This window comes from Planotetraspora silvatica (assembly GCF_016863315.1).
In the GTDB taxonomy this organism is placed as follows: Bacteria; Actinomycetota; Actinomycetes; order Streptosporangiales; family Streptosporangiaceae; genus Planotetraspora; species Planotetraspora silvatica.
The window spans coordinates 1-56,263 of record NZ_BOOQ01000013.1; the positions used below are offsets into that span (position 1 = coordinate 1).

Annotated in this window: 51 protein-coding genes (1 of these 51 cut by a window edge); 21 read left to right on the top strand and 30 right to left on the bottom strand. The window is 69.5% G+C overall.

Annotated features, from left to right (window positions below; translation table 11 throughout):
• Nucleotides 1-527: 527 nt before the first annotated feature.
• Both Psi02_RS10885 and Psi02_RS10890 read left to right on the top strand, forming a co-directional pair.
• Nucleotides 528-1,670 (top strand): AI-2E family transporter, encoded by a 1,143-nt coding sequence (locus tag Psi02_RS10885; protein ID WP_239094786.1) that lies wholly within the window; start codon nucleotides 528-530, stop codon nucleotides 1,668-1,670.
• 9 nt (nucleotides 1,671-1,679) lie between these two features.
• Nucleotides 1,680-2,090, top strand: a complete 411-nt coding sequence (locus Psi02_RS10890) for a hypothetical protein (RefSeq protein WP_203973347.1) — start codon at nucleotides 1,680-1,682, stop codon at nucleotides 2,088-2,090.
• 14 nt (nucleotides 2,091-2,104) lie between these two features.
• Here Psi02_RS10890 and Psi02_RS10895 read toward each other — a convergent pair whose 3' ends face one another.
• The 5 genes from Psi02_RS10895 to Psi02_RS10915 form a co-directional block, all read right to left on the bottom strand.
• Entirely contained in the window at nucleotides 2,105-3,433 is a 1,329-nt protein-coding gene (locus tag Psi02_RS10895) for a putative hexosyltransferase (protein WP_203973348.1), read from the bottom strand.
• 278 nt (nucleotides 3,434-3,711) lie between these two features.
• A complete protein-coding gene (locus tag Psi02_RS10900) occupies nucleotides 3,712-5,316 on the bottom strand; it encodes a cellulose binding domain-containing protein (RefSeq protein WP_203973349.1) in 1,605 nt (534 codons plus the stop codon).
• 26 nt (nucleotides 5,317-5,342) lie between these two features.
• Nucleotides 5,343-6,965, bottom strand: a complete 1,623-nt coding sequence (locus Psi02_RS10905; protein WP_239094787.1) for a chitinase — start codon at nucleotides 6,963-6,965, stop codon at nucleotides 5,343-5,345.
• 381 nt (nucleotides 6,966-7,346) lie between these two features.
• Nucleotides 7,347-8,780, bottom strand: coding sequence for a carbohydrate binding domain-containing protein (locus Psi02_RS10910; protein WP_203973351.1), 1,434 nt, complete (start codon nucleotides 8,778-8,780; stop codon nucleotides 7,347-7,349).
• A 4-nt stretch (nucleotides 8,781-8,784) separates the two neighbouring features.
• Nucleotides 8,785-10,140 (bottom strand): cellulose binding domain-containing protein, encoded by a 1,356-nt coding sequence (locus tag Psi02_RS10915; protein WP_203973352.1) that lies wholly within the window; start codon nucleotides 10,138-10,140, stop codon nucleotides 8,785-8,787.
• A 395-nt stretch (nucleotides 10,141-10,535) separates the two neighbouring features.
• On the opposite strand from Psi02_RS10915, the gene Psi02_RS10920 reads away from it, so the two are divergent.
• Nucleotides 10,536-11,501 (top strand): ATP-binding cassette domain-containing protein, encoded by a 966-nt coding sequence (locus Psi02_RS10920; protein WP_203973353.1) that lies wholly within the window; start codon nucleotides 10,536-10,538, stop codon nucleotides 11,499-11,501.
• Nucleotides 11,498-12,262, top strand: a complete 765-nt coding sequence (locus tag Psi02_RS10925) for an ABC transporter permease (RefSeq protein ID WP_203973354.1) — start codon at nucleotides 11,498-11,500, stop codon at nucleotides 12,260-12,262. The genes Psi02_RS10920 and Psi02_RS10925 overlap by 4 nt, the downstream gene beginning before the upstream one ends.
• Nucleotides 12,263-12,271: 9 nt before the next feature.
• On the opposite strand, the gene Psi02_RS10930 is transcribed toward Psi02_RS10925, so the two are convergent.
• The 4 genes from Psi02_RS10930 to Psi02_RS10945 all read right to left on the bottom strand — a co-directional run bounded on the left by Psi02_RS10930 (nucleotide 12,272) and on the right by Psi02_RS10945 (nucleotide 18,346).
• Nucleotides 12,272-15,457, bottom strand: coding sequence for an AfsR/SARP family transcriptional regulator (locus Psi02_RS10930; RefSeq protein WP_203973355.1), 3,186 nt, complete (start codon nucleotides 15,455-15,457; stop codon nucleotides 12,272-12,274).
• Nucleotides 15,458-15,509: 52 nt separating this feature from the next.
• Nucleotides 15,510-16,238, bottom strand: coding sequence for a siderophore-interacting protein (locus tag Psi02_RS10935; protein ID WP_203973356.1), 729 nt, complete (start codon nucleotides 16,236-16,238; stop codon nucleotides 15,510-15,512).
• A gap of 99 nt (nucleotides 16,239-16,337) precedes the next feature.
• Nucleotides 16,338-16,961, bottom strand: coding sequence for a hypothetical protein (locus Psi02_RS10940; RefSeq protein ID WP_373317618.1), 624 nt, complete (start codon nucleotides 16,959-16,961; stop codon nucleotides 16,338-16,340).
• The gene (locus Psi02_RS10945; protein WP_203973357.1) at nucleotides 16,958-18,346 is read right to left on the bottom strand and encodes a selenium-binding protein SBP56-related protein; all 1,389 of its coding nucleotides are present in this window, start codon (nucleotides 18,344-18,346) and stop codon (nucleotides 16,958-16,960) included. Before Psi02_RS10945 ends, Psi02_RS10940 begins: the two co-directional genes overlap by 4 nt.
• 120 nt (nucleotides 18,347-18,466) lie before the next feature.
• Between Psi02_RS10945 and leuE the strand changes: the two genes are divergently transcribed.
• Nucleotides 18,467-19,123, top strand: a complete 657-nt coding sequence (gene leuE, locus Psi02_RS10950; RefSeq protein ID WP_203973358.1) for a leucine efflux protein LeuE — start codon at nucleotides 18,467-18,469, stop codon at nucleotides 19,121-19,123.
• A 30-nt stretch (nucleotides 19,124-19,153) separates the two neighbouring features.
• Here the strand turns inward: leuE and Psi02_RS10955 are convergent, their stop codons facing one another.
• The gene (locus tag Psi02_RS10955) at nucleotides 19,154-19,996 is read right to left on the bottom strand and encodes an LLM class F420-dependent oxidoreductase (protein WP_203973359.1); all 843 of its coding nucleotides are present in this window, start codon (nucleotides 19,994-19,996) and stop codon (nucleotides 19,154-19,156) included.
• 266 nt (nucleotides 19,997-20,262) lie between these two features.
• Here Psi02_RS10955 and Psi02_RS10960 point away from each other — a divergent pair, with 266 nt between their 5' ends.
• Nucleotides 20,263-20,934: a VC0807 family protein gene (locus tag Psi02_RS10960; RefSeq protein ID WP_203973360.1), complete on the top strand. Its 672-nt coding sequence runs from the start codon at nucleotides 20,263-20,265 to the stop codon at nucleotides 20,932-20,934.
• 60 nt (nucleotides 20,935-20,994) lie between these two features.
• On the opposite strand, the gene Psi02_RS10965 is transcribed toward Psi02_RS10960, so the two are convergent.
• Nucleotides 20,995-21,450: a nuclear transport factor 2 family protein gene (locus tag Psi02_RS10965; RefSeq protein WP_203973361.1), complete on the bottom strand. Its 456-nt coding sequence runs from the start codon at nucleotides 21,448-21,450 to the stop codon at nucleotides 20,995-20,997.
• Between the two features lie 169 nt (nucleotides 21,451-21,619).
• Between Psi02_RS10965 and Psi02_RS10970 the strand changes: the two genes are divergently transcribed.
• The 5 genes from Psi02_RS10970 to Psi02_RS10990 all read left to right on the top strand — a co-directional run bounded on the left by Psi02_RS10970 (nucleotide 21,620) and on the right by Psi02_RS10990 (nucleotide 26,198).
• Nucleotides 21,620-22,228, top strand: coding sequence for an AAA family ATPase (locus Psi02_RS10970; RefSeq protein WP_203973362.1), 609 nt, complete (start codon nucleotides 21,620-21,622; stop codon nucleotides 22,226-22,228).
• 73 nt (nucleotides 22,229-22,301) lie between these two features.
• Nucleotides 22,302-23,027, top strand: coding sequence for an SDR family oxidoreductase (locus tag Psi02_RS10975; protein WP_203973363.1), 726 nt, complete (start codon nucleotides 22,302-22,304; stop codon nucleotides 23,025-23,027).
• A gap of 182 nt (nucleotides 23,028-23,209) precedes the next feature.
• A complete protein-coding gene (locus Psi02_RS10980) occupies nucleotides 23,210-24,013 on the top strand; it encodes a DMT family transporter (protein WP_203973364.1) in 804 nt (267 codons plus the stop codon).
• Between the two features lie 33 nt (nucleotides 24,014-24,046).
• A complete protein-coding gene (locus tag Psi02_RS10985; RefSeq protein WP_203973365.1) occupies nucleotides 24,047-25,285 on the top strand; it encodes a glycosyltransferase in 1,239 nt (412 codons plus the stop codon).
• Between the two features lie 40 nt (nucleotides 25,286-25,325).
• Nucleotides 25,326-26,198, top strand: coding sequence for a phosphotriesterase family protein (locus Psi02_RS10990; RefSeq protein WP_203973366.1), 873 nt, complete (start codon nucleotides 25,326-25,328; stop codon nucleotides 26,196-26,198).
• Between the two features lie 2 nt (nucleotides 26,199-26,200).
• Here the strand turns inward: Psi02_RS10990 and Psi02_RS10995 are convergent, their stop codons facing one another.
• From Psi02_RS10995 to Psi02_RS11020, 6 genes are all read right to left on the bottom strand, one after another.
• Nucleotides 26,201-27,595 carry an NAD(P)/FAD-dependent oxidoreductase gene (locus Psi02_RS10995; RefSeq protein WP_203973367.1) on the bottom strand — a complete coding sequence of 465 codons (1,395 nt, stop codon included), beginning with the start codon at nucleotides 27,593-27,595 and terminating at the stop codon, nucleotides 26,201-26,203.
• Nucleotides 27,596-27,616: 21 nt separating this feature from the next.
• Nucleotides 27,617-28,405, bottom strand: coding sequence for an ABC transporter permease (locus Psi02_RS11000; RefSeq protein WP_203973368.1), 789 nt, complete (start codon nucleotides 28,403-28,405; stop codon nucleotides 27,617-27,619).
• On the bottom strand, nucleotides 28,402-29,265 hold the full coding sequence (locus Psi02_RS11005; protein WP_203973369.1) for an ABC transporter permease: 864 nt from the start codon (nucleotides 29,263-29,265) through the stop codon (nucleotides 28,402-28,404). The genes Psi02_RS11000 and Psi02_RS11005 overlap by 4 nt, the downstream gene beginning before the upstream one ends.
• A 34-nt stretch (nucleotides 29,266-29,299) precedes the next feature.
• Nucleotides 29,300-30,517: a polyamine ABC transporter substrate-binding protein gene (locus Psi02_RS11010; RefSeq protein WP_239094788.1), complete on the bottom strand. Its 1,218-nt coding sequence runs from the start codon at nucleotides 30,515-30,517 to the stop codon at nucleotides 29,300-29,302.
• Nucleotides 30,518-30,590: 73 nt separating this feature from the next.
• Nucleotides 30,591-31,739 (bottom strand): ABC transporter ATP-binding protein, encoded by a 1,149-nt coding sequence (locus Psi02_RS11015; protein WP_203973371.1) that lies wholly within the window; start codon nucleotides 31,737-31,739, stop codon nucleotides 30,591-30,593.
• Between the two features lie 49 nt (nucleotides 31,740-31,788).
• A complete protein-coding gene (locus tag Psi02_RS11020; RefSeq protein ID WP_203973372.1) occupies nucleotides 31,789-33,222 on the bottom strand; it encodes a gamma-aminobutyraldehyde dehydrogenase in 1,434 nt (477 codons plus the stop codon).
• 214 nt (nucleotides 33,223-33,436) lie between these two features.
• On the opposite strand from Psi02_RS11020, the gene Psi02_RS11025 reads away from it, so the two are divergent.
• Entirely contained in the window at nucleotides 33,437-33,925 is a 489-nt protein-coding gene (locus Psi02_RS11025) for an Lrp/AsnC family transcriptional regulator (RefSeq protein WP_203973373.1), read from the top strand.
• A gap of 28 nt (nucleotides 33,926-33,953) precedes the next feature.
• Here Psi02_RS11025 and Psi02_RS11030 read toward each other — a convergent pair whose 3' ends face one another.
• The 3 genes from Psi02_RS11030 to Psi02_RS11040 form a co-directional block, all read right to left on the bottom strand.
• The gene (locus Psi02_RS11030) at nucleotides 33,954-34,649 is read right to left on the bottom strand and encodes a cyclase family protein (RefSeq protein WP_203973374.1); all 696 of its coding nucleotides are present in this window, start codon (nucleotides 34,647-34,649) and stop codon (nucleotides 33,954-33,956) included.
• Entirely contained in the window at nucleotides 34,646-35,614 is a 969-nt protein-coding gene (locus tag Psi02_RS11035; RefSeq protein WP_203973375.1) for a nitrilase-related carbon-nitrogen hydrolase, read from the bottom strand. The genes Psi02_RS11030 and Psi02_RS11035 overlap by 4 nt, the downstream gene beginning before the upstream one ends.
• Before the next feature lie 185 nt (nucleotides 35,615-35,799).
• On the bottom strand, nucleotides 35,800-36,807 hold the full coding sequence (locus tag Psi02_RS11040) for a DivIVA domain-containing protein (protein WP_203973376.1): 1,008 nt from the start codon (nucleotides 36,805-36,807) through the stop codon (nucleotides 35,800-35,802).
• A 139-nt stretch (nucleotides 36,808-36,946) separates the two neighbouring features.
• Between Psi02_RS11040 and Psi02_RS11045 the strand changes: the two genes are divergently transcribed.
• The 3 genes from Psi02_RS11045 to Psi02_RS11055 all read left to right on the top strand — a co-directional run bounded on the left by Psi02_RS11045 (nucleotide 36,947) and on the right by Psi02_RS11055 (nucleotide 40,852).
• Nucleotides 36,947-37,834: an ATP-binding cassette domain-containing protein gene (locus Psi02_RS11045; protein WP_203973377.1), complete on the top strand. Its 888-nt coding sequence runs from the start codon at nucleotides 36,947-36,949 to the stop codon at nucleotides 37,832-37,834.
• Complete coding sequence (locus Psi02_RS11050) at nucleotides 37,831-38,493, top strand: hypothetical protein (protein WP_203973378.1); 663 nt, start codon at nucleotides 37,831-37,833, stop codon at nucleotides 38,491-38,493. Before Psi02_RS11045 ends, Psi02_RS11050 begins: the two co-directional genes overlap by 4 nt.
• A gap of 373 nt (nucleotides 38,494-38,866) precedes the next feature.
• Nucleotides 38,867-40,852: an HNH endonuclease signature motif containing protein gene (locus tag Psi02_RS11055; protein ID WP_203973379.1), complete on the top strand. Its 1,986-nt coding sequence runs from the start codon at nucleotides 38,867-38,869 to the stop codon at nucleotides 40,850-40,852.
• Nucleotides 40,853-41,110: 258 nt separating this feature from the next.
• Here the strand turns inward: Psi02_RS11055 and rlmN are convergent, their stop codons facing one another.
• Nucleotides 41,111-42,229 carry a dual-specificity RNA methyltransferase RlmN gene (rlmN, locus tag Psi02_RS11060; protein ID WP_203973380.1) on the bottom strand — a complete coding sequence of 373 codons (1,119 nt, stop codon included), beginning with the start codon at nucleotides 42,227-42,229 and terminating at the stop codon, nucleotides 41,111-41,113.
• 77 nt (nucleotides 42,230-42,306) lie between these two features.
• Here rlmN and Psi02_RS11065 point away from each other — a divergent pair, with 77 nt between their 5' ends.
• A complete protein-coding gene (locus Psi02_RS11065) occupies nucleotides 42,307-43,350 on the top strand; it encodes a suppressor of fused domain protein (protein ID WP_373317619.1) in 1,044 nt (347 codons plus the stop codon).
• A gap of 49 nt (nucleotides 43,351-43,399) precedes the next feature.
• Here Psi02_RS11065 and Psi02_RS11070 read toward each other — a convergent pair whose 3' ends face one another.
• From Psi02_RS11070 to Psi02_RS11100, 7 genes are all read right to left on the bottom strand, one after another.
• Entirely contained in the window at nucleotides 43,400-44,272 is an 873-nt protein-coding gene (locus tag Psi02_RS11070) for a phosphatidate cytidylyltransferase (protein ID WP_203973381.1), read from the bottom strand.
• The gene (locus Psi02_RS11075; protein WP_203973382.1) at nucleotides 44,269-44,424 is read right to left on the bottom strand and encodes a hypothetical protein; all 156 of its coding nucleotides are present in this window, start codon (nucleotides 44,422-44,424) and stop codon (nucleotides 44,269-44,271) included. Before Psi02_RS11075 ends, Psi02_RS11070 begins: the two co-directional genes overlap by 4 nt.
• Nucleotides 44,425-44,633: 209 nt before the next feature.
• Nucleotides 44,634-45,191 carry a ribosome recycling factor gene (gene frr / locus Psi02_RS11080; protein WP_203973383.1) on the bottom strand — a complete coding sequence of 186 codons (558 nt, stop codon included), beginning with the start codon at nucleotides 45,189-45,191 and terminating at the stop codon, nucleotides 44,634-44,636.
• Between the two features lie 9 nt (nucleotides 45,192-45,200).
• Nucleotides 45,201-45,899, bottom strand: a complete 699-nt coding sequence (gene pyrH / locus Psi02_RS11085; RefSeq protein ID WP_239094822.1) for a UMP kinase — start codon at nucleotides 45,897-45,899, stop codon at nucleotides 45,201-45,203.
• Between the two features lie 123 nt (nucleotides 45,900-46,022).
• Complete coding sequence (gene tsf, locus Psi02_RS11090; RefSeq protein WP_203973384.1) at nucleotides 46,023-46,856, bottom strand: translation elongation factor Ts; 834 nt, start codon at nucleotides 46,854-46,856, stop codon at nucleotides 46,023-46,025.
• Nucleotides 46,857-46,982: 126 nt separating this feature from the next.
• Entirely contained in the window at nucleotides 46,983-47,948 is a 966-nt protein-coding gene (gene rpsB / locus Psi02_RS11095) for a 30S ribosomal protein S2 (RefSeq protein WP_203973385.1), read from the bottom strand.
• Between the two features lie 353 nt (nucleotides 47,949-48,301).
• Nucleotides 48,302-48,985: a helix-turn-helix domain-containing protein gene (locus Psi02_RS11100; RefSeq protein WP_203973386.1), complete on the bottom strand. Its 684-nt coding sequence runs from the start codon at nucleotides 48,983-48,985 to the stop codon at nucleotides 48,302-48,304.
• A gap of 71 nt (nucleotides 48,986-49,056) precedes the next feature.
• Between Psi02_RS11100 and Psi02_RS11105 the strand changes: the two genes are divergently transcribed.
• Nucleotides 49,057-50,382, top strand: coding sequence for an MFS transporter (locus Psi02_RS11105; RefSeq protein ID WP_239094791.1), 1,326 nt, complete (start codon nucleotides 49,057-49,059; stop codon nucleotides 50,380-50,382).
• On the opposite strand, the gene Psi02_RS11110 is transcribed toward Psi02_RS11105, so the two are convergent.
• Both Psi02_RS11110 and Psi02_RS11115 read right to left on the bottom strand, forming a co-directional pair.
• Nucleotides 50,267-51,649 (bottom strand): CoA transferase, encoded by a 1,383-nt coding sequence (locus tag Psi02_RS11110; protein WP_203973387.1) that lies wholly within the window; start codon nucleotides 51,647-51,649, stop codon nucleotides 50,267-50,269. The two genes, Psi02_RS11105 and Psi02_RS11110, sit on opposite strands and share 116 nt — an antisense overlap.
• Nucleotides 51,650-51,781: 132 nt before the next feature.
• Nucleotides 51,782-52,558, bottom strand: coding sequence for an alpha/beta fold hydrolase (locus tag Psi02_RS11115; RefSeq protein WP_203973388.1), 777 nt, complete (start codon nucleotides 52,556-52,558; stop codon nucleotides 51,782-51,784).
• Between the two features lie 149 nt (nucleotides 52,559-52,707).
• Between Psi02_RS11115 and Psi02_RS11120 the strand changes: the two genes are divergently transcribed.
• The 4 genes in view from Psi02_RS11120 to Psi02_RS11135 are tightly spaced (at most 10 nt apart) and all read left to right on the top strand, a layout consistent with a single transcriptional unit that may run on beyond the window.
• Entirely contained in the window at nucleotides 52,708-53,061 is a 354-nt protein-coding gene (locus tag Psi02_RS11120; protein WP_239094792.1) for a YraN family protein, read from the top strand.
• A 1-nt stretch (nucleotide 53,062) separates the two neighbouring features.
• Nucleotides 53,063-54,706 carry a YifB family Mg chelatase-like AAA ATPase gene (locus tag Psi02_RS11125; RefSeq protein WP_203973389.1) on the top strand — a complete coding sequence of 548 codons (1,644 nt, stop codon included), beginning with the start codon at nucleotides 53,063-53,065 and terminating at the stop codon, nucleotides 54,704-54,706.
• Nucleotides 54,706-55,923: a DNA-processing protein DprA gene (gene dprA / locus Psi02_RS11130; protein WP_239094793.1), complete on the top strand. Its 1,218-nt coding sequence runs from the start codon at nucleotides 54,706-54,708 to the stop codon at nucleotides 55,921-55,923. Before Psi02_RS11125 ends, dprA begins: the two co-directional genes overlap by 1 nt.
• Before the next feature lie 10 nt (nucleotides 55,924-55,933).
• Nucleotides 55,934-56,263 carry the start of a tyrosine recombinase XerC gene (locus Psi02_RS11135; protein WP_239094794.1) on the top strand. Its footprint extends 594 nt past the window's final position, so the window shows 330 of its 924 coding nt (coding positions 1-330); its start codon is at nucleotides 55,934-55,936; the stop codon falls past the right edge of the window.

The window sequence follows — 56,263 nt, forward strand, 5'->3', positions numbered from 1 at the left end:
AGGGCAACCCCTCGAGCTTACCCGTTCCAGCTCCACCACGCAAGTGGGAACCTGAAACCCGAGCCAGAAGGACCACACCATGAACACGAGCACCGGCACCAGCCGGACGCACCCACGACACAACCATCGAAACGATCAGAAGGGGAGCGCCGAACCACGCCGACGACCACAAGATTAGCAGCCCTTGAGACCGCCTTGATCCGAAAGAGGACGCACGCCGGACTAGGGACATTGATCCCGGCTCCCCCTCATGTGGCTCACGAACCAGCTCACATGGCACACGAACCAGCCGGCCACACGACCCTGGTGCCGTTCACACCCCGGGCGCGCTGCATGACCCGGTTTCCCCTCGCCCAGGAACGCATCGATGCTTCCCGCTGTTGCCATCGGTGTATCGGTGCGGCCGGCCGTACGGACACGGCAAGCTGGAAACGGCCTGCAGATCTGCCGGGAACAGTCAGCACACCGGCGTTGACGTCTGATCCAATTGTCGGATCTTTCCTCAAAGAAGGGGTAGAAACGGAAACGTGCTTCCACAGCGGATTCCTCGCGCACTCATCGCCATGCTCGGCGCCGCAGCCGCTGTCGTCGCCCTGGCCGGCATTCAGGCCGTCGGGTCCATCGTCGGCCCGGTGATCCTGGCACTCACGCTGGTCATCGCCGTCTCACCCCTTCGCGGCTGGCTTTCCCGCCATCGGGCCCCGGTCTGGGTGCAGGTCGCCGTTCCGCTCGCGGTGGTCCTGCTCGTCCTGGCCGGCATGGTGGCGGTCCTGTCTCTCGCCGCCGCGCAACTCGCGATCCTGGCGCCCACGTATTCGACGCAGTTCAGGTCGATGGTGTCCGATCTCCAGCACTGGGCCGCCGGTCTCGGCTACGGCAGCGATCAGCTGAACAAGGCGTTGTCCTCGTTCGATCCGGGCAAGATGATCGAGGTCGCGCAGGGCGTGCTCAGCAGCCTCCTCGGAGTGTTGTCGAGTCTCTTCCTGATCGTGGTGCTGCTTCTCGCCATGAGCCTGGACGCTCCCGTGTTCTCCCGGATCGTCGACGCCGCGGCCGCGGAACGGCCGCAACTGGCCGAGGCGCTCAAGTCGTTCACGTCCCGCACCCGCCGCTACCTGGTGGTCTCGACCATCTTCGGGTTGATCTGCTCGGCCCTCGACGTCACGGTCCTGGCGATCCTCAGCGTCCCGCTCCCCCTGCTGTGGGGTGTGCTGGCGCTCATCACCAACTACATCCCGAACATCGGTTTCATCCTCGGGCTGGTGCCCCCTGCGCTCCTCGGCCTGCTCGACGGCGGCCCGAGGACGATGCTCCTCGTGATCATCGCGTACATCGCGATCAACGTCGTGATCCAGTCGTTCATCCAGCCGAAGTTCCTCGGCGACGCCGTGGGGCTCTCCACCACGGCGACGTTCCTGTCGCTCATCATCTGGGCCTGGGTACTCGGCCCTCTCGGCGCGCTGCTGGCGATTCCGCTGAGCCTCCTGGTCCGGGCGTTGTTGATCGACAGCGATCCGGACAGCAAGTGGACAGCGGCCCTCATATCCGGCCGGCTGCCGGATCCACCCGCGAAATCATCGGCCGAGCCGTCCGGAACATCGTCAGAACCGTCGGCGGAAGCGCCCGCGGAGGGCGCGCCGGTGAAGGTTCAGCGGCCACCCCGCGCGTAATGTCTGAGCATGCGGCGATGGGACATCGACGAACGCCAGACGGGCATTGCCGACGGGTCGGCGATGGACCCGCAGGTGCGGAAACTGCTTGAGACCATGCGGCGGGACGGCTGGGTGACCGAGGCCCCCGAGGAACACCTGCTCCCGCATCTGCGGCGTGCATGCGGCTCCGAATGGCTGCTCCTCGGCGAGCGTCTTCTCGACGACGGCGTCTACGAGGTCACGGTCTCGCTGTCCGGCGACCGAGAGGGCGTGCGCATCCACCGCGACGCGATCCGCCTGCTGTCCGCGATCGCCGAGCCCGCCTTCTTCGTACGGCAGAGCGAGCCCGGCGTGTTCGACTGCGTCACCGGAGTCCTGGACGGCGACCCGCCCGGCTTCAAGAGCCACGGCCACCTGGTCCGGCTGATCGTCAGATAGCGGAGGGCGCCGCGTCAGGCGTCCACACGGGCGACCGGGACACCGGTCGGGACGGCCTCGACTCCTTCGGACCTCCTGCGGCCCCACGGCATCGCCGCGATGAGCACGGGGAACAGGATGATCGAACTCATCGCCCAGGGCGAGTGCAACTCGCCCCACTTCTCCCCGGAGAACTGGGTCAGCACGAGATAGCCCACCGCCGACCAGGCGGCGCAGCCGATGACCGTGGGCCACGCCCAGCGGGTCGGCCGGGCGACGAGGAACGGCATGAACCACATCAGGTACTGCGCTCCGAGCCGTGGCGTGAAGATCATGAAGGCCAGCACGATCGCGATCGTCACATCGATGGGATCGGCCTTGCGCCACCAGAGCAGGCAGAACACCACCGCGGCGTAGATCATGTACTGGCCGAGCTTCAGCGCCGTGGGGTTGAGGACCCAGTCGCCCCCGTTGAGGATCGCCGTCCATCCCCAGTCGCCGGTGATGGGGCGCACGTCGCCGGGCCGCAGGCCGATCGTCTTGAGGACCTCGGGCAGCTGACCCCATGCGGTCCACCCGCCGATGGGCAGCGTGAGCAGGAAGAAGACCGGCGGAATGCCCGCGGCGATCAGGGAGATCAGCCGGGAGCGCGGCCCGGGCAGGAGCAGGAGCATGCCGGGGATGAGGATCACCGGCCAGCTCTTCGCGCACAGCGCCATCCCCATCAGCAGACCCGCCCAGACGGCCCGCCTCGTGGCGGCCCGATCGACGTCGACGGGATGGGTGAAGCGACGCAGCAGGTCACCCGGCCGCCGCCAGGGAAGGGTGGCCGACGGCCGCCAGCCGTCCGGGCCGCGCGCCACGACGTAGGCGGCGACGCCGAAGACCAGGGAGACGGGCTCGACCTGGCCGTGCACCGAGGCGACGAGGATGGCGAGCGGGTTGCACGCGTACTGGAAGGCGCGGAGCTTCTGAGCGGAGCCTCCGGCGAGCTTGCCGACCAGCGGGATCAGCACGATGTCGGAGACGACCGTGACGAGCCGGCCGGCGACCTCCCACGGGATGCCCAGCCACAGGAGCAGGCCGTACACGTAGGGGATGGTCGGCAGGAAGTGCCAGCCGCCGTTGCTCTCCAGCACCGGGTCGTGGTGTTGCACGATGGCCTCGCCGGCCGGTCTGAAGCTGTTGACGAAGTCGATCGGCTGCCAGCTGTCCTTGGCCGAGAGCACGAGGATCAGCACGCGGAAGCCCACGCCGATCGCGAGTGTGACGGCGAGTGAGGGCTTCCAGCCCTTCCACTGCGCGACGAGGGCGAGCACGACACCGGTGACGAGGACGATGCCCGTCGGGATTGCGTAGTCCATGACGCTGCCAAGCCTGCCCGACAAACCAGTAAAGAGGCGACCCGGCTCCAGAATTCTTCGTCCCCCACTACCGTCGGTCACCATTAGTTGTACTCTTGTCACTCAGCGTAACAAATGGGAGACTTCGATGAAGATTCGCCTCTGGATCACCCTTGCCGTCGCCACGGTCGTGGGCATGTTGATCGGCCTGCTGGCCCCGACGCGAAGCGGCGGCCGGCGCGACGGGTAGGGGGATTCCGTCGCGCCGGCCGCCGAGTCATGGCCGGCCGGCCCTGTGATCAGAAGCCGGCGGTGATCCGGGTGAAGTCCCAGTCGTTCTGGGCGATGCCGCTGCAGTTGGAGACCACGCCGCCGCCCGGGCAACCGCGGTCACGGTTGACCGACCAGAAGGCGAGCCTGCCGAGCCCCTTCGACTTGGCGTAGTCGCGGATCTGGGTCCAGGTCGCCACCGAGGTCAGCTCCTGCTGGTCGGACAGGCCGTTCATGCCCGAGATGCCCATGTGCGCGTAGGCCTGGGCATCGGTCCAGCCCCAGGCTGTCTTGAGGGCGTTCTTCAGGCCTTCGGCCGCGTTCACGGTGTTCTGGTACATGTTCGCGCCGCCGCCGAAGTCGAACGGCATGATCGTGTAGTTGTCCACGTTGACGCCGAGCGCCTTCGACTGGTTGATCAGGCGGGTGCCGTAGTAGGTCGGGCCCGTGGTGCTCGTGCCGAAGGTGATGACGACCTTGGTGTTCGGGTTGTTCTGCTTGATGATCTTCAGGCCGCCGAGGATGCGGTCCTGGACGGCCTCGTTCTCGAACTCGTCGCTGTTCTCGATGTCGAAGTCGACCGCGGCGGGGTTGTAGGCGTTGATGACCTGCTGGACGGCCCCGGCGAACGCGGACGACGACGAGCAGTTGGGCCCGAGCTTGTTGCCCGAGTAGCCGCCGAAGGAGATCTGCACGTTGCCGCCGGCGGCCTTGATCTGCGAGATCGCCGTGGCGTCGGCGCCGCCGGTCAGCGGGCGTGAGCTGTCCCAGGCGGGCGTGCATCCGCCGCCGGAGAGCATGAACGCCATGGTGAAGGCCTTGACGCCGGTGGCGTTCATGACCGTGGCCGGGCTCGGCGGGTTGCCCCAGCCCTCATAGAGGTACGGCGCGCCGGGCAGTTTGCCGCCACCGGTCGGACAGCCCGTCGTGGTCGCGGTCGCCGCGCCGCTGGCGGCGGACTCACCCTGCCCGTTGTACGCCTTGACCGTGTAGGTGTGCGTGGTGCAGGTGCCCAGGCCGGAGATCGTGGCGCTCGTGCCGGTCACGGTCGCCCGTACGGTGGTGCCCTCATAGACCCGGTAGCCGGTGACGGTGCCGCTCGACGCTCCCCAGGACAGCGAGATCGACGCGTTGGCGGTGCCGGTGACCGTCGGGTTGCCCGGCTTGCCCGGAGCGCCCGCCGGCGGGGTCGGCGTGGGCGACGTGGTCGGACCGCCTCCGCCGCAGGAGGCGCCGTTCAGCGTGCAGTTGGCCGGTGCGGCGCCCGAACCGCCCGGGCTGCCGTTGAAGCCGAAGCTCGCCGTGCCGCCCGCCGGGATGGTGCCGTTCCAGCCGAGGTTCGTGAAGGTGAAGTGCTGGCCGTTCCTGGTCATCGCGGCGTCCCAGACCGAGCCGACGCTGAATCCGGACGGCAGGTCGAACTCCACCCGCCAGGTGTTGATCGCCGACGACGTCCCGTTGGTGATCACATACTTGCCTTCGAAGCCGGTGCCCCAGTCCTGGGTCTTGGTGAACACCGCGGTGGCGGACGCCGCGTACGCGGGCGCGACGGCGACGATGCCGCCGACGATGGCGAGCGCCGCGGCGGCGATGACCGCACGGACGCGCAGGCCGGGGCCTGACCGTAGTTTCATGGTTCCTCGCAGGGGGTCGGGGGGTGTCATCCGAGCGCGTTGAGGTACGCCCGGTGGTTGCGCGAGAACTCGGAGCCGTTGTACTTGTCCCAGTTGATGGACCAGGTCATCAGCCCGCGGAGACCGGAGAAGACACCGTGCGGGCGGTAGGAGCCGCAGTTGGTCCCCTTCGCGAGGCAGCCGAAGGCCTTTTGGACCTCGGCGACCGTGGTGAAGCCGTTCCCGGCGAACGGAGCGGCCGGCAGGCCGATCGCCACCTGGTCGGGCCGGAGCGCGGGGAAGGTGGCGCCACCGGCGACGGGGAAGCCGGTGAGCAGCATGTCGGTCATGGCGACGTGGAAGTCGGCCACGCTCATGGTGTGGTATTGGTTGTCGAGGCCCATGATCGGCCCGGAGTTGTAGTCCTGCACGTGGAGCAGGGTCAGGTCGTTCCGCAGGGCGTGGATGACGGGCAGGTAGGCCCCTGACCGCGAATCCGCCGAGCCGTTCGGGCCGGGGCCGTAGAACTGGTAGCCGAGCTGCACGAAGAACGTCTCCGGCGCCATGGTGAGGACGAACTTCGAGCCGTATTTGGCCTTGAGCGACCTGATGGCCGAGATCAGGTTCACCACCACGGGGGTGGTCGGGTTGCGGAAGTCGGTGTCGCCCTGGTTGAGCGACAACGAATGGCCCTCGAAGTCGATGTCCAGACCGTCCAGGCCGTACTTGTCGATGATCGCTCCGACGGACTGCACGAACTTGTCACGTGCGGCGGTCGTGGTCAGCTGTACCTGGCCGTTCTGGCCGCCGATGGAGATGAGGACCTTCTTGCCCGCCTCCTGCTTGGCGCGGATCGCCGCGGTGAAGTCGGCGTCGCTCTCCACGTTGGGGCATTCGGCGGCCGGGCAGCGGTTGAACCGGATGTCCCCGGAGGTGACCGAGGTCGGTTCGCCGAAGGCGAGGTCGATGAAGTCCCAGTCACTGGGGACGTCGGCCATGCGGATGTAACCGGATCCGTTGGCGAAGGACGCGTGGAGGTACCCCACCAGCAGGCGCTTGCCGTTCGACGGGGGCGGTGTCGGCGTCAGCGTCGGCGTCGGCGTCGGCGTCGGCGTCGGCGTCGGCGTCGGCGTGGGAGTGACGGGCGGCGTCGGCGTGGGCGTCGGGGTGGGGCTCGGCGAGGGGTTCGTGCCGCCGGGGCCGTCGAGCACGATGTCGTCGGCGTAGTAGGTGCCCTGGCCGTACCAGCCGTTGACGTAGACCGTCACGCTGCTGGTCGACGAGCCGGTCGTGAACGACGTGGTCAGCTGCTTCCACGTCGCGCCGGGGGTGCCCCACGTCTGCGCGTCCGTCGTGCCGGTGCCCGTGGCGCCGAGGAAGACGTAGTTCCCCTGGACCCAGGCGGAGACGCTGTAGGACGTGGACGGCCTGACGCTGATCGTCTGCTGGCATCGGGCGAAGTCGCTCCCCGCCGGGGTGGCCGACAGGGCCTTGGTGCCGCCGTGGACGGGGCTGGAGACCACCGAGGCGGCCGGCGCGCAGGTCCACCCGGACAGGCCGGACTCGAATCCGGGATTGGTGACGATGTTGGCGGCGGAGGCGGTGCCGCCCCACAGGGCTGTCGCGCCGAGCACCAGCACGGCGGCCGCCGCCCAGTTGCGTACGGACATCCGGCCCGATTTCCGCTTAGACATTCCCGCAGGCATTCCCACAGGCATTCGCGCAGACATGAGACTCACTTTCCTGGCGACCACCCCCCACCCCCCCTTCGCCGTGATCATGCACACCTTCGGAGAGAGTTCTGCTGACCTGGCAATTCACAATCCGTGATCATGCACACTTTCGGCGCCGGCCCGGCCGACCTGGGCGTTCGCCGTTCGTGATCATGCACGCCGGTCGAGCGTGCATGATCACGAACTGGGTTCCCGCAGGTCGTACGGCCTTCGGCCGAATCTGTGCATGATCACGATTGAGATTGCCGCTGGTCAGAACGGCTCCACCCGAACCTGTGCATGATCACGCGCAAGGGGGGAGGGGGTGGGGGGAGGGGGTCAGCCGGTGAAGGGTTTGAAGATGTTCGTGAACTCGTAGCTGGACTGGGCGACGCCGCTGCAGGTGGGCGAGACGGTGCCGTTCGGGCAGCCGCCGTTGTCGCGGCCGACCGACCAGAACCCGATCCGGCCCACGTGGTTGGTCTGCGCGTACGTCAGGAGCTTGCGGGCGTCGGCCTGGAAGGTGGTCTGGCCCGTGTCGTTCTTGCCGATCATCGGAGTGAGCCCGAGCAGCCGCTTGATCTGCGCGTCGGTCTTCGACGGCCAGATCTGCTTCATCTGCGTCACGGTCGCGTTCGCCGCGGAGACCATGGCGTCACCCCAGTTCCCGGAGAAGCCGAAGTCCATCAGCATCGGGTTGACCATGACGTTGAGCCCCTTGGCCGCGGCGTCCTGGAGGATCTGCACCGAGAACGGGTCCATGCCGTAGTCCTGGCCGAGGACCCGCATCGTGTAGCTGATGGTGGTCCCGCGCTCGGTCTGGAGTTGCTTGAGCGCCGTGTTCACCTTGTTGACGTCGATCGAGGCCTCGATGTCGACGTCGAGGAAGTTGGTGCCGACCGTGTCGAGCACCTGCTTGTAGGCGGCGAGCAGCGCGGCCGAGGTGCCGCAGTTGTGCTCCAGGTACGGCCCGGCCGCTCCGCCGGTGGCGACGATCACCTGGCCGCCCCTGGCCTGGAGAGCCTTGACGTCATTGATGATCCTTGAGTCGTTGACCGGGATCGTTCCGCCCCACGCAGGGTTGCAGCCGGTGCTGTCCCCGAGCGCGAACGCCAGCGTGTAGTTCTTCACCCCCGTCGCGTTGTATGCGCTGACCAGCGACGGCGTGGTCATCGTGATGTCGATGTACGGCGCGAAGGTGACGGCCCCCGGGTTCGGCGGCGGCCCCGTCGGCGTGGGTGTGGGGGTGGGAGTCGGCGTGGGTGTGGGAGTGGGCGTCGGCGTGGGCGGCACCGAGCCCGGGCCGTCGAACACGATGTCGTCCGCGTAGTAGGTGCCCTGGCCGTACCAGCCGTTGACGTAGATCGTCACGCTGGTGGTGGAGGCCCCGGTGGTGAACGACGTGGACAACTGGGACCAGGCGGCGCCCGGCGCTCCCCAGGTCTCGGCGCTCACGCCGTTGCCGGTCGCGCCGAGGAAGACGTAGTTGCCGCGGACCCAGGACGACAGGGTGTACTTCGTCGACGGCTTGACGGTGATCGTCTGTTGGCAGCGGGCGTAGTCGCTCCCCGCGGGGGTGGCCGACAGCGCTTTCGTCCCTCCGTGCACGGGAGTGGAGACCGCCTGTGCCCCCGACGACCCCGAGCAGGTCCATCCGGTCAGGCCGGACTCGAATCCCGGGTTGGCCGCGATGTTCGCGGCGTACGCCGTGCCGGTCAGGAAGCCCACGAGTGCGACGGACGCCACGGCGCCCAGGGTGATGAGTTTCTTCATGGCGTCATCCCGTGTACGAAGCGAAGATCTTGGAGAACTCGTAGGGCGACTGGGCGATGTTGGTGCACATGTAGAGCGCGCCGTTGCAGGCGTTGCGGTCCCGGGTCGTCTCCCAGAAGGCGAGCAGGCCGAGGTGCTTGCCCTTGGCGAAGGTCACGAGTTGCCGGGCGTCGTCCTGGTTGTAGATCCGGCCGTCGTCGTTTTGGCCGAGCATCGGCGTGACGCCGACCATGCGCCACACCTGGGCGTCGGTCAGGCTCGGGTACAGCGACTTGATCTGGGAGAACGTGCTGTTGGCCGCCTGGACCGCCGCGTCGCCGTAGTCGACCGGCTGGTAGTAGTCCATGGCCATCACGTTGACGACGTCGAGCTTGACGCCGGCGTCACGGGCGGACCTGACGACGTTCAGCCCGTCGGAGGTGAGTCCGTTCGGCAGGACCGGCAGGGTGAGCGAGATCTTCAGGTTGGGGTGGGCCTGCTGGAGCCGGGCGAGCGCCTGCGACCTGCGGGCGACCGATGCGGGCTCGGCCGTGGCCGCGCCCTCGATGTCGAGGTCGACGTAGTTCAGGCCGTACGCGTTGACCACGGCGTTGTACTCGTTGTACAGCGCGGTCACGTCGGTGCAGGCCTGGGCGAGCTCGATCCCGGTGGCGCCGCCGAAGGAGACCTTCACGTCACCGCCGCCGGCCCGGATCGCGTCGATCTGGTCCTTGCCCCACTGCTGCCTCGGGTCGTACGCGTTGAACCACATGGCCTTGCAGCTCGACGCGGTGACGAAGCCGAGCGTGAAGTTCTTCAGGCCGGAGGCCGATGCCATGGCGGTGAGGCTCGGGGTCGGCCAGGCGCCCATGTCCACGTACGGCGCGGTCCTGAGGTTCCCCGGGGACGGTGGTGTCGTCGGCGGCGGGGTGGGCGTGACCGTCGGCGTGGGAGTCGGCGTGGGAGTCGGCGTGGGAGTCGGCGTGGACCCCCCGCCTCCGCACGAAGCACCGTTGAGCTTGCAGTTCGCCGGGACGCCTGTGCCGGTGCTCACCCAGCCGAAGGCCGCGGAGGCTCCGGGGGCGAGGGTGCCGTTGTAGTCGCGGTTCTTGAACGAGTAGTGGTTGCCGGCCTTGGTCAGCAGCGCGTCCCAGTAGGAGCCGACCGACGACCCGGCCGGCAGGTCGAACTCGACCGTCCAGCCGGAGAGCGCGGCGCTCCCGGTGTTGGTGATCGTGTATCTGGCCTGGTAGGCGGAGCCCCAGTCGGAGTCCTTGGAGAAGACGGCCGTGGCGGTGGCGGCCTGGGCGGGGAGGGCGACGAGGGCGAGCGCGACGGCGGCCACCGCCGCCAGCACACGCCAGATGAACCTGATCTGCATGTCACAACCTCTGGGGGGTGAGATGGGAGGTCATGGAACCCGTACGGCTGACGCCTCACGGAGGCGGCCGAGTAGGAACGGCGCCAGCCGTACGGCGCTTGTCGGCGTCTGGTGACGGGACGCAGTCTCGGAGGTGAACGAAGGTCTTTTTTTAGGAAAGTTTCCTAAGAGTTGATCGGATCGTAGCCCGGCCGACAGGGGGCGGCAAGGCCCAAACGGAAGGGAATTCTGACGAGCTCTGTCAGAGGTCCACGACTGGCGGGAAGCGTAGTCGTGGGCTTTTCTGACCTGCAACGGCGCGACCTTGAACGACCCTTGTCTCTGCCTCAAGCGCAGCCGCCGCGCTGACAGCGTTCTGCCAGGGGCGTGCCAGCGGGCGCCCCGATCCTCTGGACATGACCAACACGATCGAAGCCGAGGGCCTGGTCAAGAGGTACGGCGACAAGACGGCCCTCGACGGGGTGGACCTGGCGGCGCGGGCCGGCTCGGTTCTGGGCGTGCTCGGGCCGAACGGCGCGGGCAAGACGACGGCGGTCCGCATCCTGGCGACGCTCGTCGTCCCGGACGGGGGCAGTGCCAGGGTCGGCGGCCACGATGTGCGGAAGGAACCCGCGAAGGTACGCGAGCTGATCGGCCTGACCGGCCAGTACGCGTCGGTCGACGAGAAACTGACCGGCAGGCAGAACCTGGTGATGATCGGCCGCCTGCTCGGCATGCCCAGGGCCGGCGCGCGGGCGAAGGCGGCGGGTCTCATCGACAGGTTCGGCCTGTCCGACGCCGCGGACCGGGCGGCGGGGACCTACTCGGGCGGCATGCGGCGCAGGCTCGACCTCGCCGTGAGCCTGGTCGGCGAGCCGTCGATCATCTTCATGGACGAGCCGACCACCGGTCTCGACCCCCAGGTGCGCGCGGAACTGTGGGACGTCGTGCGCGAGCAGATCGCGAGGGGCGCCACCGTGCTCCTGACGACGCAGTACCTGGAGGAGGCCGACCAACTGGCCGACGAGATCGTGCTCATCGACCGGGGGAAGGTGAGCGCCAAGGGGACATCCGACCAGTTGAAGGCCCGTGCGGGAGACAGACGCCTGGAGATCCGGCCGGAGCACGACGCGGAGAAGGCCGAGCGGATTCTCGCCGAGATCACCGGGCTGAGCCCGCATCACGGCGAGCACGGGCTGATCAGCGTGCCGGTCCTCGACCCCGCGCTCCCGTCCGCGGTGTTCCGCCGGCTCGACGACGCGGGGATCGTGCTCGCCGAGCACGCGCTCCGCCGGCCCACCCTCGACGAGGCCTTCCTCGCGCTCGTCTCCACGCCCGCAGAAGCTCCCGCAGGAAGCCCGGCAGAAAGGCCGTCGGCATGACCACCCGCAACACCTTCGCCCAGGGGATGACGCTGACCTGGCGGAGCCTGGTGCCGCTCAGGAACCAGCCCGGGGAGCTGATCCAGTTACTCCTCCAGCCCATCTTCATGATTGTGATCTTCGTCGTGGTCTTCGGGGCGATGTCCGGCGACCAGGCCGGGGCGGTGCAGCATCTGCTTCCCGGCGTGCTCACCCAGGTCGCCCTCACCCAGACGATCACGACCGGCCTCCGTCTCGCCGAGGACATCGGCAACGGCGTGTTCGACCGGTTCCGGAGCATGCCGATCGCGAGATCCGCGCCACTGATGGGCAGGATCCTCGCCGACACGGCCACCATGACCCTGACCGTCGCGGTGGCGCTGCTCGTCGGCGCCGTGGTCGGCTTCCGGATCCGCACCTCGCCCCTGGAGGCCCTCGGGGGCGTCGCGCTGCTGCTGCTGTTCACGCTGGCGCTCGGCTGGGTGTCGGCGTGGCTCGGCCTGCGGGCGAAGTCCGCGGCCTCGATGCAGGGCATGGCCACGGCCGTCCTGCTCCCGCTGACCTTCGGCAGCACGGCCCTCATTCCGGCCGCGAACATGCCGGGCGTGCTCCAGTGGTGGGCGGCCCTGAACCCGGTCTCGCACCTGGCCGACTCCCTGCGCGCCCTGTTCACCGGCGGGCCCGTGGGAGCGCACATCTGGATCACCCTGGGCTGGGCCGGCGCGATCGCCGCCTGCTTCGTCCCGCTCGCCGTGCGCGCCTACTCGCGGAGGATCAGGTGAAAGGCGGGCTCACCCGCCCGTCGTCACCCGGCGGATGATCTCCTCGGCCGGCAGCGCGCGTCCTCGCTCGTAGGCCTCGGCGAAGACGGCGCCCGCTCGGGCCTTCGCCGACTCCATCGCCCTGAGTGCGTCGGGGTCGGCGTGCCACCCCTCGTGTACGGCGTCCGCGGCGCCGAACAGGACGGCCGCCCTCTCCGCGCTCCCCTCCGCCAGGGCGACCATGGCGGACCCGGCGACGAGCAGGGCGAGGATCGGGACGTCGGGGTGGGTGCCGAGCGCCGCGACCGCCGCCCGGTGCTCGCGCTGAGCGCCGGCCAGGTCTCCCCTGTCCAGAAGAGCCCTGCCGTACCCGCCTCGCGCCATCGCGGCCTGCTGCGGGATCGTGACGTCGTCCAGCAGGGCCACGACGTCCTCGTAGGCGGCGACGGTGGCGCCGAGGTCTCCGCCGTGTCGCGCGACCTCGGCCTCCGCGATCCTGAGCTGGAGCAGGGTGTGGGACGACATGGCATCCGACAACCGGGCGCGCGCCGTGGCCAGGTCGCTCGTCGCGCCCTCGAGGTCCCCGGCCCCCATCCTGAGGTGCGCCAGCCGGGTGAGCGCCGAGATCGTGTCCTCCGGGCCCATCCACTCACCGGTCAGCGCGATGATCTCGTCGACGAGCTCGGACGGCAGGTCGCCGCGTCTGGCGCGGAGAGTGGCCAGTGCGAGCAGCGATTCGCTCAGGCCCCGGCGGTCGCCCGTTCTCCTGAACCCGGCCACCGCGGCCTCGAGGTCCCGCATGGGGTCGGCGGAGAGCCCCAGCGACCCCCCGCGGATCATCAGCGCGGAGTTGGCCAGCCAGGGGTCGTCCGACCCGGCGTACTCCTGCAGGAACGTGCGGGCGCGCTCGTCCTGACCGGACATGGCCGCGATGACCACGCGCACGATCAGCAACATCGGATGGACGGGGCCTTCGCGCTCTGCGGCGGCGATCAGGCTTTCCATCTCCCGGAACATGGCGTCGATCCGCTCACGATCGGCCATCGCATGGCCCAGCTGGACGGCGGCGACCCCGAATCGGCACGCGGCGTAGTGCCGGAGCAGGCCGGCGGGCGGCCGGTCGCCGACGAGGTCGATGACCCGGCCGGCCCAGACGGCCGCCTCGCTCCCGTATCCGCGCACCCACCAATACCAGCTCAGCTCGCCGCACAACCGCAGGGAGATCTCCACGTCGCCGGAGTCGATCGCCCAGCGGAGCGCGGCGTGGAGGTTGTCCTGTTCGGCGCCCAGCCGCGCGATCCAGTCCAGTTGCCCGGCTGCCCGCAGGTGCGGCTCGGCCTCCTCGGCGAGAGCCAGGAAGTGCCGGGCGTGCCGCCTGTGGAACTCGCCGGACTCCCCCGCCTCGGCGAGCCGCTCGAGCGCGTAGGCCCGGATCGTCTCCAGCATCCGGTACCGCCCGTCGTCGGTCACCTCGACCAGGGACTTGTCGACGAGCAGGGGAAGGGTCGCCGTCACCTCCCCCGGGTCGCCGCAGACCGACTCGGCGTCCTCGAGCGTGGCCCCGCCCGCGAACACGGCCAGCCGCCCGGCCAGGGCCCGCTCGTCGGGCATGAGCAGGTCCCAGCTCCACTCGACCACCGCGCGCAGCGTCCGCTGCCGCGGCAGTGCCGTACGGCTCCCGCCAGTGAGCAGGCGGAAGCGGTCGTCGAGCCTGGCCGCGAGCTGGGCGGGGCCGAGCGCCCGCAACCGCGCGGCGGCGAGCTCGATCGCCAGCGGCATCCCGTCGAGGCGGCGGCAGATCGTGACCACGGCGTCGACGTTCTCCTCGTCGAGCGTGAAGCCGGGCCGTACGGCGGCCGCCCGGTCGGCCAGCAACGCCACGGCCGGGTAGCCCGACGCGTCGGTGACCGTGGCGCCCGCGGGTGGCAGGCCGAGCGGCGGGATGGGGGCGAGCGTCTCTCCCGGGACGCCGAGCGGCTCCCGGCTGGTCGCCAGCACCCGCACGCCCGGGCACTCCCGGAGCAGGCGGTCGGCCAGCGCCGCCGCCGCGCCGACGACGTGCTCGCAGTTGTCCAGCACCAGCAGGGGAGCCCGGCCCGCGAGCGAGGTGACGAGATGCTCCACCGGATCCCGCGCGTCCTCCCGCCACTCCCCCGTGACCACCCGATCACTCATGATCCCGAGAGCGTTCAGCACGGCATGGGGAACGTCGACGGCGTCGGTGACGGAGGCCAGCTCGACCAGCCAGGCGCCGTCGGGGTGCGGGCCGCCGTGCGGCTGCGCCGACACGCGCAGCGCGGTCTCGATCGCGAGCCTGGTCTTGCCCGCCCCTCCCGGCCCGATGATCGTGACCAGGCGCGTCCGCTTCAGCAGTACGCCGAGGTGGGCGACCTCGTCTCCGCGCCCCACGAACGTGGTGAGCGAGGCGCGCAGGGCCGAGGTGAGTGGCGCGCGCGGGGCCGTGGTCCGCCCGCCGTCCGGCCGGCCTCGCCGTACGCCGGGGATCTCTCCCCTGAGGACGGCGAGGTGGGCGCCGCGGAGGTCGGGTCCGGGATCGACGCCGAGCTCGTCCGCGAGCGCCTGCCGGGTCTTGTCGTAGAGCGCGAGGGCCTCCGCCTGCCTGCCGCTTCGCGCGAGCACGCGCATGGCGAGCGCGCAGAGCCGTTCCCTCAGGGGGTGGGCGGCGGCCTCGGCGGACAGGTCGAGGTCACGCCCGAGCGAGAGATAGGCCTCGGCCCGGCTCTCCAGGGCCGCGAGCCGCTGCTCCTCGAGGGAGGTGGCGACGTTCGCCAGGTACGGCACGCCCAGGAGGTCGGTGAGCGCGGGCCCGCGCCACAGGGCGAGCGCCTCGTCGAGCGCGTCGGCGGCACGGGCGGGGTCGCCCGCCGTGTCACCGATGACACGAAGGGCCGCGAAGCGCTGGACGTCGACCTGCGTGGGGTCGACGTCCAGGACGTAGCCGCCGGCTCGCCAGACGACGGCGTCCGGACGCCTGAGGGCCGCCCGCAACCGTTTGACCAGTGTCTGCAGGGCGTTGGCCGCCGTCGCGGGCGGATCGTCGCCCCACAGCGCGTCCACGAGACCGTCGGCCGACACGACCTGTCCGGGCCGTACGGCGAGGACGGCCAGCAGCGCCCGCACGCGTGGTCCCGCGACGACGATCCGCTCACCGTCGTCGTCCGTGACCTCCATCGCCCCCAGAAGGCTGACCCGCATGACCGACATCCTGCCCGACGCCCTCCCCGGAAGGTGATTCGCGACCGGCCGGTCAGTCCATGCCTCGCTTGCCGGGAGTCCAGAAAGGCTTGGTGACGACGCTCCTGCGCGGCCAGCCCCGCTCGGCGACGAGGTGCCGGCGGACGGCCTGGAGGGTCCGCGCCTCACCGGCGAGGTAGGCGACTCCGGGCTCCCCCGGCAGGTCGAGCGCCTGCACGGCCTCCAGCAGGGCCGCCGAGGGGACGTCCTGCCCCGTGCGCTCCACGCGCACGAGGTCGCGCGGGAGCGGCAGGTGGTCCTCCGCCGCGCCGGCTTCGGCCACCCCGTAGACCGGCGTGGCCGCCGGGATCTCTCCGAGCATCGGGCCGAAGGCGACGGAGGCGGTCTCGTCCCCGGCGAACAGGTGGTAGCCGCCCGGCCGTACGACGAAGTCGCCCTGGGGGCGGGAGAAGGTGACCTCCTGGCCGGGGGTGGCCCCCCTCGCCCAGGCGTTGCCGGGCGAGTCGCCCTCGTGGTCGAAGACGACCAGGTCGAGGGTGCCGGCGTCGGCGTCGGCGGCCCAGATCGAGTAGGTGCGCAGCACGTCGCCGATCGCTCCCCGCAGCCATGTCCTGGCGGCGAACATGTCGGTGACGTGCACCCGGACCTGCTGACCGGGCGTCCAGGCGAGACCCTTCAGCGCCGGTCCCGACAGGCGGACGCGGCGCATCCGCGGAGTGAGCAGGTGGACGTCCTCGATCACACCCACGAGGAACAACATTTCGCGAAGGGCGCGGGCCATGACGGATCTCCCTCGGTACGGCTGTCGCCCACACCCTATCGAGATATATCGCGTCCAGCCTCCTCCTGGAGGAGGAAGCCGGATCACATCAGCCCGATCTCACCAGGCGGTGGCGAGGGTGATCGCTCCCGCGCCCACGAGGGCGAAGGCCCACATCCGGTCGAGGTTGAACCACGCCTTCCGCAGGATCGTCAGGCCGGCGAACTCGTAGACGACGAGGGCGATGACCGTGGCCGTGACGAACATGGCCAGGGTGTGGATCCCCGCGACGACCATGCCGCCGGACAGGGCGCCGCCGCCGTGGTGATGCGCCCCCGCGGCCGTCGTGCCGGCCGGAAGCCGGGTGAGAACCGGCAACAACATCAGGCCGGCGCCGTGCACCGACGACATGAGGAAGGACCAGGCCGCGAGTTGCGGAAGCGACACCCGCATGCCGACCCAGCGGAAATGCCGCTTGGACAGCAGGTGCCAGAGCCCGAAGCCCACGAGCAGCACGCCCGAGGCGATGCTGAGCACCGAGCCGGTGACCAGCGAGTCGGTGGCGCTGACGATGAGGACCACCAGCGCCACCGAGGCCAGATGCCCCAGCGCGATCACCGGCAGGGACTGCAGGAGCATGTCGCGGCTGCGTTCCTGCAGTCCCCTGGCGACCGCGAAGAGCCAGCCCATGGAGGGGTTGATGCCATGGAAGGCCCCGAGCAGGATGACCGCGGCGAGCGTCACGGGTAGCAGTAGGAGTCGGAGGAGGCGTCGCCGCCCTGCAGCCGGGTCTGGTGTGGGCGCAGCCCCCGGAAGTCGTCGCCGTGCGGGAAGAACCTCTCGTCGAGGGTGAACCCCGCCGTGTCGACCTTGGCCATCCAGGCGCCGACGCCGTCGGGGTAGAACTGGTCGTCCCAGGAGCCGTAGAGGGAGTTCGTCATGTAGACCCGCCGGCCGTCGCGGCTGACCTCGATCATCTGCGGCCCGCCGGACAGCCTCCCTGACGGCGCGGCCGGATGGGGCGCCCGCCTGACGATGCCGCCGAGGTGGATCGAGCCCGTCTCGACCGGCTTGAACGGGTCGGACACGTCGTACTGCTTCAGCTCGCCCGTGCCCCAGCACGAGACGTAGAGGTACTTGTCGTCCACGGACAGGTCGATGTCGGTGACCAGCGGCGGCACGGCCCCGAACGGCTTGAGCACGTCGGGCAGGTCGTCGGCCGCCGCGGGCTCGGCCGGGATGTCGACGACCTTCCGCACGGCCCAGCGGGAGCCCTCCTCGTACCAGACCCAGATCGAGGCCGACAGGTCCTCCACGTTCGTGACGACTCCGGCGAAGCCGTACTTCTTCCTGGGGTCGTGGGCGGGCCGCAACTCCAGGACCATCTGATACTGGTCGCCCAGGTCGACCTCCTGCACGTGCCTGCGCCTGCGCAGATCCCAGAAGTGCAGCCGGTGGCCGTACTGGCGGCCGAGCAGCGACTCGCCCACCAGACCGTCCTCGATCATGGACGGGGTCCCCCACTCCGAGGTGACCATCACGTCGTGGTTGATGTGCCACCAGAAGTCGTAGGCGAGGTACTGCGGCCCCCGGTCGGACTCCCACCTGCCGAGCACCTCGAACGACGTGTGGTCGAGTACGGCGATGCCGCCGGGGCCCTCCTCGCCGTAGCCGCCGAGGGCCGAGACGTACAGTCCCTCCGGGCCGCAGTGGACGGTGTGCGGGCGGGAGTATCCGGCGCGCTTGCCGAGGTCCTCCGCCTCGATCACCTTGACGAGCTCGGGACTCACCAGGTCCTTGGTGTCGTACACGTAGATCCGGGACGAGCGCAGCCCCGGGACGATGAGGTAGCGCCGCTCGACGTGGGGATGCGGCGCGGAGGGGCACAGCGCGCTGCTGCACGCGTTCCAGCCGAAGTGGTGCAACTCGTCCCCGGTGTAGGGGAGGTCGGTCCAGCCGACGATCGCGCCGTAGGAATCGGACTCGGGGTCGGTGTCCAGCACGGTCATTGCGTCGGGCCTGCTCGCGGAGCGGTCGAATGCGGCGACGTAGGCGAGCTTCTCCGCCGGGGCCGCGGCGGCATCACGCGGAGACGGATAGAACGTAGGATCCGGCTTCCAGAGCGTCATACGCCCAGAATCATTCGTAATTTCCCACCAGGTCAATGGGCATTTCCATGCCCTCACCTGCCGAGACCAAGATGAGTAGGGCACTATAACGGCGTATGTCGTAATTTTGGGGAGCGGAATATGTTCTTCGGGATCACCAATATCTGGGCCTACATCGTCGGCACGTTTCTGATCATCTTGCTGCCCGGGCCGAACTCGGTGTTCGTGCTGACGACCGCGGCCCAGCGGGGAGTCCGGACCGGGTACCAGGCGGCGTGCGGCGTGTTCGCCGGAGACTCGGTGCTGATGTTCCTGTCGGCGGCCGGGGTCGCCTCGCTGCTGAAGTCCACCCCGATCCTCTTCACCGTGGTCAAGTACTCCGGGGCGGCCTACCTCGCGTGGATCGGCTTCGGCATGCTCCGGTCGGCGTGGAAGTCGTGGCGCTCGCCCGCCACCGTGTCGGCGGTCTCCGAGGAGGCCGCGCCGTCCAAGCGGGTGCGGCCCTTCCGCAAGGCGCTGAGCGTCAGCCTTCTCAACCCGAAGGCGATCCTCTTCTTCGTCGCCTTCTTCGTGCAGTTCGTCGACCCCTCGTACGGCGCGCCCGCGCTGTCCTTCCTCATCCTGGCCGCGATCGCGCAGATCTTCAGCTTCTGCTACCTGAGCGCGCTGATCTTCAGCGGCACCTACCTGGCCGGGCAGTTCCGGCAGCGACGCCGCCTCGCCGCGGGGCTCACCTCAGGCGTCGGCGCCGTCTTCCTCGGTTTCGGGGCGAAGCTGGCCACGGCGACCCTGAACTGACCGCCTCCCCACCTCCCACCTCCCTACCCCCTACCTTCGCGCCTCGGCGAGCGCGGCCTCGAAGGCGTCCATCTCACGCTGGATCCGGTCGAGGCCCGCTGTGGGAAGCCATGGCATCACCCGGCTGACCCCGGCGTTCGCGTACTCCTCGATCACCTTCGGGTCGACGGGGAATCCGAGCACCATCACCTCGACCCGCCTGCCCGCCTCGGCGGCCCGGCGGAACAGTTCGGGGATGCGCTCCAGGACGCCCGGCCCGTAGTTGGGCATCCAGACGTCGCCGTAGGCGAGCACGCGGTCGAGCACACGCGGGCCGGTGCCTCCGACCAGGACGGGCGGGTACGGGCGCTGCGCGGGCTTGGGCCACGACCAGATCGAATCGAACGACACGAACTCGCCGTGGTACTTCGCCTCCTCCTGCGTCCAGATCTCGCGCATCGCCTCGATGTGCTCCTTCATCACGGCGAAACGGCGGCGCGGGTCGACCCCGTGGTGACGGATCTCGGGCTCGTTCCAGCCCGCCCCGACACCGAACTCGAAGCGCCCGCCCGTGAGGTGGTCGACGCTGGCGACCATCTTGGCCAGGGTTATCGGATCGCGCTGGGGAACCAGGCAGATGCCCGTCCCGACCCGCAGGCGCGTGGTGGCCAGGCCCGCTGCCGTCAACGCCACGAGGGGGTCGTAGGTGTGCCAGTACTTGGACGGCAGGTCGCCCCCACGCTCGTCCTTCACCCGCGTGCCCTTCGCCGGCACAGGGATGTGGGTGTGCTCGGCGAACAGCAGCGCCTTGTGGCCGCGTTCCTCGACGAGGCGGGCGACGACCCCCGGGCCGGGGGCGTAATGCGTGGGGAAGTAGCCGAATCCAGATTCCATGCCGCCAAATCAATCACCATTTCTTCCCCGTCCCCGGCGACACCCGGCTGACTGTCGTAAAGACCTGGCCAGCGCCCGGTTCGGGGCTTTCACGGCTTTGCGACGCCATGCCGTACGGGCATGGGCCGGGGGCGACGACCCCGGCCGGATGGGCACAGGATCATGCGGGGGTCGGGTACGTTAGGCCACCGGTAAAGGCCTGCCCTCGTGTTTCCGGCAATTGCTGTGGGTAGGTGGAGGCCCTGCACCCGGTTCGATGGAGTGTCATGAACCAATCGCCTTTCGTCCTGCCACGGCTCACCGCGATGCTCAAGCAGGCGGTCCCGCGGCTTCTGGAAGGCGTGGTCGCTCCCCTGGCGGTCTTCTACACCGCACTCGCGGTGCTCGGTCTGAACGGCGCGCTGGGTGCGGCGGTCGCATGGGTCTACATCGGGCTGTTGTGGCGGCTCGTCCGGCGCCGCCCGGTGCCGGGGACGATGGTCCTCGCGGCGATCGCGATCACCGCCCGCGCCGTCCTGGGGCTGTGGACCGGCAGCGCGGTGGTCTACTTCATCCAGCCCGAACTGGGCACGATCTGCATCAGCATGGCGTTCCTCGCGTCGGTGCGGCTGCGCCGCCCGCTCGTGCAGAAGCTCACCCTCGACTACATCCACCTGCCGTCGGTCGTGTTGCGGCATGAGCGGATCCGCAGGTTCTTCGCGCGCATCACGCTGCTGTGGGCCTTCGTCCTGCTGACCAACTCGACCGTCAGCATCTGGCTGCTGCTGCACCAGTCCATCGGGACCTACCTGCTCGTGCGCACCGCCGCCGTCGCGGTCATCAGCGGGCTCGCGTTCCTCGGGTCGGCGTGGGCCTTCCGGCGGGTGCTGCACCGCCTGCACGCCGAGACCCCGGCCGTCGCCGCTCCCGCCGTCACGATTCCCGGCGTCTCCGGCTGAGCCGCCCCGGCCGTCACCGGCCGGAGCGGCTTGGTCGCGCGGGCCTGCCCGGTGCTACGTCTAGAGCGTGTGGGTGCGGACGGCGTCGTCGCCGTGGGTGCGCCGGACCTCGAACGCCAGGGCGGTCACCTTCCAGCCCTCGGCCTGCCGTACCAGCCTGAGCCGGTAGACGCCCCAGACCTCCCAGATGCCCCCGCCGAGCTCGGCGTCGAGCACGTTGTAGGCGTACCCCTTCGCGGTCACGCCCGCCTCGGCGCCGTCGACGTTGATGGCGTAGTTGCTGACCGTGTGGAAGCTCTGCTTCTTCGCGTGCAGTCCCGTGTTCCAGCCGTCGACCAGCTGGGCGGAGGTCACCGTCGAGGGCTTCCCGCCGTTCAGGGCGGTGAAGTCGACGGCGACCTCGTCATCGAAGAGCTCCTGGCAGACGGGCCAGTTCTTCGCGTCCGTCGTGTCGAAGACCGCGGTAACGACGTCCTCGATCTCGGCCCGGTCAACCAGTGCGGCGATCTCATCCATGCGGATCACTATGCACCATGCGCCCCGCTCCTGAGGACGGCGAACCCGTGATCGGACGAGGACCGACGGTAAACACGTCGAGGGCGGTAGAACGCACGGCGGCGCCATTCAACGCATGATGGGGACCAGGGCACCACCGGGAACCACCCAATCCAGCGAGGTGCACACCATGGCCGCCGACTCGGTCGCCCCGAGTTCCATCGACGACCTGCACTACCCCGCCCGTTCACTGGTGCTCCTCGCGGGGCTGCCAGGTGCGGGAAAGAGCACACTGCTGCGACGGCTGTACGGCCTGCGCTGCGACGAGACGGAGCCGGTACCCGACGGCAGGGGGGCATGGGTGATCGACTCCTACCAGTCCCGCAACCTGTGGGCGCCCTACCTCGGGCCGATCCCCCCACGCCTGCGGACCCCGCTGGTGCACGCCACCCATGTGTGGCGCATCGCGCGGGCGATGACACGAGGACAGGCCGTCGTCGCGCACACGCGCGGCACCTGGCCGCATCTCCTCCACGGCTTCGCGTGGCTCGCCCGCCGGAGCGGCACGCAGATGCACCTGATCCTGCTCGACGTCGAGCCGGATGTCGCCCTGGCCGGCCAGCGCATCCGTGGCCGCACCGTCACCAGGGTCGTCTTCGCCCGGCACCGCCGGCGATGGCGGGCGCTGATACGGCAGGCCCGCACCGGGGCACTCCCTCCGGCCGACAGCGTCACCGTGCTCGACCGGCCCGCCGCGGACCTGCTCGGCGCCATCCGCTTCGGGCGACCCCGCGGATAGGCGACGAGGGCCGTACGGGCCGAGACCGGGTCACTTCCAGGCGCCGAGCCCCCCCGTGATAGGACGGACGACCATGGGAACAGCACTGGTCACCGGAGCTTCACGGGGTCTCGGCGCGGTCATCGCCGAACGGCTCGCGGCCGACGGCCTGCACGTGGCCGTCAACTACGCGCACGACACCGCGGGGGCCTCGGCCGTGGTCGAACGCGTCCAGGCCGCCGGCGGCTCCGCGCGCCTGGCCCGGTTCGACGTCACGGACGAGCAGTCCGTACGGCAGGCCGTCGCCGAGATCGGGCCGATCGACGTGGTGGTCAACAACGCCACCGGGCCGCAGCCGCTCATGCCCGTGGAGGAGCAGACCTGGCAGGACCACCTCGACCAGTTGCACTTCTTCGTCAAGGCTCCGCTCCTCATCCTGCAGGCCGTCCTGCCCGCCATGCGCGCCGCCGGGTCCGGCCGGATCGTCAACGTCGGCAGCGAGGTCACCGACCTCGGGAACGCCGACTACGGGCACTACGTGTCCGCGAAGGCCGCGATGCACGGCCTCACCCGGTCATGGGCCCGCGAGCTCGGCCCGTACGGCATCACGGTGAACACGGTCGAGCCCGGCTGGATCCCCGTGGAACGCCACGAGGGCACGCCGGCGGCCGAGTACGACGACTACATGAGGAACCTGCCCCTCGGGCACATGGGCGTGCCCATCGACGTGGCCGAGGCCGTGGCCTTCCTCGCCTCCCCCGGTTCCCGGTTCATCACCGGCCAGCGTCTCGCCGTCAACGGCGGCAAGACGATGACCTGAGCCGATCGGAGATTCACCTGAAGACGAACCGACGATGAGCCATCGACCGCCTGACCGCGAGCTGATGACGAGCTGATCGGCCGCACGCGCGGCGGGCATTAGTCCCGCGTTCGACCTCCGGTTGCTGACATGAGGCATTTCGGCCATGACGCCATGTCTTCATTCAGCTGAAGGGAGGGCGCATGACTGTGCTCGCGGCGGCCATGGCGCTGCTCGGTTCGCTTTTCTTCGCTCTGGGTGCGGCGTTCCAGCAGCATGAGGCGTCGGGCGCCGCCGGACCCGGCATGCTCGCTCTGCTGCGCCGGCCGCGCTGGCTGATCGGCACGGGAGCGGTCGCCCTCGGCGGCGGCCTGCACATCGTCGCGCTGAGCGCGGGCCCGCTGATCGTCGTGCAGCCGATGGGCGTCGCCAGCCTCCTGTTCGCCCTGCCGATCGCGGCCGCGCTGCACGGCCGCAGGCCCGCCGGGAGCGAACTCGTCGCCGCGGCCGTGGTGGGCGTGGGCCTGATCGGCCTCGTGGTGCTCATTCCCCCCACCGCGCCGGCGCCCCACATGGACGACGCCAGTGCGCTCGGGCTGCTCGCCGCCGCCGTCCTCACGGCCCTCACCTGCTTCGGGCTGGCCAAGAGCATCGGCGGCGCCGGCCGTCCCGCGCTGCTCGCGGTCGCTGCGGGGGTGCTGTACGGCTCGTGCGCCACGGTCACCCGTGTGATCGTCGACGGTGGCGGCGGCCATCTCTGGCTCCTGGCCGTCCTTCCGATCCCGGTGCTCGCGGCGCTGAGCCTGCTTCAGCGGGCCTACGCCGGCCGTCATTTCGCGGTGGCCTACGCCACCCTGCAACTCACGGACCCCCTCACGGCGGTCGCCTGCGGAGCCCTGCTACTCGGAGAGCCCCTGCCGACGAACGTGACCGCCGCCGTGGTGGCGGCACTGGTCGCCGGAGCCGGAACCGTCGCCCTCGCCCGGACCACCCCCCTCACCGGATGACCCCCCACACCGGATGACGCAGATCGGAGCCCGATGAACGCCGTCCCCGCCCCCTCCAGCCCGGACCTGCCGGGAGCGCAGCCGTCCCTCGCCGTGGCCCCGGCCCCGGCGCGACGCCGCAGGGTGCTGATCGCCACCGACACCTACCCGCCCGACGTGAACGGCGCGTCGTACTTCACCCACCGCCTCGCGGGAGGACTGGCCGCGCGCGGCGCCGACGTCCACGTGGTGTGCGCGTCCGACGAAGGCCGCCCGCGCACGGAGATCGTGGGCGGCGTGATGGTCCACCGGCTGTGGTCGGCGCGGCTGCCCCTGCACCCGACGATGCGGATCAGCCTCCCCGCGGGCCTGAAGCGCACGATGGCGCACCTGATCGGCAGGGCCCGCCCGGACGTCGTCCACGTTCAGGGACACTTCATGATCGGCCGCGCGGCCCTCGCGGCGGCAGGCGGGGCGGGCCTGCCCGTGGTGGCCACCAACCACTTCATGCCGGACAACCTCTTCCAGTTCGCGCGCGTCCCTGCGGGCCTGCGGGCCCGCGCCGGAGACATGGCCTGGCAGGACCTGACCCGGATCTTCGCCCGCGCCCACCGCGTCACCACGCCCACGCGGATCGCCGCCCGGCTGCTGGTCGACAAGGGGTTCCCGCACGAGGTGGAGGCGGTCTCCTGCGGCATCGACCTGCAGCGGTTCCAGCGCCAGCCGCAGGAGTGGGCGCGGCGGCGGTTCGGCCTGGCCGACAGGCCCACCGTCCTGTTCGTCGGCCGCCTGGACGAGGAGAAGCGACTCGAGGACCTCATCCGGGCGCTGCCGTACGTGCTGAACCACGTCGACGCGCAGGCGGTCCTGGTCGGCACCGGCGGGAAGCGTCAGGACCTGGAGCGGCTCGCCACCCGGATCGGAGTGGGCGAGCGCGTGCGGTTCCTGGGGTTCATCCCCGACGCCGACCTGCCACAGGTCTACTCGGCCGCGGACGTGTTCGCCATGCCCGGCGTCGCCGAGCTGCAGAGCATCGCGACACTCGAGGCGATGGCCGCCGGCCTTCCGATCGTGGCGGCGGACGCCATGGCGCTTCCCCACCTCGTGTCCGGAAACGGCTTCCTCTACCGGCCGGGGGACGCCAAGGAGATGGCCCGGCATCTCACCGGCATCCTGACCTCCGGCGAGGCGCACGCGACCATGGCCAAGGCGAGTCTCGCCATCGCCGCCACCCACGATCACCAGCGATCTCTTGCTCGGTTCGAGGAGATCTACACGGAGCTCCTCGCGTGAAAAGACCCTATTTTCGCAAGAAATCAGTTAATGTCCGTTCATGCCCGGCGCTTATTTTCCCCGCATTCAGACCGTCTCGGGTGCGGTCCCCGTCTCCGAGATCGACGGCCCGGTGCTTGCCCGTGAGCATCTGCGCACCGACACCCGGTGGGGAATCGGCGTCGCCTCCGACCCGTACCGCTGGATCGACGAGGAGAAGTACGTCGTCGCCGAACTCAAGAAGCTGGCGTCCGACCGCGGGCTGAGCCTCGTCGTCGAGCACACCTGCATCGGCATGGCCCGCGACCCCGCGTCGCTCGGCCGCATGGCCACGGGCAGCCGGGTCGCCGTGGTCGCCGCCACGGGCTTCGCCCCCGAGCCGTTCTCCGGTGACGCCGTCCGGCGATACAGCGTGGACGACCTGACCTCGGACCTTCTGCACGAGATCGGGGCGGGGCTCGACGGCGCGGGGTCGCGGCCGGGGCTCATCGTGGCGACCGCCTGGGACGAGACGCCGACGGCGGCCGAGGAGCGTGCGCTGATCGCCGCCGCCCGGGCCTGCCTGCGCACCGATCTGCCGGTCGCGACCGAGGGACTGGGCCTGCTGGAACTCCTGCTCTCCCACGGGGTGCCGCCCCGGCGGCTCAGCGCGCGGACGGCCGACACGCCGGCGCAGCGGAAGATCGCGGAGACGGGCGCCTATGTCAGCGTCGACGACGCCGAGCACGTCCTGGCGCTCCTCGACGCCGGCCACGCCGAACGCGTGCTGCTCAGCAGCGGCGTGTCCCGCCGGGAGCACCTCGCCGACTACGGCGGGCAGGGGTACGGCAGGCTGTTCGATACGATCCTCCCCGCCCTGAGCGAGGCCGGCGTGGACGACGACACCCAGCGCCTGATCACCCACGAGAACCCCCTGCGCTGGCTGGCCGGCTGACTTCAGGAGTCGAAGCCGAGCCCGAACGCGTCGAGCGTGCGCAGCCAGGCGTTGCGCCGCCCCTCCTGCGCGTCGGACCTGGCCAGCGACCATCGCGTGAGCTGGATGACGCCCGACCTGAGCGGCTCGGGCGGGAACGGCACGGGCTTGCGCCGGACCATGCGCAACCGGGTCCGCTCGGTCCGCTCTCCGGAGAGCAGGTCGAGCATCACGTTGGCCCCGAAGCGGGTGGCCCCGACCCCGAGGCCGGTGTAGCCGGCGGCGTAGGCGAGGCGAGAGCCGTACGCGGTGCCGAAGAAGGCGCTGAACCTGCTGCAGGTGTCGATGACCCCGCCCCACTTGTGGCTGAACCTCACCCCTTCGAGCTGCGGGAACGTCTCGTAGAAGTGCCGCGCGAGCGTCTCGAACGTGGCGTCGCGCTGGTCGTGCCCGGCCGTGATCAGGCCGCCGTTGTAGTAGACCGCGTCGTATCCGCCCCACAGGATCCGGTTGTCGTCGGTCAGCCGGTAGTAGTGGAACTGGTTGCCCGAGTCGCCCAGCCCCTGCCGGTTACGCCAGCCGATCTCGGCCAGCCGTTCCGCCGGCACCGGCTCGGTCATCAGCACGTAGTCGTAGACCGGCACGAGGAAGTGCCTCAGCCTGCTCAGCAGCGGAGCGAAGGCGCCCGTGCCCAGGGCGACCATGCTCGCCCGCACCATGCCGAGCGGCGTCCCGAGTTCGAGGAGGCTCCCGCCGTCCCGCAGCGACCTGACCGGGGTGCGCTCGAAGACGCGCACCCCGAGCCGCAGGCAGGCGTCCCGGAGTCCCCAGGCGAGCCGGGCGGGATCGACCATGGCCGCCCCGTCCCGGTCCCACAGGCCGCCCAGGTAGGTCGGGGAGTCGACCTCGGCCCGCATCTGCTCGCGGTCGAGGCGCTCCATCCGCAGACCGAGCGACGCGCCCAGCGCGGCCTCCTCGTCGAGGCCGCCGAGCTCCCAGTCCCGCGTGGCGACGCGCACCTCACCGGTGCGCTCGAACGAGCAGTCGACGCCGTGCCTGGCGAGGGACGCCTCGATCTCGTCGAGGTTCTCCCGCCCGAGACGGTCGAGCGTGCCGATCTCCTCCGGCCACCGGTCCAGCCCGTTGCCGAGGCCGTGGGTGATGCTCGCCGCGCAGAAGCCGCCGTTCCTGCCGGACGCGGCCCAGCCGATCTCGCGGCCCTCCAGCAGGACGACGTCCAGCGACGGGTCGCGCTCCTTGGCCATGAGCGCGGTCCACAGGCCGGAGAAGCCGCCTCCGACGACGGCCAGGTCGGCGCTGACCTGGCCGACCAGTCGCGGCGACGGCTCGGGCGCGATCGCGCGATCCAGCCAGTACGGCTTGCGCTCCGCGTCAGCGAGCGCCTTCAGCGGATCCACACATTCCACTTCCCCGGAGAGCTACGCGCGGCGACGGCGAGCCGCGACGATGTTGACGACGGCGATCAGGAGACCGGCCGCGAAGATGAGCGTCCCCATGATGTTGACCTGCGGAGGGATGCCCACACGGGTGACGCCCCAGATCCACAGCGGGAACGTCGTCGTACCACCCGCGGTGAAGTTGGTGATCACGAAGTCGTCGATCGACAGGGCGAACGCCAGCATCGACCCCGCCAGCACACCCGGGAAGATCATCGGCAGCGTGACCAGCCGGAAGGTGTCCCACGTGCTCGCGCCGAGGTCCCGTGCGGCTTCCTCGAGCGAGGTGTCCAGCGTCATCACCCGGGCCCGCACCGTCACGGCCACGAAGGAGATCGAGAACATGACGTGGGCGATGACGATCGTCGGGAACCCCTCCGGCAAACCCAGCGTGATGAACAGGGAATGCAGGGACGCTCCCATCACGATCTCGGCGCAGGAGATCGCGGCGAACATCACCAGCGTCAGGAGCGCCGCCCCGCGGAAGCGGTAACGGCCGAGGGCCAGCCCGATGAGCGACCCGAGCACGCCCGCGATCACCATCGTCAGCACGGCGATGAGGAGGGAGTTCACCAGCGCCTGGGTGAGCGCGTCGATCTCGAACAACTGGCCGTACCACTTGAGGGTGAACCCCTGGAAGGTGGTGTTGAACCGGCCCTTGGTGTCGTTGAACCCGAAAAGGATCATGACCGCGATCGGCACCACGAGCCAGGCGATGACCAGCCAGGTGTATATCTGGAGGCCACGCCCCCGGAACAGTCCGCGGCTCATCTCGCGGCCACCTCCAGCACATCCTCGGTGCCGAGGGCCCTCGCGTACGCGAAGATGCCGATCAGCAGCAATGCCATGAGCGTGAACGACAGGGCCGACGCGACCGGGTAGTCCTGGTTGACCAGGAACTGGTTCTGGATGACGTTGCCGATCATGGTGGTGTTGGTCCCGCCGAGGACGGACGAGTTGACGTAGTCAGAGCTGGCGGGCACGAACGTCATGAGCACCCCGGCGAACACCCCGGGCAGTGACAGCGGCAGCACCACCCGCAGGAACGTGTGGAACCTGCTCGCGTAGAGGTCCTGCGCGGCCTCGAGGAGCCGTGGGTCGATCCGCTCCAGCGCGACGTACATCGGCAGGATCATGAACGGCAGGAAGTTGTAGGACAGGCCGCCGATCACCGCGTACGGCGTGGCCAGGACGCGGAAGTCCTGCGGGAGCAGTCCCGCGTCCCGCAGCGGGCCGAGCAGGATGCCGTTGTCCGACAGCAGGAACTGCCAGGAGATCGTCCGCAGCACGAACGACACGAGGAACGGCAGCAGCACCAGGAACAGGTAGACGGACTTGTTGTTGCCGCCCTTGAAGGCGATCCAGTACGCCACCGGGAAGCCGATGAGGATCTGGATGACCGTGGCGGCCAGGCCGTACAGCAGGGACCTGATGATCTGGTCGTGGTAGGTGGTCACCCCGTCGACGTAGCTGTGCCAGTTCCACGTGAAGGCGAAGCCGTCGACCACGTTCCCCGACTGCAACGACAGCGACAACATCACGAGCGTCGGGACGACGAAGAAGATCGCCAGCCAGAGCCCGCCCGGGAAGATCAGCGCGTACGGCGTGAGCCGGGCTCTGAGCGTCCTCATGCCTCCTCCTCAGCCAAGGGCACGTCGTGCTCGCTCATGCCGTGGTGATCGCTTGGAAGATGTTCTCGTACTGCTTCTGCTCGTCGGTGTTCTTGAAGTTGCGGTAGCTGCGCAGCTTGGCGTAGTCCGCCTCCGAGGGGAACACCAGCGGGCTGGCGGCGACCTCTTCGAGGGTCTTCTTGTCGTCGCCCGACGCCGCGTCGGCGTCCGCCTTGATGATGGCCTGGGCCGCCGGCACGGGCGTGACGTAGTTGATGTACTCGGCGAGGCTCGCCGCGACCTTGGGGTCGTAGAAGAAGTCCATCAGCATGATCGCGTCGACGGGGTTGGCCGCCGTCTTCGGGATCATCATGTTGTCGGTCCAGATCGTGGCGCCCTCGTCGGGGATCACGAACTTCAGGTCCGTGCCGTCGGAGACGTTCTTCTGGAAGATGTCGCCGGACCAGGCCTGGCACATCCAGATGTCGCCCTTGCTCAGCGGGTCAACATACGACTGATCGTAATATTTCCGCACAATTCCGGCGTCACGCTGCTCCTTGAGCTTGGCGGCGGCCTTCTCCCAGTCGGCGGGCGTCGACTTCTCCGGGTCGATGCCCAGCAGGAACATCCCGAAGTTGCCGATCTCCTGGGAGTCGGCCATCATGCCGACCTTGCCCTTGTACTTGGGGTCCCACATAGCGGCGTAGCTGGTGGGCGGCGTGTCGATGTACTTCGGGTTGTAGGCGATGCCCGTCATGCCCGACGTCCACGGGATGCTGTAGACGTTGCCCGGGTCGAACGCCTCGGACTTGTACCGCGGGCCCGCGTTCGCCGCGAAGTTCGGCAGCTTGCTGTGGTCGAGCGCCACGAGGTAGCCGAGCTCGACGAGCTGGCTGAACTGGATGCCGTTGGTGACGACCATGAGGTCGTAGTTGATCGACTGGCCGGCGGCGAGCAGCGGCTGGATCTTGGCGAACCAGCTGGCGTTCTCCTGGATGACCTCGCTGTAGGTCACCGAGATGCCGGTCTGGCCGGTGAACTGCTTGAGCTCCGGCTGCTTGGGGTCCATGTAGAGCGGCCAGTTGGCGAAGTCGACGTGGCCGTTCTTGACCTTGCCGGACCAGTACTGCTGGACCGCCGACTGCGCCTCGGCCGAGGAGGTGGGCTTGGCCACACGCTTGCCCTGAACGCCACAGGCGGCCAGCGCGAGACCTGCCGCCGACAGGCCGGCGAGGCGGAACGCGTCACGACGGCCGAGACGGCGCTGCGTCATGCCACGGAGGAAAGCGGGGTCCTGATTGCGGAAGTCGTTCATAGGGGTTCGTGCTCCTGGTATTTCGAGGGAGTTACCGCAGCACGTAGGAGTGCTGGGGCTGCCAGGACAGCCAGACCGCGTCGCCTCGCTCGGCCGTGATGGTGCTGTCGTGCGCGTTCTGCTGGAAGACGGTGATCTCGGCGCCATCGGCGAGTACCACGGCGTAACTGTTGGAGGTGCCCAGGTAGACGACCTCGGAGACGGTGCCCTGGACGACGCTGAAGTCGCCTTCGGGCTGCTCGGTCGAGATTGTGATCTTCTCCGGGCGGACGGTGAGCTCCAGGGTGTCGCCCGCGGAGACCGCCCCCTCGACGGGTGCGAGGATCCGGTCGGCGGCACCGAGCGCCAGCACGGCCGTCGAGCCGTTGACCTTGTCGACGGTCCCGCTGAGCAGGTTCGACGTGCCGATGAACCCGGCGACGAACTTGGTGGCCGGCCGCTCGTAGATCTCCCGGGGAGCCGCGAGCTGGTCCACCAGGCCATCGTTCATGACGGCGATGCGGTCGCTCATCGTGAGCGCCTCACCCTGGTCGTGGGTCACGTAGACGAACGTGATGCCGACGTCGCGCTGGATGCGCTTGAGCTCGATCTGCATGGCCTGGCGCAGCTTGAGGTCGAGCGCGCCGAGCGGCTCGTCCAGGAGCAGGGCGCGGGGCCGGTTGACGAGCGCGCGGGCGAGGGCCACACGCTGCTGCTGGCCGCCGGACATCTCCTTGGGGCGGCGCTTCTCCCGGCCGGTGAGGTCGACGACCTCGAGGATCTCCCCCACGCGCCGCTGGATCTCAGCGGTCTCCACGCTCTTGCGCTTGAGTCCGAACGCCACGTTCTCCCAGACGTTCATGTGGGGGAAGAGCGCGTAGGACTGGAAGACCATGTTCACATCACGCTTGTTCGGGGGGACGCTCGTGACGTCCTGCCCGTGCAGCCGGACCACGCCCTGTGTCGGGTCCTCGAATCCGGCGATCATCCGCATGCTGGTGGTCTTGCCACACCCAGAGGGGCCGAGGAGGGAGAAGAACTCGCCCTCCGTGATGGCCAGGCTCACGCCTTTGACTGCCCGTACGACCTCGCCGTGCGAGGTGTACTCCTTCACGACGTTGTCGAGCTCGATGGCGGGCGTCTGTTGTGAACCGGGGGCAGCCGAAGCGGCTGCCCCCGGGCCCGCCTGGATTTCTGTCATTCCAGGCTTATCCCTCTTTATCAATAGGTCGTACGGCTCCCGCCGCGGCCTATTCGCCGATGTAGTGCATGACGTGCTTGACGCGGGTGTAGTCGTGGAGGCCGAAGACCGAAAGGTCCTTTCCGTACCCGGAATGCTTGAAGCCGCCGTGCGGCATCTCCGACACGAAGGGGATGTGCGTGTTCACCCACACCACGCCGAAGTCGAGCCTCTTGGACACCCGCATGGCCCGGCCGTGGTCGGAGGTCCAGACCGAGCCGGAAAGTCCGTACCTGACGCCGTTGGCCTTGGCCACCGCGTCGGCCTCGTCGGTGAAGGTCTGGATCGTCATGACCGGGCCGAAGATCTCGTCCTGGATCATCTCGTCGTCCTGACGGAGCCCGTCGACGACGGTGGGGGCGAAGAAGTAGCCCTTGTCCCCGACCTGGTGACCGCCGGTGAGCACGGTGGCGTGCTCGGGCACGCGCTCGAAGAACCCCTGAACCCGCGTGAGCTGGTTGGGGTTGTTCAGCGGGCCGAAGTAGGCCTCCTCGTCGTCGAGGCCGCCCATCCGGGTGTTCGCGGCGGCCTGCGCGAGCGCGGCGGCGAACTCGTCGTGGATGCCCTCCTGGACGATGACGCGGCAGGCGGCGGTGCAGTCCTGGCCCGCGTTGTAGAGGCCGGCGCCCGCGATCGCCTCGGCGGCGGCGTTGATGTCCTTGACGTCGTCGAATACGACGACGGGGGCCTTGCCGCCCAGTTCCAGGTGTACGCGCTTGAGGTCGTCGGCGGCCGACCTGGCCACGGCCATTCCCGCGCCGACCGAGCCGGTGATCGCCACCATGTCGGCGGTGGGGTGGCCGACGACGAGGGCGCCGGTCTCACGGTCGCCGGTGACGACGTTGAAGACGCCGGGGGGAAGCACGTCGCCGATGATCTCGGCGAGCTTGATCGTGGAGACCGGCGTGGTGTCCGACGGCTTGAGGACGATCGTGTTGCCCGCGGCCAGGGCCGGCGCGATCTTCCACACGGCCATCATCATCGGGTAGTTCCACGGCGTGACCTGGCCGATGACGCCGATCGGCTCGTGCCGGATCATCGAAGTGTGGTCGGCGAGGAACTCCCCTGCCGTGGGGCCCTCCAGCGTGCGGGCCGCTCCGGCGAAGAAGCGGAAGTGATCGGCGGCGATCGGGGTCTCGTCCTCCGCCATCCGCGCGCGAGGCTTGCCGGTGTTACGGCACTCCGCCTCGTTGATCTCGTCGGCGCGGGCCTCGATGGCATCGGCGATCTTCAGGAGGAAACCGGCGCGCTCGCCGGGGGTCGTCTGTCCCCACGTCTCGAAGGCGGCCGCCGCGGCGGCGTAGGCCGCGTCGACGTCGTCCTGACCGGACACGGGCGCCTGGGCGTAGACCTCGCCGGTCGTGGGATCGACCACATCCGAGAACCGGCCACTGACGGCGTCGACGAACTTCCCGTTCACGAAGTTCTGCAGACGGGTGGTCACCGTTGCCCTCCTTGCGAGGTAGCTGAATGTCGCGACTCTGGCAGACAAAAAAACCAACTACAAGTGATTTCGTGGTTAAGATACCAAATCGCTACGAAATCGCTTGACAGGAGCATCGAAGCTGACAACATGTCAGACCTGAAGCGCAACATGTCAAAAACCGGCGTGTAACACAGGGCCGCTACGGCGACTCGAAGAGAGGATCCCCCCGAGGATGACGACACCGCCGAAGGCACGCGCGACCGCCCAGGGCGGGCCCGTGGTCCTCGATGAGATCTCCAAGCAGATCATCGAACAACTGCAGATGGACGGGCGCAAGCCGTACGCCGCGATCGGCAAGGCGGTGGGCTTATCGGAGGCGGCGGTGCGCCAGCGCGTGCAACGCCTGCTGGACCTCGGAGTGATGCAGATCGTCGCGGTCACCGACCCGCTCACGCTCGGCTTCCCGCGGCAGGCGATGATCGGCATCAAGTGCGAGGGCGATCTGGAGACGGTTGCCGACGAGTTGTCGCGCATCGAGGAGATCGACTACGTCGTCCTGACCGCGGGTTCCGTGGACATCATGGTCGAGGTCGTCTGCGAGGGCGACAGCCACCTGCTGGAGATCCTCGGCAAGATCCGCGCGATCCCCAGCGTGCGCGCCACCGAGACGTTCGTCTATCTCAAGCTGCACAAGCAGACCTATTCGTGGGGCACCCGCTGATCTATTCGGCGGGCACGCGTTGAACTGTTCAACCTGTTCGGCGGGCACCCGTTGATCTATTCGGCGGGCAGTCGCTGACGCGCGGGCCGATGCGGGCCACGGCCCGAACCGGGGCGCCGTCGGCGCCCTCCAGGCGCAGGGGCAGCAGTGACACCTCGATCGGCCGGCCCTCCTCCTGCGCGTCGACGAGCCGATCGAGGCCCCGCAGGTTCTCGGCGATCACGGCGTGCGCACCGCACAGCACCCGATGGGCCGGCAGTTCCTCCGCGGGCGTCGGGTCCACGCTGAGCGCGTCGATCCCCACGGTGCGGATGCCCGACCCGACGATGAGCTCCGCCGCCTCCGCGGTGAGCCACGGATGCCGCAGGTAGTCCTCACTCCCCCACATGGCCGCCCACCCCGTGGCGATCAGGAGGATCGTTCCCGCCCGGAGGTGCGGCGCCACGAGGTCGGGGGTGATCGGCGCGCGCGGCGGCAGGCCCCTGGCGTCCACGATCTCGGCCGGGCCGATGAAGCGCTCCAGCGGCAGGTCGTCGAGCCTGGGGAGCGCGTCGTCGATGTGGTACGGAGCGTCCACGTGAGTCCCCGACTGGGACCCGAGATGCAGCCCGAGGACGTTGACGCCCTCTCCCGCCACGGTGAGCGCCGGGCGGACGTCCACCTCCGGATCGCCGGGATAGACCGGCATCCCCGTCACGATGGGCACCGACAAGTCGACGATCATGATCGCGCCGCGGCTTCCTCTGCCACGTGCAGATCCCGTTCCTGTGCCGCGTACCGGTCCTGCGCTTCATTCACGCACAAGTCCGGTTCCCTCATCGCGCACGGGCTCGATTCTCTTGTCGCGTACAGGTCTTCTTTTGTCGCGTACAGGTCTCTTGTCGCGTACAGGTCCGGCCGCCGGTCCCTGTACACGTCGTTGCGCGGGCCCGTGGCCTTGTCCCGCGCGGAGGAGAGGTCGCAGTCGGCGATCAGCACGGCGGGACGGTCCTGGAGGACGGGTCCCGCCAGCGGGTAGCCGTCCGGTCCCATGATCGACGATCCGGAGACCCAGCCCACCCCTCGCTCGGCGGAGCACCGGTCGGCCACCGCGACGAACATCCGGTTGGAGGCCGCCGCGACCTGGGCATGTGCGACGAGGACGGGCCTCTCCCCCGCGGGTACGGGTGACGCCGGCCAGTTCGTGGAGACGGCGAGCACGTCCGCCCCCGCGAGCCCGACCGAACGCACCCACTCGGGGAACTCCAGGTCGTAGCAAACCATCATCGCGACGCGGCCGATCGCCGTGTCGACGACGGGGGCGGGACCCTCGCCCGGCACGAACACGTCCTGCTCGGCGTCCCAGAGATGGACCTTGCGATAGACCGCACGCAACCCGCCGGCGTCGACCAGGGCCTGGCTGTTATGGACCCGCCCCTCGGCGAGCTCACAGAATCCACCGACGATCACCAGGTCGTGGGCCCGTGCCAGCCGCGCCCACTCCGAGAGGGTCCGGCCGTCGGCGGGCTCGGCCGACGCCCTGGCCTCGGCCGCTCCGGAGAAGACATAGCCGCTGTTGACCAGTTCGGGCAGGACGACGAGCCGCGCTCCGGCCGCGGCGGCCTCCGCGACGGCGGCGGACGCCGCCGCCCGGTTCTCCTCAGCCCTTCCCACCTGGAGAGCGAGTTGGGCGACGGCCACCTTCGTCATGGCCGTCCATCCGCAGCAGCAGTGGTCGTGACCACAGAGGTCACGTGGCCGGATGTCATGTGGCCACGGGTCATGCGATCGGCGGTCATGCGATCGGCGGTCGTGGCGTCCACGCTTGCGCGATCGGGGGTCATGCCGTCAGGCGTCATACGGTGTCTCCATCTCGGACGGCTTCGTGTTCAGCTCTATCCTCGACGCTCCAGCACACCGGCCAGTTCGGCGAGGAAGCGGTCGACCTCACCGATCGCGTAGCCGGGCCGGAAAACCACCGTCGTGAACGTGGCCGTCCTTATCTGCTCCGCCGTGACCGGCCGGTCGGTGGTGCGACGCAGGGTGGCGACGACCCTGTCGAGCAGAGCGTCGACGTCCTGCTCCCGATAGCCCAAGCCGAGCCGTCCCGGCCGGAACGCCATCTGTTCCACCCGCGTCGCCGCGGCCTCCCACTCGTCCTCCGGGCCGGCGCCGACCAGCACCTCCCGCCCAGCCTGCGCTCCACTCGCGCCGCCCTTGGCCTGCGCTCCACTCCTGTCCCTGGATTCGGCGTGCGCTCCACTACTCGCGCCGCCCTTGGCTGGCGCTCCGGTGCTGTCCCTGGATTCGGCGTGCTCTCCGCCGTGCTCCTTGGCCTCGCCAGTCCTGCCCACGCCGGCCTTGCGGCTTCCAACCCTGTCGTCGTCGCGTGCGTCCGGCCCGGCGCCACCCCGCGTACCCACACCGGCCTCGTCACGCATTTCCGGGCCGGCGCCCTCCCGCGAGCCCGGCCTGATTCCGAACGTGAACTCCGCGTCTTGGCCGGCGCCGCCGAATCGGCTCGAACCGACTTCGCGCTCGGGGCTCAGTGTCGTCTCGGCTTCCGCGCCGGGCTCCTCGGACAAGGCAGGCTCGCCGTGCTCTTCACCTGCCTGCCGTACGGCATCGAGGTCAGCGCGATCCTCGCCCGAGGGCAGATCCGCGGCCGGGAGATCTCGGGTCTCCACCGCGACGATGAACGCGTCGAGAGCGAAGTCCACCGCCGTCTCGTTATAGCCACCGAGCTTGACGCCGAACTTGGCGCGGCGGATCTCATCGGCCGTGACCGGCGGACCGTCGAGGTGACCGCGGCCGAGCGTCCGCTCAATCCTCAGAATCAGCTCGTCGACCTGCTCGGGGTCGTAGCCGAGCCGGACACCGATGACGCGTGGAAAGCGATTCACACACCTCTCCCATCCGTCGCGTGGTCGAGTAGATCCATTGTGTCGGTGAATCGAACACGAAGGGAGTCCCCCGGCCCCCACTGGCACCACGTGCGATCTACAGGACGCACGAAGTCTGTACGGATAAGCTGCGAACTCTATGCGTGTGATCAATCTGTCCTTCCGTTATGGAAGGCGGACTCCCTGGGTGTTGTCAGACGCCGGGTTTGTTCTCAGCCCCGGCGACGTGACCGAGGTCGTAGGACCGAACGGCACGGGCAAGTCCACTCTGTTGCGCCTGCTCGCCGGGCTCCTCAGACCGGTCAAGGGCACCATCGACGAGCGTCCGGACGTCGTCGGATACGCGCCCGAGCGGTTCCCGGCGGCCCAGCCGTTCACGGTCGCCGCATACCTGCGCCATATGGCCGCTATCCGGGGAACCGACCCGCGGCGGATCGACGAATGGTCGGGGCGGCTCGGCATGGATCAGCTGATGGGGCATCGCCTGCCTGATCTCTCCAAGGGCAGCGCCCACAAGGTGGGGCTCGCTCAGGCTCTGCTCTGTGAGCCGGGGTTGCTCATCCTCGATGAACCGTTCGCGGGTCTGGATGCCGCGACCCGGGCCGAGTTGCCACAGATCATCGGCGAGGTCTCCGCCAGAGGCGGCATCGTCGTCGTCAGTGACCATCAGGGCGAACTGCGTGCGCTCCCCGACCTACGGAGGCACGAGGTCAGAGACGGGACGATTCGAGAGCTCCCCAGAAACGCCGGGCCAGCCGCCGGGATGCGCGTCACCGCACAGAACGGCACCGCACCGGACATCACCCCACAGGGCATCACCCAGCAGGACGACAGCACACGTGATGACAGCACACGAGACGGCACGGCGCACGGAATCATGGTGCAGGGAGTCGCTGTGCTGGAGGACGGTTCCCCGGCCGTCACCGTGCTCGAAGTCGCCGTCGTGACGTCGAAGGCAGAGGAACTGGCGAACCGCCTGCGCGCCGAGGGACACGTGGTCCAGATCGCACGGGAGGCGGCCGAATGATCGCACTGGCACGCTTCCGGCTCGCGGGATACGCACGCTCGCATCGGGCTCTTCAGCCGCTCATCGCGCTACTCCCCCTACTGGCGATTCTGTACGCGACACCGGTCCCCGCCGGTGAGGAACTGGGAGCGATGGCCGACTCGGCCGGGATTCTCCTGCCCGTGTTCGCCTGGGCGGCTCGCGGGCTCCTCGACACCGAGCCGGATGAGCAGCGGATGATCTCCATCGTCGCCGACCGCCGAGGGGAACTGCTGAGCGGGATCATCGCGGCCTGCGTCTTCGATCTGGGTCTGACGGTGATCGGTGAACTCGCTCTGCTGGCGCGTCTTTCCGCCGACCCCGGCATCGGTGCGGTCATGGTCGGGGTGTGCCTGCACCTGTTCTCCGTCATCGCCGGAGTAGCGCTCGGAGCATTGACGAGCCGTCCGATCCTTCCGTCCCCCGCCGCGTCGAATCTGGTCCTGATCCTTGGTTATCTGGCGATACTGCTGGTCAGCGCGTCAGGAGCGCGGTGGCTGACGGTCCCCGTCATGAGCTGGATGAAGGACGGCCACCACGACGTCCTCATGGGACATCTGCCCCTGCTCGCCGTACAGTCCCTGCTCTGGCCGCTGCTCGGACTCGCGGGGTACACCTGGCTGCGCCGTACCCGACCCTGACCGAACGGCAGGAGGGGTCAACTCCCGGATATGAGAACGGCGCGCCCCGGAAGGCATGCATTGAAGGGTTGTTTCGATCGTACGTTCGACATATGATTGGGGCGGCCGTTACAGGTGAGCTTGGTTGGGCGGGCCGTTGAGGCCGTACGCCCCGTGATGAAGCAGTCGATTTCCATGAAGTGGAGTCCCGATCGCCGCTCGATCGGGAAGTCGGTCGCTTTCGTCTCCGGGGAGGAGGCCCGCCGTGTCCACAACATCCGCATTCGCATGCGCATCCGCAGGTCCGGCCGCGGTTCCTCCGCCCGTCCCCTTGCGTACGGATCATCCGCTGCCGACCCCTGACGGCTTGGCCTCGTTGCCGCCAGGCGTGGAGTTGGCGGAAGCCCTGGCGAATATCGACGAGCGTCGGGTATCGGGGTTCGACACGGTCGAGGTACTGAAAGCGGCCTACCGGCAGTTGTGCCACGATCGAGCCCGGTTTCTCGCGGTCTTGCTGGAGGTCGGGCTGCGAGAGCACTTCTCCGGCGACTCGGTGAGACGGCTTGAGGTGCCGGACGAGTTCAGCCCGGATGAGGCGCGCGCGGCACTGGTGTGGTCACGCCGCCGCGCCGATTCCACCTTCGAGCTGGCATGGGGCGTGCACCGCCGACTGCCCCAGCTGGGTGAGGCGATGTCGCGCGGTGACCTGGATGAGCCGCGAGCGGCGGCGTTCATTCGGTGGACCGCGGGCCTGACTCCCCAGCAGGCCGAGATGGTCTGCGCGCAACTGGTGCCGGGGGCAGGCCGGCTGACCGTCGGCGCGTTGATCGAGCAGATCCAGAGGCTGGTTCTGGCGATCGACCCCGAGTGGGCGCAGAAGCGCTACACAGAGGCGATCCGCCGACGCCGCGTGGTGGGGAGCCGCAACGAGGACGGCACTGCGACCGTGTCAGGCCTGGACCTGCCGTTGGACCGGGCGGCCGCCGGTTGCGAGCGGATCGATGATCTGGCCCGCGCGTGCAAACGCGCAGGGGACAGGCGCCCGATCGACCATATCCGCACCGACCTGTTCCTCGGCTCTCTGGACGGGTCGCTCGAAGCTCTCACGGACAAAGAGATCGTCGCTCACGTCCTCAAGCATCCTTTCGTCGATCAGAGCGACGATCGGAGTGATGACGCCGGCGCCGACCACGCCAGTCGGCCGACCGGCCGGAAGCCTGCACGATCCCCGCACAGGGATCCGGCATCACCGCGCCCCGACGCGGCTCAGCGCGCCCGACCCGGAAACGACCGGCCTCGAAACGACCGGCCCAGATCCGATCAAGCGGAATCTGAACGGCCGGATCCTGTTCAGCCCGAGCATGCTGAACCCGGATCTGTTCAGCACAAGCCTGTGCCGGGCAACGGGGCCGGCCGGGCGGTTCGTGAGATCCGGGTGGAGCTGACCACCCTGCTCGGGCTCGACGAGCACCCTGCCGAGGTGCCCGGTTGGGGGATCATCCACGCTGGTCTGGCCCGCGAGATGGTCTCCGGCATGCTCGCCGGCGAATGGCGGTTCGCGGTCTGCACCGACGACGGCCGACTCCTGTACAGCGGGATAACGCGGCATCGCCCCTGCGTCCCCTCTGAGCGCCCCTCGCGGGACATCCGGCACAGCGGCATCGTCGAGCTTCAAATCACCAGATCTCGCCTGAACGACATCGTGGAGGGGAACGGCTCCTTGGGATTGTGGACGTCGCTCCTCACCGACCTTGTCCACAGGACCAGGCGCCATCTCCAAGCAACCGACGACACGACCAGGAGCAGCAGCGACGTCAGCGCCGACCCCACGAGTGCCCGACGACGAGCGAGTGCGGTCTTACGCCGATATGTCCAGATGCGGGGCCGATGCTGTTCATGGCCCGGCTGCCGCATGCCTGCGACGAGGACCGACCAAGACCACGCTGCCGACTGGGCCGGCGGAGGATTGACCACCGAAGACAATCTGCATCTGGCCTGCCGTCACGACCACCGCGCCAAACACGACGGCGGCTGGCGTGTGACCATGCCCGATCCCGGCGTGATCCTGTGGAGCAGCCCGCTCGGCCACAGCTATCCCACCCGTCTCCCACCGATCATGTTCGGCACCCTCGACCCGCGGCCTCGCGACTGGCCGGACTCACCGCCCGGCCGCATTCCTGATGACGCCCACCCCTTGGTGACCGGCTTGAAACCGCACAGTCCGCGGACAAGCACTCGACAGCCATGCAATCCACAGCAGCCCAGTCCGCCGTCACGCAGCGAGGAGGGCCCCGATGACGGAGACACCCAGGCCCACGCCCCGGACCCGCAACCGATCACTCCCCTGCTCGGACAGGAGACAGATGCGCCCCCGTTCTGATCAACGGACCTGGATCGACACAGGCCGGATCAACACAGGCCCGATCGACACAGGCCCGATCGACACAGGCCCGATCGACACAGACCGGATCGACACAGACCGGATCAACACGGGCCTGAACAGAGCCTGGAGCACCGCTCGAATCCGTAAATCAGCCCGGGCACCGTCAGAAACAGGAAGGCGTCAGAAACAGGGCACCGTCGCAAGCCCTCCGGAAGCCCTGGGGAGCCGTCGCGAGCCGTCAGAAACCGGAGGGCGTCAGGGTGCGGGCGTGGCAGCCGCGAGTTGACCACACGCGCCGTCGATCTCGCGGCCCCGGGTGTCACGAACGGTGACCGCGACGCCGTGGGACTCCAGCCTCCGGACGAAGGCGCGCTCGTCCTCGGGACGCGAGGCGGTCCACTTCGACCCCGGCGTGGGATTGAGGGGGATCAGATTGACGTGGACGAGCTTGCCCTTGAGGAGACGGCCGAGCAGGTCCGCGCGCCATTCCTGGTCGTTGATGTCCTTGATCAGGGCGTACTCGATGGAGACGCGACGCTTGGTCTTCGCCGCATAGTCCCAGGCGGCGCCGAGCACCTCGGCGACCTTCCACCGGGTGTTGATGGGGACGAGCGTGTCGCGAAGCTCGTCGTCGGGGGCGTGCAGTGAGACGGCCAGCGTGACGGGGAGGCCCTCCGCTGCGAGCTTCTCGATCGCGGGCACCAGGCCGACGGTCGACACCGTCACGCCGCGGGCGGAGATGCCCAGGCCCTCGGGAGCCGGATCGACCAGGCGGCGGACGGCGCCGATCACGGCCTTGTAGTTGGCCATCGGCTCGCCCATGCCCATGAAGACGATGTTGCTCACCCGGGCGGGGCCACCGGGGACATCGCCTCTGGCAAGCGCCCGGGCACCCGCGACGACCTGCTCGACGATCTCCGCCGTGGACATGTTCCGGGTCAGCCCGGCCTGACCGGTGGCGCAGAACGGGCAGTTCATCCCGCAGCCGGCCTGGGAGGAGACGCACATCGTCACCCGGTCGGGGTAACGCATCAGCACCGACTCGACGAGGGAGCCGTCGAACAGCTTCCACAACGTCTTACGGGTCATGCCGTCGTCACAGGTGATCTCGCGGACAGGCGTCAGCAGGGACGGCATGAGCTGGGACACCAGCCGCTCGCGGCTGTCGCCAGGCAGGTCGGTCATCTCCTCCGGAGACCCGGTGAGCTTGGCGAAGTAGTGACGGGAGAGCTGGTCGGCACGGAACGGCTTCTCACCGAGCTCCGTGACGGCCGCCCTGCGCTCGGCCATGGTGAGATCGGCCAGATGGCGTTGCGGCTTGGCCCGGCGCGGCGCGACGAACGTCAGCTGGCCGGTCTTGGGCTGGTCGCTCACGCAAAACCTTCCGATCTCCTGCAGATGTGGTCTTAACGGCTGCCCAAAGCAGCCTTATTCTGGCGGTGATTCCGGAGGTGAGATTGGACAGGGCATCCGTCGTGCTCACCAGCCCCAACCCCTACGGGAGCCGCACTCTCACCATCGAACGCGATCGGGCATCCTCAGTAGCTTACCTGCGCGGATCAAAGGGAACCGTCCACGGAGCCGTCTGGCTGGCCAACCACGGTCCGGCCCCGGAGACGGTGGATCTCGCGCGGGCCAACGCCGGGCTGCCGCCCGTGATGCCCCGTGTGAACACCGTCAACCCTTCCGGTACGCCGCCGCTCGACGCCGCCGCACTGTCCGTGCTCTGGTTCGAGGAGGGGGACGGCGTCGCCATCTTCGAGAACGGCGAACTGCTGGCCGTCATTCCAGGCTGGTCGGATCTGGAACGTGGCATGCCGGGCTACGCCAGGGACGCCGTGGGCGAATCGCCCTTCGCCTGGTCACTCGCCGAGGCGATGGAAGGGCTGTCGCCTCGTGTGGCCAAAGCCCGGGCGTACTGGCAGTGGCGGGAGGCCGAGGGCAGTTGGTCGTCGTTCCAGCAGTTCGTCATGGGCCACCTGGACAGCAGGCTCGGCCCGCCCGGACGCTACTGGGACGTCAGCGGCGCCAGGCTTCCTGTGGTCGGAGTGACTGAGCGGCCCGCCGGTTACGGCAGGGACTACACCGTGTTGTCCACGGTCGGCATGAGCTGTCAGCGGATGCCGACGGCGGAGCTCTACGACACCGCCTGCCGCATAGAGCTCGCCATCGCGACCCGGCAGGACCCGGGGGTGGCCACCCGGGTGCTGCTCTGGCTGGGCCAGTACCCGTGGCGGTCGGTGACCTGGCTGGGGCATGGCCATACGGCCCGTTGGTTTCAGGGCCCGGGCACGTTCCCACTGGACGGCGGCCACCAGGGAGTGATCATGCTGGCCGACCCGGTCGGCCTGCCCGACCTGTCTGGATTCGCTTTCGGGGGCGAATCCGTACGGTGGCTGTGGCTGCTTCCGCTCACCGACACCGAACTCCGACTGGCCCAGGACCAGGGGCACCAGGTGCTCTCCGACCGCCTGGCCGTACAGAGCCGGATCTGACCGCGAGCGTGCGCAGGCGGCGCGGACGGACCGGCCCGGGAACCACGGACTAGCCCACGAACAACGTGAGCAACAGCCAGATGGGGACGAGCGTGAAGAGCAGGGAGTCGAGGCGGTCCATCACGCCGCCGTGGCCCGGGAGGAGGGTGCCCATGTCCTTGATGCCGAGATCGCGCTTGATGACCGACTCGATCAAGTCGCCGAGGGTCGCGCAGACGACGACCACGGCTCCGAGGACGCCGCCCTGCCAGTACGCGCCGCCCAGCAGTAAGTGAACCAGTAACGCGCCGGCCACGACGCAGGCGAGCGCGGATCCGGCGAAGCCTTCCCAGGTCTTCTTCGGGCTGATGAGCGGCGACATCCGATGCTTGCCGAACAGGATCCCGGCGAAATAGCCGCCGATGTCGCTGCAGACGGTCACCGCGATGAAGATGAGCACACGGTGGGAGCCGTCGTCCACCTTGAGGAGCAACGGGACGAAACCCGCGAGAAGCGAGGGGTAGACGGCGATGAAGAGCCCGGCCGTGGCGTCCCTGACGAAGCCGTCCGTGCCCTGGAACATCCGCCAGGCCAGCACCACCATCGCGGTCACCGCGAAAGCGCCGACGAGGAAGGCGGGGCCGCCCCAGTAGGGACCGACGACCATCGCCGTCATGCCGGCGAGGAGCGGGAGCGTAGGCACCCGGATCCCGCGGGCCGCGACGGCCTTGGTGAGCTCGTGGACGCCCACGCCGACCGCGGCGAGGACGACGAGGAGGAAGAGGACCTTGATGGTGTAGAGCGAGGCGATGACCGCTGCGCCCAGAGCGACGCCGACGGCCACGGCCGCGGGAAGGTTCCGCCCCGTACGGCTCCCGCCACCGGGAGCCCCCGCGGGCCCGGTGCCCGCCGGGCCGGGTTCCCCGCCTCCGGAACCGTTCATGCCGCCACCGAGAGCGCCACCGAGACCGCCACCGAGACCATCGGCGTGACCGTCGCCACGGCCATCGGCGCGATCATCACTCCGGCCCTCACCACGACCATTGCCAGATCCGGCACCGGAATCAGCACCCGAATCAGCACCACGGCCGTCATCGTGACCGTTGCCATGGCCACCGTTGTGGCGCTCGGCATCGCCGTCGCCGGAGACACCGGTCACGCCATCCGCGGAATAGCGGTCTCCGGCGGCAGCCGTTCCGTCCAAAGCGTCCTACTCCCTATACACGTGATCCTTGTGCCGCGCTGTACTCACCGGACAGCGCGGCACAAGGATCACGGTCGTGCCATGGCCTCACATCGAGATCTCAGACCTCGAGCAGCTCGGCTTCCTTGTGCTTCAGCAGGTCATCGATCTTAGCGACGTGCTTCTGAGTGAGGTCGTCGAGCTCCTTGACCGCGCGATGCACCTCGTCCTCGCCCGCCTCGCCGTCCTTGACCAGCTTGTCGAGCGTCTCCTTGGCATGACGGCGGATGTTCCGCACGGAGATCCGGCTGTTCTCCGCCTTGGTGCGGGCGACCTTGATGTACTCCTTGCGGCGCTCCTCGGAGAGCTCGGGGAACACCACGCGGATCACCTGCCCGTCGTTGCCCGGGTTGACGCCGAGGTCACTGTCGCGGATGGCCTTCTCGATCGCCGTCATCGCGCCCTTGTCGTACGGCTGCAGCAGGACCATGCGTGCCTCGGGCACGTGGAAGGACGCAAGCTGCTGGATCGGGGTGGGCGATCCGTAGTAGTCCACGTTGATCTTGTTGAACATGGAGGGCGTGACACGGCCGGTGCGGATGCCCGCGAAGTCGTCCTTGGCGACCGTCACCGCCTTGTCCATCTTCTCTTCGGCCTCGAAGAGCGTTTCGTCGATCACTGCGGCTCCCTATTTCCCTGCCGGACTCACCAGCGTGCCGATCTTTTCACCGCGGACCGCCCGCAGGATGTTGCCGTCCCCCATCAGGTCGAAGACCACGATGGGCAGGCCGTTGTCCATGCACAGGCTGATCGCGGTCGAGTCCATGACCCCCAGGCCGCGCGTCAGCACTTCGCTGTAATCAAGCTGGTCGAACCGGACCGCGTCGGGGTTCTTCCGGGGGTCGGAGTCGTAGACGCCGTCGACCTGGGTGCCCTTGAGCAGCGCCTCCGCGCCGATCTCGAGAGCCCGCTGCGCGGCGCAGGTGTCGGTGGAGAAGAACGGCGAACCCAGCCCAGCACCGAAGATGACCACGCGCCCCTTCTCCAGGTGGCGGATGGCACGTCGGGGCAGGAACGGCTCGGCCACCTGCTGCATCGTGATGGCGGTCTGGACCCGGGTGTCGATGCCCCGCTTCTCCAGGAAGTCCTGCAGAGCGAGGCAGTTGATCACGGTGCCCAGCATGCCCATGTAGTCGGCCCGGGCGCGGTCCATCCCGCGCTCCGACAGGGCGGCGCCCCGGAACATGTTGCCGCCACCGACGACGACGGCCACCTGTACGCCCTCGCGGACGGCTTCGGCGATGGAGTCGGCGAGCTGGGCGACCACAGAGGGGTCGATCCCGAGCGGCTCGCCGCCGGCGAAGGCCTCGCCGGACAGCTTCAACATCACGCGCTTCCAGCGCAGTCGCCCATCATGCGACGAAGCCGCCGGCGTGGCGGGTCTGGTGTTCTCCTGCACGGCGGCGGCCTCCTCGATATAAGTACGCGTCAATGGCTCCTGGCTGTAAGCCTAAGCCTGGCCGACCTTGAAGCGGGTGAAGGCCAAGACCTTCACGCCCGCCTCGGCGGCGACCTTCGCGACCGTCTTCTTGTTGTCCTTCACGAAAGTCTGCTCCAGCAGCGTGAAGTCCTTGAACCAGCCGTTGAGACGACCATCGGCGATCTTGGCGATGGCGGCTTCCGGCTTGCCCTCCTCGCGAGTCATCTGCTCGAAGAGGGACCGCTCCTTCTCGACGACGTCGGCGGGCACCTCGGCGGGGCTGAGGTACTTCGGCGCCATCGCGGCGGCGTGCTGGGCGATGTCCTTGCCGACCGCGGAGTTCTCCTGGTCGAGCTGGATGAGCACGCCCACGGCCGGGGGAAGCTGCGGGTCGGTCTTGTGCATGTAGGAGGTGATGAAGCCACCCTCCAGCACCGAGAACCGGCGGATCTCGATCTTCTCACCCAGCGCGGCGTTGGCCTCGTCCAGGTGCTCCTTGACGGTCTTGCCGTTCAGGTCGGACTCGAGCAGCGTCGGCACGTCGCTGGGCTTGGTCGCCAGGATGTGCGCGACGATGTCGGCCGCGAGCTGCTGGAAGCGCTCGCCCTTCGCGACGAAGTCGGTCTCACAGTTGAGCTCGAGCAGCGCGGCGAGGGAGTCACCCTCGTGCTTGACGGCCACGAGGCCGTTGGAGGCGGTGCGGGTCTCCCGCTTGCCGACGTCCTTGGCGCCCTTGAGACGCAGGAGGTCGACCGCCTTGTCGAAGTCGCCCTCGGACTCCTCAAGCGCCTTCTTGCAGTCCATCATGCCGGCGGCGGTCAGCTCACGAAGCCGCTTGACGTCGGCCATGTTCACGGAAGCCATTGTCCTATTTCCTCTTCGGGAACCCAGGTGAGATCAGATGTCTCGTGGTGGGCGTGGGCGCCGGGCGCGCACGCCCACCACGGTGGAGCCTTGAGGTCCGCACGGCATTCCGTGCGGACGCCGGGGCTACGCCTGCTCTTCGGTGGCGGGAGCCTCGGCGGCCGGAGCCTCAGCCTCGGTCGCGGCCTCGGCGGGAGCGGCCTCCTCGGCCAGAGCCTCAGCCGGAGCGGCCTCTTCAGCAGGAGCCTCAGCCGGAGCGGCGTCCTCAGCCGGAGCCTCGGCTGCGGCCTCGGCGGGAGCGGCCTCAGCGGAGGCGCCCTCGAGCAGCTCGCGCTCCCACTCGGCGAGCGGCTCGACCTCGGCGGTGCCACTGGGCTTCTCGTCACCGCGACCGGCGCCGGCGCGGGTCATCAGACCGTCGGCCACGGCGTCGGCGATCACGCGGGTGAGAAGGCTGACGGCGCGGATCGCGTCGTCGTTACCCGGGATCGGGTAGTCGACCTCGTCCGGGTCGCAGTTGGTGTCCAGGATCGCGACGACCGGGATGCCAAGCTTCTTGGCCTCGTTGATCGCGATGTGCTCCTTCTTGGTGTCCACGATCCAGATCGCGCTCGGAACGCGGGCCATGTCCCGGATACCGCCGAGCGTGCGCTCGAGCTTCTCCTTCTCACGGCGGCGCATCAGGAGCTCCTTCTTGGTGAGCCCGGACGCGGCCACGTTCTCGAAGTCGAGCTCCTCGAGCTCCTTCAGACGCTGGAGCCTCTTGTGAACCGTGGAGAAGTTGGTGAGCATGCCACCCAGCCAGCGCTGGTTCACGTACGGCATGCCGACGCGGGACGCCTGCTCGGAGATGGACTCCTGGGCCTGCTTCTTCGTGCCGATGAACATGATGGAACCGCCGTGGGCGACGGTCTCCTTCACGAAGTCATAGGCGCGGTCGATGAAGGACAGCGACTTCTGCAGGTCGATGATGTAGATGCCGTTGCGCTCGGTGAAGATGAAGCGCTTCATCTTCGGGTTCCACCGGCGAGTCTGGTGGCCGAAGTGAACGCCGCTCTCGAGCAGCTGTCGCATGGTGACGACAGGGGCCATGGTGTGGTCCTCCATGGTTGTGTGCCCGGGGGCACGGTCTCGGTTGGTCGCACGAACCACATGGTTCGCACCCTGACGCCCCGGGCCGTCACCGCCGGACAAGGTCCGGACCGAGGCGACGACTCGTGAATGGGCGCGTGAATTCGGCCCGCTAGAGCAGGCCGTCGTACAGTCTACCCGGATCCGTCCCCGCTGATGACCGGCGACGTGACCGTGCCTGCCACCGCGTCGCCGTCCTCTGCCGAACCGGCCGCCGTGGAACCCGAGTCCGTGGAACCTGCGCTCGCGGAATCGGCCGCCGTGGAACCCGAGTCCGGGGAACCTGAGCTCGCGGAACCGGCCGCCGTGGAACCTTAGCCGGTGGAATCCGAGCCCGCGGAACCGGCCGCCGTGAAGCCTGCGTTCGCGGAATCCGAGGCCGCAGAACCCGCGCCTGGACCGCCGGCGCCGCGTGGCGCCCAAGGGAAGAGCCGGAGCTGGAACTCCGCGAGCCGCGCCCCCACGGGGGCGTTCTCCCCCGTGCGTTCCGCGGCCCGGTAGGGGATGATCAACTCGTTGATCCGCTCCGCGAGAGCCCTGAGTTCCTCGGCGTCGACAAGGAGCGTCGCGTGGGTCAGCCACGCGGCCGCCCGCCATTCATGCGGCTCTCGGTCCGACTGCGCGAGATATGCGCTCAACCGCTGGGCCGCGTCGGCCAGGACCGTGTCGATCACCGCCCTCCGAGCCTCGAACAGCTCAGGTGTGATCCCGTCCTCGGGTTCGTTGAAGCCCCATCCCCGTTGCAGGGCCCGCCAGACCCGCTCCCTGCCGTCACCCCTGGGCGGCGCCTCTTCGACAAGTCCGTTCTTCGCCAGCGTGCGCAGGTGATAGCTGCACGCGCTCGGAGACAACCCCGTGACCTGCGCACACTCCGTGGCCGTCGCAGGCCCCTCCGACTGGAGCCGGGACAGGATGGCCAGCCGCGCGGGATGCGCCAGCGCACGGAGAACGCCGGCGTCATTGACCTGCCGGTAACCCTCCGCCTTCGAGGTGGTCATGTCGCACACGCTACTCGCCGATCAGATGTGAAGTATTGCCTTCATAACTGTGAAGTATTAGCTTCATAGTTATGAAGGAGATGCTTCACGATGCCCGGGACGCCCATCCGAACGTCCCCCTGCGGCGTCAACGGGACTACCGGTTCCTCTGGTCCGCCCGAGCGATCTCGGAGACCGGAAGCGAGGTCACCAGGCTCGCCGTGCCGCTGACCGCGGCCACCGCGCTCCACGCCTCCCCGATCCAGATGGGCCTGCTCACGGCCGCGTCGACGTTCCCGTACCTGCTCGTCGGCCTGCCGTCGGGTGCGCTGGCCGACCGGGTGGGCCGTCGCAGACCGGTGATGACGTCGTGCGAGACGGTCGCCGGCCTGGCCACGCTCTCGGTGCCGGCGGCATGGCTGGGCGGGGTGCTGACCCTCCCCTGGCTGATCGCGGCCGCCTTCGTCGTCGGCGTCTGCGCGGTGGTGTTCCGCTCGTTCAACACGCCCCACCTCACCGCCGTGGTCGCGGAGCCCCAGCGGACGGCGGCGCTCGCGGGCTTCCAGTCGGTGTACTCCGTCGCCCAGATCAGCGGGCCGGGTCTCGCGGGCCTGCTCGTCGCCCTGCTCACCGCCCCCGTCGCGATCCTGGTCGACGGGTTCTCCTTCCTCGCGTCCGCGCTCTGCCTCCGGGCCATCCGCGCGCCCGAGCGCGAGGCCGGCACCCGCGGGGCCGGAATCGGCCGTGAGATCGCCGAGGGCATGCGCGTCCTGACCAGGCATCCGGTGCTGCGCACCCTCTGCGTCACCGGAATGGTCGTCAACACGCTCGGCGCGGCCCAGCTCGCGCTCTACGTGGTCTTCGCGGTCCGCGTCCTCGGCCTTCCTGGCAGCCTGGTCGGCATCACGGCGACCGGTTTCGGCGTCGGCGGCCTGCTCGGCGCCGTCCTCGCACCCCGGCTCACCCGCCGGTACGGCGAAAGCCGGGTATTGCTCGGCTCCGTGCTGTTCTTCCCGATCGGATTCATCGGCACGGCCGCCGCGCACGGCCCGATCTGGCTGGTGATCGGTCAGCTCTGCGTCACAGAGGTGATCACCGGAGTGGCCATCGTGTGCTTCAGCATCTGTGCGGGGGCCACGACGATGCGCGAGGCTCCGGCCGGACTGCTCGGCCGGGTGAACGCCTCGACCCAGTTCGCCGTCCAGGGCGTAATGGCTGTGGGCGGTCTCCTCGGCGGCCTGCTCGGGGAGTCGCTCGGGCTCCGGCCCGCCTTGTGGGTGGGTGCGGCGGCCTCGCTGCTCGTCATCCCCTGCCTGTGGTTGTCGCCCATCCGGCGGCATGCTCGCCCTGCAGGGGAGGAGCACTCGCCCAGTACGGCTCGGCCCCCTCGATCAGCCCCGGAGGCCTCACGTACGTGAGGGTCCCGAACGCGCTGCCCATGGTCGCCAGCAGGTCGTCCACCCGCGGTTCGGGGGCGTCACCGGCGGTGCGCCCCAGGCCGTCGAGCCACGCCGCGGTCCTCGCCAGCGCGACCTCGACATGCCAGGAACCGCCCTCGTCCGTACGGCGCAGCAACCCGGCGACCGCGCCGAAGGCGGCGAGGAAGCCGGTCGCGTGGTCGAGCGCCTGCGCCGGGAGCGGCACGGGCCTGGAGCCGTCGCCGTTCTCGTGGGCGATGCCGGAGACCATCTGCACCAGGCTGTCGAAGCCTCGCCTGCTCGCCCACGGGCCGCGGGAGCCGTACGCGGAGATGTCCACGGACACGATCCCCGGCCGCAGGGCGGCGAGATCGTCGGCGCCGAACCCCTTGTCCCGCAGGGCCCCTGGCCGATAGGCCTGGATCACCACGTCGGCCTGCCTGACGAGGTCACGCAACACGCCGGGCTCCGTCCTGAGGTCGACGTGACACGATCGCTTGCCGAAGGCGGTCTCCACGACCAGCCCCGGCACCTCGGGAAGGTGCGCGGCGCCCACACGCAGGACCTCGGCGCCGTGCGCGGCGAGGATCCGGGCCGCCACCGGTCCCGCGATCACCCTCGTCAGATCGAGGACCCGCACACCGCTCAGCGGCCGCGGCACATCGGCGGCTCCCCCTGCCGTGCCATGGGCCGGCGTGGCGGGTGCGGGAAGGGATGACAGGCCGACGAGCGGCAGTCGCGCGACCGCCTTCCCCTGTGGATGCGCGAGCCAGTCCTGCCTGTCGCGCAGCACGGCCGCGCACCCGCCCTCGCGGATCACCGCCTCCTCGACGTCGGTGCCGGTACGGCCGGCGCAGGCCGCCGAGACGTCGTCCCTACCCGCGCCGGCGTCCAGCCTCAGCGCACGGAGGGCGGCGTCGCGGTGATGGTCGAAGTTGCAGTGCAACTTGATCCAGCCGTCGGAGGTCCGGTAGTCCCCCGACAGGGGCGCCCAAAGAACGGCCCTCTCCCCGTCGATCCGGAAGTGGCGCTCACTCTGGAAGGCGGCCGCCGCGTGCCGGACGTCCACGCTCACATCCGCGGCCGGAGCGCCTTCGCGTCGGCCCCAGTACGCGGCGACGGCCGCGGTCACGGCGCCAACAGAGGCGGCCGCGGCCGTGTCGACGCGGAAGACGGAGGGAAGCACAGGGTCGTCGCCGGTCACCCGCACATCCGGGAGAGCGATTCCCGCGTCCTCGCCCAACCGCTTGATCAGGCCCTCGATCACGCTCGTCTCCCCTGCTAAAGAGAAACCGGCCTACTAATCGGGGTGCGCCTCCCCGGCCGGAGTCCACAAGATCCCTGGCGTCATCCACAGTCTTCGCCGGTTACCCACAGATCTGTCCACAGCCACGGGCGATCACACCGAGAGCAGTTCCTCCGGCAGCGGGTCACCCAGCGCCCAGGATCGGATCATCGCCGTGAAGAGCTCGGGCTTCTCCCCGTTCCACCCGTGGCCGACGCCGGGCGCCAGGCGAGCCTGCCCCTCGGGGAAGGCCGCGGCGATGCCCGCCAGCGACCGCCTGATCAGCTCGTGCTCGTTCTCCCCCGCGACGGCGAGGACCCGACACGGGGAGTCCTTCGACTGATCGGGCACCCGGAAATCCAGGACCTCCTCGTTGACCCTGCGAAAGGCCTGCCGGGTCATGGCGCGGACCGCGGCGCGATAGCCCTCGAAGTCCTCCGGCGGCACGCCGAGATTGCGGGCGTTGGCCCGCACCACGGGCCCCCAGCCGATGATCGGCCCCATCACCCTGCCGATGAGCCGCATCGTGCCTGGATTGGGGAAGGGCAGGACGTTGACCCCGCTCACGACGGCGCTGCTCAGGAGCTCTGGGCTGGTGGCGGCCAGGTGTGCGGCGACGTATCCGCCCAGGGACAGCCCGACCACGTGGGCCTTCCCGTCCGGTGTCCGTGCCGAGATCGTCTCGGCCACGAGCTCGGCCGTGTCGGCGATCGAGACCCATGGGTGGGCGTTGCTCCGCCCGTGGCCGGGAAGGTCGGGCACCAGAACCCGCAGGTCGGCGGCGAGAGCGGGGATCTGCCTCTTCCACATCCAGCCGCTGGTTCCCGCACCGTGGAGCAGCACCACCGCCGGCCCGTCATCGGGCCCCGCATCCTGGACAAAGATCGCCATAGGCGTCATGCTCGCACGTCCTCGCGCCGGTGCCGCCGCCAGCCTGTGGATGACGGGTCTGTGGATGAGCGGCCATGTCCACAGAATCCAGTTCTGTCGCTCCGCGCCAGGGGACGCCCTAGGAAGGTCTGGGGCCGGAGGTGGTCCCATTGGCCGCGAAAGATCAGCTGGGCAGGTACGGCGAGCAGCTCGCCGCGGACTTTCTGGTGGCACGGGGCATGAGCGTCCTGGCCCGCAACTGGCGCTGTCCTGAGGGTGAGATCGACATCGTCGCGCGTGACGGGAACGCGATGGTCGTCGTGGAGGTGAAGACCCGCTCGAGTCGACGTCACGGCACGGCGTTCGAGGCGGTCACGCACGACAAGCTCGTACGGCTGCGCTCCCTGGCGCGACTGTGGCTGGCGACGCAGGCGGAGCGGTTCGACACGGTGCGGGTCGACGTGGTCGCCCTGGAGCGGTTCGCGGGCGACTTCTCCCTCCGCCACGAGCGCGGGGTGATCTGACATGACGGTCGCGAGGACGCGATGCGTCGCCCTGGTCGGCGTGACCGGGCACATCATCGAGATCGAGGCCGACGTCGGCCCCGGGATGGTCGGCACGCACTTCATCGGCCTCCTGGACACCGCGATCACCGAGTCTCGCGGGCGTGTCCGTTCCGCGTTGATCAACAGTCGCTTCGAGTGGCCGGACGCCAGGGTGACGGTCAGCCTGTTCCCCGCGAGCCTCCCGAAGCGCGGGTCGATCTTCGACCTGGCGATCGCGATCGCCGTCCTCGGCGCGGCGGGCGCGGTCCCGGCCCAGCGCGTGGCCGAGCCCGTGTTTCTCGGCGAGCTCGGGCTGGACGGCCGCGTGCGGCCGGTCAGGGGCGTGCTGCCCGCCGTGTTGTCCGCAGCCGAGGCGGGGGCGCGCACCGTCGTGGTGCCCTCGCTCAACGCCGCTGAGGCGTCCCTGGTGCCCGGCCTGACCGTGGTGCCGGTCGCCACCCTCTCCGAACTCGTGGGCTGGCTGCGCTCGGGTGATCTCCACAGCCTGGCGGTCGTCGCGGACGCCGCCACGCTGGAAGGCGACGGGCCCCACCCGGACGGCCCCGCATGGGTCGGAGGGGGGACGGCCCGGACCGGCGGAGTCACCGTCCGCACCGGCCCTCGAGGCGAGCAGCCGCCCGGCGGCCGGCCCTACGGCGCGCCGGAGGTCGATCTGCGCGACGTCGCGGGCCAGCCCATGGGACGCAAGGCTCTGGAGGTGTGCGCGGCGGGAGGCCACAACCTGTGGATGCTCGGCCCGGCGGGCACCGGCAAGACCATGCTCGCCGAGCGGCTGCCGACGCTGTTGCCGGCGCTCTCCCAGGATCAGGCGCTGGAGGTCACCGCCATCCACTCGGTCGCGGGGACTCTCCCACGCGGCCGTCCGCTGCTCGCCAGGCCTCCCTTCATGGCCCCGCATCACACGGCGACGGTGGCGGCCGTCGTCGGCGGAGGCGCGGGCGGCCTGGTCCGGCCCGGCGCGGTGTCGCTCTCGCATCGGGGCGTGCTCTTCCTCGACGAGGCCCCGGAATTCGGCTCCGGCGTGCTCGACTCGCTCCGGCAGCCCCTCGAATCAGGCACGGTGACGATCTCCCGGGCGACGAACACGGTCACCTTTCCCGCGCGTTTCATGCTGGTGCTGGCCGCCAATCCCTGTCCGTGCGGGCGCAACGGCTCACCGGGGAGTGCCTGCGACTGCACGCCGACCATGCGGCGGCGCTATCTCGCCCGGCTGTCCGGCCCCCTTCTGGACCGCATCGACGTGAAGGTCAGAGTCGGCCGGGCGACCCGGGCCGAGTTGCTCGCCGATCGGCGGTTCGCCGAATCCAGCTCCGTGGTGGCCGAGCGTGTCCTCTTCGCCCGTGAGCGTGCCGCCAAACGTCTGGCGGGCACACCGTGGCAGACCAACGCGGAAGTGTCGTCGGCGGCGCTGCACACCGATTTCCGGCTGCCGGGCGGCGCCCTCGCGCCCCTGCATCGAGGGCTCGACCAGGGCACACTCAGCACGCGCGGGCTGGACCGGATCCTGCGCGTCGCCTGGACGCTCACGGACCTCGAGGGCAAGGACCGCCCCGGCGAGGCCGAGACGTCGGCGGCGCTGGGGATGTGGCTGGGGGTGGAGTGATGGGGACGCCGCTCGACTCCGGCACGCGGACGCGGGAGGACGACCGCACGGCCAGGGTCGCGCTCATGCGGATGGCCGAGGCGGGCGATCCGGTCATGGGCCGCCTGATCGCCTGGTGCGGCCCCCGGCAGGCGCTGGAGCAGGTCCGCCGAGGGTCGCTGGATCCGGATTTCGCCACGAAGGAGAACGAACTGGCCGAGCGATCGAGGCGGCGGTCCGACCTGGCGCGACTGGTCGCGGCCTGGGCCGCCCGCTACACCGACCCGGACGCCGATCTGGCTCTGGGGCGGGAGCGGGGAGCCCGGCTGATCATTCCCGGCGACTCCGAGTGGCCCACCCAGCTGGACGATCTCGGTGACGCCCGGCCCTTCGGGCTCTGGCTGGACGGCCAGGCGAACCTGCGCTTCGCCTGCCTGCGGTCTGTCGCGATCGTCGGCGCGAGGGCCGCGACGCCTTATGGCGTCCAGGTGGCCGCCCAGCTCGGGTCGGAGCTCAGCATCCGGGGATGGACGGTCGTCAGCGGCGGCGCCTACGGCATCGACGCCGCGGCCCATCGCGGGGCCCTCGCGGGCGGCTCGCCCACGGTGGTCACCCTGGCCTGCGGGGTCGACGAGTGCTACCCCCGCGCTCACGAAGATCTCTTCCGCGTGGTCCGGTCCCAGGGTGTGGTCGTCAGCGAATGGCCGCCCGGCGCCCACCCGACGCGGCCGCGCTTCCTGGTCAGGAACCGCGTGATCGCGGCGCTGTCGCGCGGGACGATCGTCGTGCAGGCGGCCGCCCGCAGCGGCGCGCTCAACACCGCGACGCACGCGGCCGGGCTGAACAGGCATCTGATGGCCGTGCCCGGACCGATCACCGCCGTGACCTCCGAGGGCTGCCACATGCTGATCCGTTCCGGCAAGGCCGTGTGCGTGACCTCGCATGAAGAGGTGATCGACCTCGTCGGCTCGATCGGCGCCGACCTCGCGCCGGAGCGCCGAGGACCGATCCGGCCGCGTGACGAGCTGAACGACGAGACCAGACGTGTGCTCGAGGCCGTGCCCGCGCGCGGAGGCGCCGGACCGGCCGTGATCGCCGTCGCAGCCGGAGTCGATCTCACCACGGCGATCGGCTGCCTCGGCGGTCTCGCCGCCGCCGGTTTCGTCGAGCCCGTCGCCCGTGGATGGCGCCTGCGGCGGCAGGCGGACCTCCAGGGCCGGGGAGATCACGCTCGCTAGCATGGAGGCCATGACCGGCGACATCGTGGTCCGCGGCACCGGGGAGACGGCTGAAGCCGTCCTGGCCCTGTTCGAGCGGCATCTGCGCCTGGAAAGGGACCTGTCGCCGCACACTGTGCGGGCCTACGTCGGGGACATCACCTCACTGCTCGGTCATCTCCGGGCCGCCGGTCATGCGAGCCTCGACACCCTGGACGTGAGCGCCCTGCGGGACTGGCTCGGCGATCAGCACCAGGCGGGGCGTTCCCGTGCGACTCTCGCACGCCGCACCGCCTGCGCCCGGGTCTTCACGGCCTTCTGCCACCGCCGGGGCTGGCTGGCCGTGGATCCCGGGCTGCTC

Bases quoted from the DNA above. Each gene is read 5' to 3' on its own strand.
- Psi02_RS10960 (WP_203973360.1), top strand. From the start codon at position 20,263: ATGAACCAATCGCCTTTCGTCCTGCCACGGCTCACCGCGATGCTCAAG.
- dprA (WP_239094793.1), top strand. From the start codon at position 54,706: ATGGGGACGCCGCTCGACTCCGGCACGCGGACGCGGGAGGACGACCGC.
- Psi02_RS10980 (WP_203973364.1), top strand. From the start codon at position 23,210: ATGACTGTGCTCGCGGCGGCCATGGCGCTGCTCGGTTCGCTTTTCTTC.
- Psi02_RS10955 (WP_203973359.1), bottom strand. From the start codon at position 19,996: ATGGAATCTGGATTCGGCTACTTCCCCACGCATTACGCCCCCGGCCCG.
- Psi02_RS11050 (WP_203973378.1), top strand. From the start codon at position 37,831: ATGATCGCACTGGCACGCTTCCGGCTCGCGGGATACGCACGCTCGCAT.
- Psi02_RS11075 (WP_203973382.1), bottom strand. From the start codon at position 44,424: ATGACGGCCGTGGTGCTGATTCGGGTGCTGATTCCGGTGCCGGATCTG.
- Psi02_RS11125 (WP_203973389.1), top strand. From the start codon at position 53,063: ATGACGGTCGCGAGGACGCGATGCGTCGCCCTGGTCGGCGTGACCGGG.
- Psi02_RS10965 (WP_203973361.1), bottom strand. From the start codon at position 21,450: ATGGATGAGATCGCCGCACTGGTTGACCGGGCCGAGATCGAGGACGTC.
- rpsB (WP_203973385.1), bottom strand. From the start codon at position 47,948: ATGGCCCCTGTCGTCACCATGCGACAGCTGCTCGAGAGCGGCGTTCAC.
- leuE (WP_203973358.1), top strand. From the start codon at position 18,467: ATGTTCTTCGGGATCACCAATATCTGGGCCTACATCGTCGGCACGTTT.
- Psi02_RS11000 (WP_203973368.1), bottom strand. From the start codon at position 28,405: ATGAGCCGCGGACTGTTCCGGGGGCGTGGCCTCCAGATATACACCTGG.
- Psi02_RS11025 (WP_203973373.1), top strand. From the start codon at position 33,437: ATGACGACACCGCCGAAGGCACGCGCGACCGCCCAGGGCGGGCCCGTG.
- tsf (WP_203973384.1), bottom strand. From the start codon at position 46,856: ATGGCTTCCGTGAACATGGCCGACGTCAAGCGGCTTCGTGAGCTGACC.
- Psi02_RS10910 (WP_203973351.1), bottom strand. From the start codon at position 8,780: ATGAAGAAACTCATCACCCTGGGCGCCGTGGCGTCCGTCGCACTCGTG.
- Psi02_RS10935 (WP_203973356.1), bottom strand. From the start codon at position 16,238: ATGGCCCGCGCCCTTCGCGAAATGTTGTTCCTCGTGGGTGTGATCGAG.
- Psi02_RS10915 (WP_203973352.1), bottom strand. From the start codon at position 10,140: ATGCAGATCAGGTTCATCTGGCGTGTGCTGGCGGCGGTGGCCGCCGTC.
- Psi02_RS11105 (WP_239094791.1), top strand. From the start codon at position 49,057: ATGAAGGAGATGCTTCACGATGCCCGGGACGCCCATCCGAACGTCCCC.
- Psi02_RS10920 (WP_203973353.1), top strand. From the start codon at position 10,536: ATGACCAACACGATCGAAGCCGAGGGCCTGGTCAAGAGGTACGGCGAC.
- Psi02_RS11070 (WP_203973381.1), bottom strand. From the start codon at position 44,272: ATGAACGGTTCCGGAGGCGGGGAACCCGGCCCGGCGGGCACCGGGCCC.
- Psi02_RS10945 (WP_203973357.1), bottom strand. From the start codon at position 18,346: ATGACGCTCTGGAAGCCGGATCCTACGTTCTATCCGTCTCCGCGTGAT.
- Psi02_RS10930 (WP_203973355.1), bottom strand. From the start codon at position 15,457: ATGCGGGTCAGCCTTCTGGGGGCGATGGAGGTCACGGACGACGACGGT.
- Psi02_RS11030 (WP_203973374.1), bottom strand. From the start codon at position 34,649: ATGATCGTCGACTTGTCGGTGCCCATCGTGACGGGGATGCCGGTCTAT.
- Psi02_RS10890 (WP_203973347.1), top strand. From the start codon at position 1,680: ATGCGGCGATGGGACATCGACGAACGCCAGACGGGCATTGCCGACGGG.
- Psi02_RS10985 (WP_203973365.1), top strand. From the start codon at position 24,047: ATGAACGCCGTCCCCGCCCCCTCCAGCCCGGACCTGCCGGGAGCGCAG.
- Psi02_RS11015 (WP_203973371.1), bottom strand. From the start codon at position 31,739: ATGACAGAAATCCAGGCGGGCCCGGGGGCAGCCGCTTCGGCTGCCCCC.
- Psi02_RS11115 (WP_203973388.1), bottom strand. From the start codon at position 52,558: ATGGCGATCTTTGTCCAGGATGCGGGGCCCGATGACGGGCCGGCGGTG.
- Psi02_RS10975 (WP_203973363.1), top strand. From the start codon at position 22,302: ATGGGAACAGCACTGGTCACCGGAGCTTCACGGGGTCTCGGCGCGGTC.
- Psi02_RS11100 (WP_203973386.1), bottom strand. From the start codon at position 48,985: ATGACCACCTCGAAGGCGGAGGGTTACCGGCAGGTCAATGACGCCGGC.
- pyrH (WP_239094822.1), bottom strand. From the start codon at position 45,899: ATGTTGAAGCTGTCCGGCGAGGCCTTCGCCGGCGGCGAGCCGCTCGGG.
- Psi02_RS10905 (WP_239094787.1), bottom strand. From the start codon at position 6,965: ATGTCCGTACGCAACTGGGCGGCGGCCGCCGTGCTGGTGCTCGGCGCG.
- Psi02_RS10895 (WP_203973348.1), bottom strand. From the start codon at position 3,433: ATGGACTACGCAATCCCGACGGGCATCGTCCTCGTCACCGGTGTCGTG.
- Psi02_RS11010 (WP_239094788.1), bottom strand. From the start codon at position 30,517: ATGACGCAGCGCCGTCTCGGCCGTCGTGACGCGTTCCGCCTCGCCGGC.
- Psi02_RS11045 (WP_203973377.1), top strand. From the start codon at position 36,947: ATGCGTGTGATCAATCTGTCCTTCCGTTATGGAAGGCGGACTCCCTGG.
- Psi02_RS10970 (WP_203973362.1), top strand. From the start codon at position 21,620: ATGGCCGCCGACTCGGTCGCCCCGAGTTCCATCGACGACCTGCACTAC.
- Psi02_RS10900 (WP_203973349.1), bottom strand. From the start codon at position 5,316: ATGAAACTACGGTCAGGCCCCGGCCTGCGCGTCCGTGCGGTCATCGCC.
- Psi02_RS10925 (WP_203973354.1), top strand. From the start codon at position 11,498: ATGACCACCCGCAACACCTTCGCCCAGGGGATGACGCTGACCTGGCGG.
- Psi02_RS11035 (WP_203973375.1), bottom strand. From the start codon at position 35,614: ATGACGAAGGTGGCCGTCGCCCAACTCGCTCTCCAGGTGGGAAGGGCT.
- Psi02_RS10990 (WP_203973366.1), top strand. From the start codon at position 25,326: ATGCCCGGCGCTTATTTTCCCCGCATTCAGACCGTCTCGGGTGCGGTC.
- Psi02_RS11005 (WP_203973369.1), bottom strand. From the start codon at position 29,265: ATGAGGACGCTCAGAGCCCGGCTCACGCCGTACGCGCTGATCTTCCCG.